This window comes from Brevibacillus centrosporus, from assembly GCF_003710815.1.
GTDB lineage: Bacteria > Bacillota > Bacilli > Brevibacillales > Brevibacillaceae > Brevibacillus > Brevibacillus centrosporus.
In genome coordinates this window covers 1-55,349 of the sequence record NZ_RHHP01000014.1, presented here as the reverse complement: position 1 = coordinate 55,349, position 55,349 = coordinate 1, and the positions used below count along the sequence as shown (strand labels likewise).

Annotated in this window: 60 protein-coding genes; 45 read left to right on the top strand and 15 right to left on the bottom strand. The window is 50.4% G+C overall.

From position 1 onward, the window contains the following. Positions 1 to 173: 173 nt before the first annotated feature. Positions 174 to 1,349, bottom strand: a complete 1,176-nt coding sequence (locus EDM55_RS13970) for a sensor histidine kinase (RefSeq protein ID WP_122960566.1) — start codon at positions 1,347 to 1,349, stop codon at positions 174 to 176. Positions 1,350 to 1,562: 213 nt separating this feature from the next. On the opposite strand from EDM55_RS13970, the gene EDM55_RS13965 reads away from it, so the two are divergent. The 9 genes from EDM55_RS13965 (at position 1,563) to ytfJ (ending at position 8,427) form a co-directional block, all read left to right on the top strand. Further along, on the top strand, positions 1,563 to 2,213 hold the full coding sequence (locus EDM55_RS13965; protein ID WP_092267512.1) for a TerC family protein: 651 nt from the start codon (positions 1,563 to 1,565) through the stop codon (positions 2,211 to 2,213). Positions 2,214 to 2,282: 69 nt separating this feature from the next. Then, on the top strand, positions 2,283 to 2,870 hold the full coding sequence (locus EDM55_RS13960) for a YkoP family protein (RefSeq protein WP_092267896.1): 588 nt from the start codon (positions 2,283 to 2,285) through the stop codon (positions 2,868 to 2,870). Continuing rightward, positions 2,870 to 3,997 (top strand): MGDG synthase family glycosyltransferase, encoded by a 1,128-nt coding sequence (locus EDM55_RS13955; protein WP_092267513.1) that lies wholly within the window; start codon positions 2,870 to 2,872, stop codon positions 3,995 to 3,997. The genes EDM55_RS13960 and EDM55_RS13955 overlap by 1 nt, the downstream gene beginning before the upstream one ends. Positions 3,998 to 4,095: 98 nt before the next feature. Beyond that, a complete protein-coding gene (locus tag EDM55_RS13950; RefSeq protein WP_007717155.1) occupies positions 4,096 to 4,299 on the top strand; it encodes an alpha/beta-type small acid-soluble spore protein in 204 nt (67 codons plus the stop codon). Between the two features lie 97 nt (positions 4,300 to 4,396). Beyond that, positions 4,397 to 5,257 (top strand): DUF421 domain-containing protein, encoded by an 861-nt coding sequence (locus tag EDM55_RS13945; protein WP_122960565.1) that lies wholly within the window; start codon positions 4,397 to 4,399, stop codon positions 5,255 to 5,257. Between the two features lie 114 nt (positions 5,258 to 5,371). Further along, positions 5,372 to 6,019: a spore cortex-lytic enzyme gene (gene sleB, locus EDM55_RS13940; RefSeq protein ID WP_092267515.1), complete on the top strand. Its 648-nt coding sequence runs from the start codon at positions 5,372 to 5,374 to the stop codon at positions 6,017 to 6,019. Between the two features lie 157 nt (positions 6,020 to 6,176). Then, positions 6,177 to 7,163: an S-layer homology domain-containing protein gene (locus EDM55_RS13935; protein ID WP_122960564.1), complete on the top strand. Its 987-nt coding sequence runs from the start codon at positions 6,177 to 6,179 to the stop codon at positions 7,161 to 7,163. A gap of 66 nt (positions 7,164 to 7,229) precedes the next feature. Continuing rightward, positions 7,230 to 7,892: a DUF2953 domain-containing protein gene (locus EDM55_RS13930; protein WP_092267897.1), complete on the top strand. Its 663-nt coding sequence runs from the start codon at positions 7,230 to 7,232 to the stop codon at positions 7,890 to 7,892. Between the two features lie 76 nt (positions 7,893 to 7,968). Then, positions 7,969 to 8,427, top strand: a complete 459-nt coding sequence (ytfJ, locus tag EDM55_RS13925) for a GerW family sporulation protein (RefSeq protein ID WP_092267517.1) — start codon at positions 7,969 to 7,971, stop codon at positions 8,425 to 8,427. Positions 8,428 to 8,479: 52 nt separating this feature from the next. Here the strand turns inward: ytfJ and EDM55_RS13920 are convergent, their stop codons facing one another. Both EDM55_RS13920 and pyc read right to left on the bottom strand, forming a co-directional pair. Further along, entirely contained in the window at positions 8,480 to 9,730 is a 1,251-nt protein-coding gene (locus tag EDM55_RS13920) for a flagellar cap protein FliD N-terminal domain-containing protein (RefSeq protein ID WP_122960563.1), read from the bottom strand. Between the two features lie 48 nt (positions 9,731 to 9,778). Beyond that, positions 9,779 to 13,225 carry a pyruvate carboxylase gene (gene pyc, locus EDM55_RS13915; protein WP_122960562.1) on the bottom strand — a complete coding sequence of 1,149 codons (3,447 nt, stop codon included), beginning with the start codon at positions 13,223 to 13,225 and terminating at the stop codon, positions 9,779 to 9,781. 151 nt (positions 13,226 to 13,376) lie between these two features. Here pyc and EDM55_RS13910 point away from each other — a divergent pair, with 151 nt between their 5' ends. From EDM55_RS13910 to tpx, 3 genes are all read left to right on the top strand, one after another. Further along, positions 13,377 to 13,808 (top strand): gamma-glutamylcyclotransferase family protein, encoded by a 432-nt coding sequence (locus EDM55_RS13910; RefSeq protein WP_092267520.1) that lies wholly within the window; start codon positions 13,377 to 13,379, stop codon positions 13,806 to 13,808. Positions 13,809 to 13,858: 50 nt separating this feature from the next. Further along, positions 13,859 to 14,392: a hypothetical protein gene (locus EDM55_RS13905; protein ID WP_092267521.1), complete on the top strand. Its 534-nt coding sequence runs from the start codon at positions 13,859 to 13,861 to the stop codon at positions 14,390 to 14,392. Between the two features lie 86 nt (positions 14,393 to 14,478). Continuing rightward, positions 14,479 to 15,000 carry a thiol peroxidase gene (gene tpx / locus EDM55_RS13900; RefSeq protein WP_092267522.1) on the top strand — a complete coding sequence of 174 codons (522 nt, stop codon included), beginning with the start codon at positions 14,479 to 14,481 and terminating at the stop codon, positions 14,998 to 15,000. Between the two features lie 369 nt (positions 15,001 to 15,369). Here the strand turns inward: tpx and EDM55_RS13895 are convergent, their stop codons facing one another. Then, entirely contained in the window at positions 15,370 to 15,720 is a 351-nt protein-coding gene (locus EDM55_RS13895; protein ID WP_122960561.1) for a winged helix-turn-helix transcriptional regulator, read from the bottom strand. Between the two features lie 138 nt (positions 15,721 to 15,858). Between EDM55_RS13895 and EDM55_RS13890 the strand changes: the two genes are divergently transcribed. The 8 genes from EDM55_RS13890 (at position 15,859) to EDM55_RS13855 (ending at position 22,304) form a co-directional block, all read left to right on the top strand. Then, entirely contained in the window at positions 15,859 to 16,590 is a 732-nt protein-coding gene (locus EDM55_RS13890; RefSeq protein WP_259676085.1) for an NAD(P)-dependent oxidoreductase, read from the top strand. 21 nt (positions 16,591 to 16,611) lie between these two features. Then, entirely contained in the window at positions 16,612 to 17,058 is a 447-nt protein-coding gene (locus EDM55_RS13885) for a DUF2269 family protein (protein WP_122960559.1), read from the top strand. Positions 17,059 to 17,308: 250 nt separating this feature from the next. Continuing rightward, complete coding sequence (locus EDM55_RS13880) at positions 17,309 to 17,953, top strand: TetR/AcrR family transcriptional regulator (RefSeq protein WP_122960558.1); 645 nt, start codon at positions 17,309 to 17,311, stop codon at positions 17,951 to 17,953. Beyond that, positions 17,950 to 18,648, top strand: a complete 699-nt coding sequence (locus EDM55_RS13875) for an MBL fold metallo-hydrolase (protein WP_122960557.1) — start codon at positions 17,950 to 17,952, stop codon at positions 18,646 to 18,648. The genes EDM55_RS13880 and EDM55_RS13875 overlap by 4 nt, the downstream gene beginning before the upstream one ends. Before the next feature lie 79 nt (positions 18,649 to 18,727). Next, positions 18,728 to 19,213, top strand: coding sequence for a hypothetical protein (locus EDM55_RS13870; protein WP_122960556.1), 486 nt, complete (start codon positions 18,728 to 18,730; stop codon positions 19,211 to 19,213). A gap of 76 nt (positions 19,214 to 19,289) precedes the next feature. Continuing rightward, positions 19,290 to 20,195, top strand: a complete 906-nt coding sequence (locus EDM55_RS13865) for an RluA family pseudouridine synthase (protein ID WP_122960555.1) — start codon at positions 19,290 to 19,292, stop codon at positions 20,193 to 20,195. Positions 20,196 to 20,496: 301 nt separating this feature from the next. Next, the gene (locus tag EDM55_RS13860) at positions 20,497 to 21,657 is read left to right on the top strand and encodes a homogentisate 1,2-dioxygenase (RefSeq protein WP_122960554.1); all 1,161 of its coding nucleotides are present in this window, start codon (positions 20,497 to 20,499) and stop codon (positions 21,655 to 21,657) included. Between the two features lie 17 nt (positions 21,658 to 21,674). Next, positions 21,675 to 22,304 carry a flavin reductase family protein gene (locus EDM55_RS13855; RefSeq protein WP_122960568.1) on the top strand — a complete coding sequence of 210 codons (630 nt, stop codon included), beginning with the start codon at positions 21,675 to 21,677 and terminating at the stop codon, positions 22,302 to 22,304. Positions 22,305 to 22,358: 54 nt separating this feature from the next. Here the strand turns inward: EDM55_RS13855 and EDM55_RS13850 are convergent, their stop codons facing one another. Then, positions 22,359 to 22,604: a hypothetical protein gene (locus EDM55_RS13850; protein ID WP_122960553.1), complete on the bottom strand. Its 246-nt coding sequence runs from the start codon at positions 22,602 to 22,604 to the stop codon at positions 22,359 to 22,361. Positions 22,605 to 22,780: 176 nt separating this feature from the next. On the opposite strand from EDM55_RS13850, the gene EDM55_RS13845 reads away from it, so the two are divergent. Beyond that, positions 22,781 to 23,131 (top strand): PspC domain-containing protein, encoded by a 351-nt coding sequence (locus tag EDM55_RS13845; protein ID WP_174769316.1) that lies wholly within the window; start codon positions 22,781 to 22,783, stop codon positions 23,129 to 23,131. A gap of 158 nt (positions 23,132 to 23,289) precedes the next feature. Next, positions 23,290 to 23,466 (top strand): PCRF domain-containing protein, encoded by a 177-nt coding sequence (locus EDM55_RS29960; RefSeq protein WP_139228068.1) that lies wholly within the window; start codon positions 23,290 to 23,292, stop codon positions 23,464 to 23,466. Positions 23,467 to 23,681: 215 nt separating this feature from the next. On the opposite strand, the gene EDM55_RS13840 is transcribed toward EDM55_RS29960, so the two are convergent. The 3 genes from EDM55_RS13840 to map form a co-directional block, all read right to left on the bottom strand. Then, positions 23,682 to 24,281: a TetR/AcrR family transcriptional regulator gene (locus EDM55_RS13840; RefSeq protein ID WP_122960552.1), complete on the bottom strand. Its 600-nt coding sequence runs from the start codon at positions 24,279 to 24,281 to the stop codon at positions 23,682 to 23,684. Between the two features lie 4 nt (positions 24,282 to 24,285). Then, positions 24,286 to 25,323, bottom strand: a complete 1,038-nt coding sequence (locus EDM55_RS13835; protein WP_122960551.1) for an LLM class flavin-dependent oxidoreductase — start codon at positions 25,321 to 25,323, stop codon at positions 24,286 to 24,288. Between the two features lie 168 nt (positions 25,324 to 25,491). Further along, positions 25,492 to 26,238, bottom strand: a complete 747-nt coding sequence (gene map / locus EDM55_RS13830) for a type I methionyl aminopeptidase (protein WP_122960550.1) — start codon at positions 26,236 to 26,238, stop codon at positions 25,492 to 25,494. Between the two features lie 130 nt (positions 26,239 to 26,368). Here map and nadE point away from each other — a divergent pair, with 130 nt between their 5' ends. Both nadE and EDM55_RS13820 read left to right on the top strand, forming a co-directional pair. Further along, the gene (nadE, locus tag EDM55_RS13825) at positions 26,369 to 27,121 is read left to right on the top strand and encodes an NAD(+) synthase (RefSeq protein WP_122960549.1); all 753 of its coding nucleotides are present in this window, start codon (positions 26,369 to 26,371) and stop codon (positions 27,119 to 27,121) included. A 94-nt stretch (positions 27,122 to 27,215) separates the two neighbouring features. After that, a complete protein-coding gene (locus EDM55_RS13820; RefSeq protein WP_092267545.1) occupies positions 27,216 to 27,437 on the top strand; it encodes a hypothetical protein in 222 nt (73 codons plus the stop codon). A gap of 82 nt (positions 27,438 to 27,519) precedes the next feature. On the opposite strand, the gene EDM55_RS13815 is transcribed toward EDM55_RS13820, so the two are convergent. After that, a complete protein-coding gene (locus EDM55_RS13815) occupies positions 27,520 to 28,005 on the bottom strand; it encodes a DUF2062 domain-containing protein (protein ID WP_092267546.1) in 486 nt (161 codons plus the stop codon). 288 nt (positions 28,006 to 28,293) lie between these two features. Between EDM55_RS13815 and EDM55_RS13810 the strand changes: the two genes are divergently transcribed. From EDM55_RS13810 to EDM55_RS13780, 7 genes are all read left to right on the top strand, one after another. Further along, positions 28,294 to 28,923 carry a DedA family protein gene (locus EDM55_RS13810; RefSeq protein WP_092267547.1) on the top strand — a complete coding sequence of 210 codons (630 nt, stop codon included), beginning with the start codon at positions 28,294 to 28,296 and terminating at the stop codon, positions 28,921 to 28,923. Next, positions 28,920 to 29,477, top strand: a complete 558-nt coding sequence (locus tag EDM55_RS13805) for a YkvA family protein (protein WP_122960548.1) — start codon at positions 28,920 to 28,922, stop codon at positions 29,475 to 29,477. The genes EDM55_RS13810 and EDM55_RS13805 overlap by 4 nt, the downstream gene beginning before the upstream one ends. 18 nt (positions 29,478 to 29,495) lie before the next feature. Next, the gene (locus EDM55_RS13800) at positions 29,496 to 30,440 is read left to right on the top strand and encodes a 3'-5' exoribonuclease YhaM family protein (protein WP_092267902.1); all 945 of its coding nucleotides are present in this window, start codon (positions 29,496 to 29,498) and stop codon (positions 30,438 to 30,440) included. 114 nt (positions 30,441 to 30,554) lie between these two features. Beyond that, the gene (locus tag EDM55_RS13795) at positions 30,555 to 32,114 is read left to right on the top strand and encodes a YcdB/YcdC domain-containing protein (protein WP_122960547.1); all 1,560 of its coding nucleotides are present in this window, start codon (positions 30,555 to 30,557) and stop codon (positions 32,112 to 32,114) included. A 180-nt stretch (positions 32,115 to 32,294) separates the two neighbouring features. Continuing rightward, complete coding sequence (locus tag EDM55_RS13790) at positions 32,295 to 33,290, top strand: hypothetical protein (protein ID WP_092267550.1); 996 nt, start codon at positions 32,295 to 32,297, stop codon at positions 33,288 to 33,290. Continuing rightward, entirely contained in the window at positions 33,287 to 33,559 is a 273-nt protein-coding gene (locus EDM55_RS13785) for a hypothetical protein (RefSeq protein ID WP_092267551.1), read from the top strand. The genes EDM55_RS13790 and EDM55_RS13785 overlap by 4 nt, the downstream gene beginning before the upstream one ends. An 81-nt stretch (positions 33,560 to 33,640) precedes the next feature. Continuing rightward, on the top strand, positions 33,641 to 35,704 hold the full coding sequence (locus EDM55_RS13780; protein WP_122960546.1) for a YecA family protein: 2,064 nt from the start codon (positions 33,641 to 33,643) through the stop codon (positions 35,702 to 35,704). A gap of 107 nt (positions 35,705 to 35,811) precedes the next feature. On the opposite strand, the gene EDM55_RS13775 is transcribed toward EDM55_RS13780, so the two are convergent. Further along, the gene (locus tag EDM55_RS13775) at positions 35,812 to 37,032 is read right to left on the bottom strand and encodes an MFS transporter (protein WP_092267553.1); all 1,221 of its coding nucleotides are present in this window, start codon (positions 37,030 to 37,032) and stop codon (positions 35,812 to 35,814) included. 272 nt (positions 37,033 to 37,304) lie between these two features. Here EDM55_RS13775 and EDM55_RS13770 point away from each other — a divergent pair, with 272 nt between their 5' ends. The 8 genes from EDM55_RS13770 (at position 37,305) to EDM55_RS13735 (ending at position 44,380) form a co-directional block, all read left to right on the top strand. Then, entirely contained in the window at positions 37,305 to 38,264 is a 960-nt protein-coding gene (locus EDM55_RS13770; protein WP_122960545.1) for a carbohydrate kinase family protein, read from the top strand. Positions 38,265 to 38,320: 56 nt separating this feature from the next. Continuing rightward, positions 38,321 to 38,458 (top strand): hypothetical protein, encoded by a 138-nt coding sequence (locus tag EDM55_RS30275; RefSeq protein WP_170184459.1) that lies wholly within the window; start codon positions 38,321 to 38,323, stop codon positions 38,456 to 38,458. A 355-nt stretch (positions 38,459 to 38,813) separates the two neighbouring features. Continuing rightward, positions 38,814 to 40,259 (top strand): LCP family protein, encoded by a 1,446-nt coding sequence (locus EDM55_RS13765; protein ID WP_092267555.1) that lies wholly within the window; start codon positions 38,814 to 38,816, stop codon positions 40,257 to 40,259. A 229-nt stretch (positions 40,260 to 40,488) separates the two neighbouring features. Further along, positions 40,489 to 40,803, top strand: a complete 315-nt coding sequence (locus tag EDM55_RS13760; protein ID WP_092267556.1) for a hypothetical protein — start codon at positions 40,489 to 40,491, stop codon at positions 40,801 to 40,803. Positions 40,804 to 40,877: 74 nt separating this feature from the next. Beyond that, positions 40,878 to 41,357 (top strand): hypothetical protein, encoded by a 480-nt coding sequence (locus EDM55_RS13755; protein ID WP_092267557.1) that lies wholly within the window; start codon positions 40,878 to 40,880, stop codon positions 41,355 to 41,357. A gap of 336 nt (positions 41,358 to 41,693) precedes the next feature. Next, a complete protein-coding gene (locus EDM55_RS13745; RefSeq protein WP_092267559.1) occupies positions 41,694 to 41,990 on the top strand; it encodes a hypothetical protein in 297 nt (98 codons plus the stop codon). An 88-nt stretch (positions 41,991 to 42,078) separates the two neighbouring features. Next, positions 42,079 to 42,927 (top strand): YtnP family quorum-quenching lactonase, encoded by an 849-nt coding sequence (locus EDM55_RS13740; protein ID WP_092267560.1) that lies wholly within the window; start codon positions 42,079 to 42,081, stop codon positions 42,925 to 42,927. A gap of 217 nt (positions 42,928 to 43,144) precedes the next feature. Next, entirely contained in the window at positions 43,145 to 44,380 is a 1,236-nt protein-coding gene (locus EDM55_RS13735; protein ID WP_092267561.1) for an MDR family MFS transporter, read from the top strand. On the opposite strand, the gene EDM55_RS13730 is transcribed toward EDM55_RS13735, so the two are convergent. Beyond that, positions 44,372 to 45,157: a GDSL-type esterase/lipase family protein gene (locus tag EDM55_RS13730; RefSeq protein ID WP_092267562.1), complete on the bottom strand. Its 786-nt coding sequence runs from the start codon at positions 45,155 to 45,157 to the stop codon at positions 44,372 to 44,374. The two genes, EDM55_RS13735 and EDM55_RS13730, sit on opposite strands and share 9 nt — an antisense overlap. A gap of 130 nt (positions 45,158 to 45,287) precedes the next feature. Between EDM55_RS13730 and EDM55_RS13725 the strand changes: the two genes are divergently transcribed. Together EDM55_RS13725 and EDM55_RS13720 are read left to right on the top strand one after the other, a co-directional pair. Next, positions 45,288 to 46,247 carry an ABC transporter ATP-binding protein gene (locus tag EDM55_RS13725; RefSeq protein WP_092267563.1) on the top strand — a complete coding sequence of 320 codons (960 nt, stop codon included), beginning with the start codon at positions 45,288 to 45,290 and terminating at the stop codon, positions 46,245 to 46,247. Then, complete coding sequence (locus EDM55_RS13720) at positions 46,225 to 47,208, top strand: ABC transporter permease (protein ID WP_170184460.1); 984 nt, start codon at positions 46,225 to 46,227, stop codon at positions 47,206 to 47,208. The genes EDM55_RS13725 and EDM55_RS13720 overlap by 23 nt, the downstream gene beginning before the upstream one ends. Positions 47,209 to 47,278: 70 nt before the next feature. Here EDM55_RS13720 and EDM55_RS13715 read toward each other — a convergent pair whose 3' ends face one another. After that, on the bottom strand, positions 47,279 to 47,854 hold the full coding sequence (locus EDM55_RS13715; RefSeq protein ID WP_092267565.1) for a CGNR zinc finger domain-containing protein: 576 nt from the start codon (positions 47,852 to 47,854) through the stop codon (positions 47,279 to 47,281). 114 nt (positions 47,855 to 47,968) lie between these two features. Here EDM55_RS13715 and EDM55_RS13710 point away from each other — a divergent pair, with 114 nt between their 5' ends. Next, on the top strand, positions 47,969 to 48,433 hold the full coding sequence (locus EDM55_RS13710; RefSeq protein WP_092267566.1) for a pyridoxamine 5'-phosphate oxidase family protein: 465 nt from the start codon (positions 47,969 to 47,971) through the stop codon (positions 48,431 to 48,433). Positions 48,434 to 48,440: 7 nt separating this feature from the next. Beyond that, entirely contained in the window at positions 48,441 to 48,875 is a 435-nt protein-coding gene (locus EDM55_RS13705; RefSeq protein WP_092267567.1) for a VOC family protein, read from the top strand. A 52-nt stretch (positions 48,876 to 48,927) separates the two neighbouring features. On the opposite strand, the gene EDM55_RS13700 is transcribed toward EDM55_RS13705, so the two are convergent. The 3 genes from EDM55_RS13700 to EDM55_RS13690 are packed head-to-tail and all read right to left on the bottom strand — an operon-like array spanning position 48,928 to position 52,580. Continuing rightward, complete coding sequence (locus EDM55_RS13700; protein WP_092267568.1) at positions 48,928 to 50,298, bottom strand: hypothetical protein; 1,371 nt, start codon at positions 50,296 to 50,298, stop codon at positions 48,928 to 48,930. Continuing rightward, positions 50,279 to 50,848, bottom strand: coding sequence for an RNA polymerase sigma factor (locus tag EDM55_RS13695; protein ID WP_055746429.1), 570 nt, complete (start codon positions 50,846 to 50,848; stop codon positions 50,279 to 50,281). The genes EDM55_RS13700 and EDM55_RS13695 overlap by 20 nt, the downstream gene beginning before the upstream one ends. 52 nt (positions 50,849 to 50,900) lie before the next feature. Then, positions 50,901 to 52,580 carry a DNA repair helicase XPB gene (locus EDM55_RS13690; RefSeq protein ID WP_170184458.1) on the bottom strand — a complete coding sequence of 560 codons (1,680 nt, stop codon included), beginning with the start codon at positions 52,578 to 52,580 and terminating at the stop codon, positions 50,901 to 50,903. Between the two features lie 149 nt (positions 52,581 to 52,729). Between EDM55_RS13690 and EDM55_RS13685 the strand changes: the two genes are divergently transcribed. Together EDM55_RS13685 and EDM55_RS13680 are read left to right on the top strand one after the other, a co-directional pair. Beyond that, a complete protein-coding gene (locus tag EDM55_RS13685) occupies positions 52,730 to 54,040 on the top strand; it encodes a hemolysin family protein (RefSeq protein WP_092267570.1) in 1,311 nt (436 codons plus the stop codon). 246 nt (positions 54,041 to 54,286) lie between these two features. Further along, positions 54,287 to 55,303: an ABC transporter substrate-binding protein gene (locus tag EDM55_RS13680; protein ID WP_092267571.1), complete on the top strand. Its 1,017-nt coding sequence runs from the start codon at positions 54,287 to 54,289 to the stop codon at positions 55,301 to 55,303. Positions 55,304 to 55,349: the final 46 nt, after the last annotated feature.

The following is a 55,349-nucleotide window of genomic DNA, read 5'->3' as shown; positions in this document are numbered from 1 at the left end:
TCTGCATCGCCGTAGACGTACATACAGCTCTGCAGATCCAGAAAAGTGTCGAAGTGTGTCTAATCATTTCAGTGGTAGAAACATATGTTTTCGTGTAGAGTAAATATAGATCGCTTACCAACACAATAGGTAACGGATCTCTTGCATCGCCTCCTGATTTCAGGGGGCTTTTTTCATGCTTGGCCATCATCGGACACAGACTGTTCGGTATGCTCGGCAGTGGTGATGGGTAAAGAGACAACAAAGCGTGTCCGTTTCTCGTTGGAATCACAGTGGATGGTTCCATTATGCTTTTCAATAATATTTTTGCATATAGAAAGACCTATGCCTGTCCCGTTTTGTTTAGTAGTAAAAAACGGTTGAAACAGGCTCTCGACGATCTCGGCTGGGATCATTTCTCCGTTATTCTCCACGCTCAAATACAGCCATCCATCCGATGACGTGGCGATGACACTAATGCACTTGTCTGGCCGATGTTGTACAGCGTCAATCGCGTTGTTTAACAGATTGACGATGACTTGCTTCAGACCTTCTTCATAACATGCAAGTGAACAGGGGTGGATTAGTTTTTCAAAGCGTATGTTTTCTCCTAGTAATCGGGGAGTGATGAGTAATTCCACTTCTTCAAAAAGATTTTCTACTTGAACGGTCTTGAAGATTTCATCCAAGATCGGTTTTTTCGAGAAACTCAAAAATCCGGTTAACTGTCGGTGCAAGTTTTCAAATTCGTGCATGACCACCTGAATGTAAGACTGCAGCTTGGCCTGCTCTTTGGTTGACTCACCGATCAGCTTTAAGAACCCTTCGATGGCACACAGCGGGTTTCGCAGTTCATGTGCCATGTTTGCTGCGATTTTCCCCAGCATCGTCAATTTATCGTTGTGCAGATAGGATATGGTTTCTTCTTTTTGAACCAGCTCTTCATTCATCATTTGCTCAAAATGGTAGACGGCCCAAAAGACACTTTCATCCATGGCTTTCCCGAGCTGTGTCTCCAAATAGAGCATATCGCTTGGAGACAGTGACCACTGGTGCAGTTCTGGCTGTAGCACACGCCAAAATACATTTCGATAGATCTGATACGTACGCAAAATGGAGGAGAAGGGGAATTCCTGCGAACGCAGCCACTCTCCCATATCCAGTGACCAAGCTTGCATATCGTGATCCACATTTTCCACCAGATAACGAGCTAAGAGAACTGTACGCTTTTCCGCAAAATCGCGGGGGATTGTTACAGGAATTTCCATACTGCGAACAATTTCTTGCATCCACACTGTGGTAATACTTGGTGCCATATCTAAAATTTTCCTAGAAACGTTGAATAAATTTAGCGTCACAGTTTCCACCATCTCTTATCCACCCCACTAAAATCGTAAGGGATAAGGGCACGGAAAGACAAGGTATAATTCTCCTAAATTCGCAATAAAATGTTTTTTTATGGAAGTTTTTATCTACAAAATCCGCTAAAAAGTTCCTTATTTCGGAAAAATCTTTAATCATGAGTCCGATTCTAGTCGCATAAAGTAGAATGGACAGACTTTGATGGACCAGGGGAGGCAGGGATGGAGGAGCATTTTTGGCTGGGACTGGTACATATTTTTATGATCGATCTCGTACTCAGCAGTGATAATGCAGTTGTGATCGGGATGGCCTGCCGAGGGCTGCCAAACAAAGATAGAAAGAAAGCCGTCCTGTATGGAACACTCGGAGCCATTCTGCTGCGCGTATTACTGACAAGCTTGACAACCTGGATGCTAGATATTCCGCTAGTCAAAGCGATTGGCGGGTTCTTGTTACTATGGATCGCATGCAAGCTGATGATAGGGGAAAGCGAAGAGCTGGCAGAGGTGTCGCGCAATCAGAACGTGGGGCAAGCCGTCCGAACCATCATTCTCGCCGATTTTGTGATGAGCCTGGATAATGTTCTGGCAGTAGGGGGGGCAGCTCACGGCGATTTGTGGCTGGTGATTCTGGGGCTCTTGATGAGCATTCCGCTGTTGATGTGGGGAAGTGCGTTTATTGCTCGATTGATGAATCGCTTTAACTGGCTGGTGATCGTCGGAGGGGGGATTCTGGCATTCACGGCAGTAGAGATGTGCCTCGAGGACCCCTATGTATGGAAATGGGTGAATCCTCTCATGCTGAACCATATGTGGCTTCCCGTCATTGTGGCACTCCTCGTGATGGTGTGGGGACGCATAAAAAGGGCGTAGCTGGTAATGAGGGGGCTGCATTCTGGGGCATACTACTTAAAAACATGTCCAGAAAGGATCCGGATGCAGATGAATTCGAGCCTCTTGATGCTCTGGGGGTTGTGGGACGATGTATATCAACGCTGTACACGGCTTCGCTACATAGAAAAAGGAGCCAATATTTTCCGCGTTGTTCTGCTTCGTTATCGAGGCGAGACATTGGTTACGACGGATCATCAGGTAATCAACCGCGGTGATTGGATCGTGAAAATCCATATCCATAACTACTACTTTGCTACTCTATGCAAAGGGGTAAAGGACGACCTGAGGCTGGCGTTGCTGCTGAGGCGTCACATCATGCTTTCTCTACCGAAATTGGCGATCTATCTGGAAAGCATGGATGAAAAGGAAAAAATCAAGGGGATCGTCGGTACTACGATGCTGCATAAAGGTGTTCAGCCCTTGGGGTTTTCCATTTCGGACGTGCCGATGAACGGGTATTTCCGCTATAAACGCTGGTATTTACGTCTGCTGCTGCGTTTCATTCATCCGGATGGCAAGAAGCGGGTGCAAAGCTGGAAGCAAGACATGCCGTTAAAACGCGTGTACATGTCGAAGGAGTCCCTGCTGGAAAGGTACGGATCGCAAAATCCCTCCCCTCTAGGAGAGTTACACTGATGGGCAAGCGATTTCTGGTAGTGACAGAAGAGTGGGCGGGAAGCGGGCACAGAATGGCAGCAGAGGCTTTGGTAGAGGAGCTATGCGCCAGTACGGGTGTAGATTCAGCAAGACTTGTAGGCGGATTAGAGACGGCCAGTCCCGCACTGAGGGAGCTGTCCCGTTTTTTTTATCTGGGGATGCTCCGCTTGGCGCCTCCGCTTTGGCAGCGCATCTATGAACGCGAGCAGCTATGGAGCACTTCTTTGCAAAAGCCGCTTGCTTGGTGGCTCTCGCGAAAATTGACCCGCGAGTTACTGAAGAAAGAGCAGCCAGATGTAGTGATCGCAACACATGCATACTGCTTGTCGGCACTGGCGAGGGCGAAGCGGGAAATGGATGCGCCTTTTCACTTGGTGAGTATTCCTACGGATTTTCATGTGAATCACTTTTGGGTACATCCGCAAATCGACACGTATGTTGTAGCGCATGAACAGCTTGGGGAAGTGCTGAAGAGGGACTTTCAGGTGCATGCCGATAAAATTCAGGTCCACGGAATCCCAGTGCGACCTGCTTTTCGTGTGGCTGGGGAAAGGGACAAGCCCACCTGGAGGGCGGCGCTGGGACTATCTCCCGAGATGTTTACCGTTCTCGTCAGCGGTGGAGAGGGAGGATACGGGGGGATAGCCGAAGTGCTGCAGGAGCTGGTACGTGTACAAGAGCCACTCCAGATTATCGTGGTGACCGGAAAAAATGCCAAGCTGAAGAGACAGCTAGATGACTGGCAGCAAAAAACGCCAGATCTCCGGCATCATCTCTTGATCAGGGGCTACGAGTCTCAAATGTGGCAATGGATCTCTGCAGCGGACGTCTATATCTCTAAGCCGGGCGGAATTACTTGTGCGGAAGCGCTGGCCTTAAAAACGCCGCTGCTTTTGTACAAGCCGCTTCCCGGTCAGGAGAGGCGAAATAGTGCCTTTCTCAGACACAATCAAGCAGCTGCAGTGGCAAATACGCCGATGGAAATCCGAGAGACCTTGAATCGGTGGAGAATTCGTCTGGAGGGGCAGAAAGAGATTGAGAAAATAGAGCAAGTGCGCAGGCCGGAAGCGGCCAGGCAAACAGCGGAATATCTGCTGGGGTTATAAGTAATAAATTGGAATTGAAAAAAATTAAGGTTGACACGAATGAACATCTGCTCCTTCACACATATTAAAGCTACTAACGACGAGGAGGTGATACACAGATGGCTAACAACAACAGATCCAGTAACAACCTGGTGGTTCCACAAGCGAACCAAGCTCTGGACCAACTGAAGTACGAAATCGCTTCCGAATTCGGAGTTCAGCTTGGACCTGACACCACATCCCGTCAAAACGGTTCAGTTGGTGGAGAGATTACTAAACGTCTTGTCTCCTTCGCTGAACAACAATTGGCTGGTCGCGGCTAATTGAATAGCTGGATGGGGAAAGGCACCTGCGGGTGTCTTTCTTTTTTAACGTACAGGAAATCTTCGTACCATGCATAACCGTTAGGAGGAAAAAAGCATGCCTGACTGGCTGAATATAGCGTTGCGATCGATTGGAGCACTCGTCTATTTGTTTCTCTTAACCAAGCTGATTGGCAAAAGGCAGATACGGCAGCTGACTTATATCGAATATATAGTCGGGATTACCATCGGGTCCATCGCTGCTTTCATGGCCACGGAAATGGATGGTCCCATTTTTCACAGTTTGATTTCACTCACGATTTTCGCGGTATTTCCGGCACTTAGCGAGTGGCTGTCGTTGAAAAGCAAATGGTATCGGGATATGATGGAAGGCAAATCAACGATTGTGATACAGGATGGCAAGATATTGGAGAACAATCTCGCCAAAGAAAAGCTTACGGCAGAAGATCTGTTAGGACAGCTGCGAGTCAAAAATGTGTTTCGGGTGGCGGATGTGGAATTTGCCTTGATGGAAACGAGCGGTGAGCTTACTGTTCAACTGAAGACAGAGCAGCTACCCGTAACCCCTAGTCAGCTAAAGCTGAATGTTGCGCCGGCAAAGCCTCCACAAACCGTTATTATGGATGGGAAAATCATGCCCATTCCTTTAGCGGCGTTAGGGAAGGACCAGATTTGGCTGGAAACACAGCTGAAGAAGCGCAACAAGACGCTGCAGGATGTCTTTTTAGGACAAGTGGACGAATCGGGGAACCTCTATCTCGATTTTGTCAGTGATGCGGGGGGAAGCAAGAAGAAGCCGCAAATTCAGGAAACCTATGAAACGCTCAAGCAATGCCTTCAAGATTTGGAGCAGCAAGCCAATGCCGAGCAAAACTCCAAGCTGCAAGCCAAATACAAGGATAATGCTGCGAAGCTGGAGGAAATCCTGAAGCAGATTCAGCCTCAATACAAGCATTGACAGCGGAGTCAATAGCCCTTCCTGCTAAAGGTAAGGTTTGTCGCATCTGGTAAAATGCTTGAATTGAACCTTCTTTCGCCAGCTTGTAGAATGTTTGCGAAGGAGGGGATGTTCATGTGGTGGATGAAAAAAAAGCTGACTACCCTGCTGCTGGCAATATTGGCCATAGCGATTTTGACGCCCAACGAAGCGTTTGCCGCAACGCAACTAAAACAAGGAAGCGTCAACGGAGACGTGTGGGATTTGCAATATCGTTTGCAGATGTTAGGCTATTACGATGAAAAACTGGATGGCGTCTATGGGTCTGACACAATCCATGCGGTGAAACAGTTTCAACGTAATTACGGGCTGCCTGCAGATGGCGTAGTAGGCAACAATACGTGGAGAACACTGAAAAGAGTCAGCGTGAACCAAAAAGAAATGCAGCTTCTGGCTCAGCTCGTATATGCAGAAGCTCGTGGAGAAACATACGAAGGACAAGTAGCAGTTGCGGCAGTAGCGATGAACCGACTTCGCGCAAGCGACTTCCCCAACACGATAAACGGGGTCATTTTCGAACCATACGCTTTTACAGCTGTAGACGATGGACAATTTTGGATGACGCCGAACAAAACGGCTTATCGTGCTGCCTGGGATGCCGTAAGAGGATGGGATCCAACAAACGGGGCTCTCTACTACTTCAATCCAGATACAGCAACGTCTGACTGGATTTGGTCACGCCCGCAGATCAAGCAAATCGGAAAGCATATTTTTGCTAGATAAATAACAGGAAAAGAGCTCTTGTAAATGACGAGACGGTCATTTGTTCAAGGGCCTTTTCTTTTTTTCAGCTAAATGGCAAGAATTGTGCGTTGCAATTGCGGGGAGATCCGCTAAAATGATATGAAAGATGTGCATATCAAAATATCGGAGGGCGATGATGAGGAAGGCATGGATCCTGGCCTCACTGGCAGCCATGATGATCATGGGGGCGCCAGCTGTAGAGGCAAAGACGAACGAAACGGAAACTTCTACTCCACCGTATGTAGACATTGCAGGTCATTGGGCAGAAAAAGATATTGAAAAACTTTACATAGCAGGAGCAGTTGGTCAGATGCAAGATTTCCGACCAGATGACCCTGTCACACTAGGCGAGCTCATCACGATGTTCGTAAAAGCAAAGGGAATTGAGCCCTTGAAATCGGCAGAATCTTCTTTCGCTGATGTTCCAGCGAACAGCTGGCTGGCACCTTATGCAAATACGGCATACCAATTGGGAATCGTTCATGGACAAAAGAAGGGCAATCAAGTCTTCCTGAATCCGAACCAGCCTGTGCAGCGAGAAGAGATGGTTTCCATCCTGGTTCGTTCTATGGGGCAAAGTGGGGCGGTAAACCAGGTGAAGTGGTCCATCACCGTACAAGCCTTGGCTACCTATCAGGACGGAAACAGTGTGCGGCAGGCGTACCAACGGCCGCTCGTCTACGCATTGGAGAACCACCTGGTAAGTCCATATGGAGACGGGACACTCAAGCCACAGACGCTGATCACGAGGGCTGAAGCAGCGACGTACGCAGCGCTGCATTTGATCACGCCAAAAGCAGCGAAGACAGCAAGTGCCAACCAATTGGCAAACGGTACGTCCTTTCGGGAACGGCTGACGGTTCAGACTACTGCCTACACATATGCAAGTGACCCAACCACGTTATCTTATCTGGAGTACCCTCTGCGCAAGGGAGTCGTAGCAGTGGATCCCAATGTCATCCCGCTTGGCACTCACCTGTACATCGAGGGCTATGGCTATGCTGTTGCCGCAGACATTGGCGGTGCCGTAAAGCAGCGACATGTAGATCTCTACTTGCCAACACTCCAGCAAGCACAAAGCTACGGAATGAAGCAGGGTGTGAACGTATACATTCTGGATTAATGACGATTGCTGGACATATTACCCACCCTTTCCACTCATACTATGGGGGAAAGGGTGGGATTTTTTGTGAGCTGGTTGATCGGTATCGTCCTTTTTCTTTTACTTATGCTCTTGATTACTCCTGTCCAAATCCACCTGTACTACGGACGCGTGGGGGAGAATGATCATATCGTTGTAGAGCTGTCTGTGTGGTATCGATTGATCCGCAGGAAATACGAGATACCCATGGTTTTTATGAAGGCAACAGAGGAAGGACCGGAAGTAGTAGCAAAAGTGGAAACGGTGCAGCATAAAACGAAGACCAAAGACAAGGTTCAGGACCTGACGCGCAAGCAGGTGAACAAATGGTATCACAACTACAGGGAAGTGCTGGAAAGAGTTCATGACATGCAGCCGCTATTCGCAAAGTTTTTAAGACGAATCCACTGCACACGCCTGGAATGGCATACGGTGATGGGGGCGGGGCAAGCATCAGAGACAGGTGCACTCACGGGTATCATCTGGGCGGTCAAAAGCATGATCGTCGGCGCTATTTCCAACGCCATTTCCTTGCGCATCATTCCCAGCTTGAGTGTGCAGCCCGTCTGGAACCAAGCGTTTATACGAACCCAATTTCAGTGCGAGCTCCACGTGATCCTGGGCCACATCTTTTTGGTTGTCTTTCGATTGTTCATCCAGCTGCGGAAGGGGCGCACGCGAAAGTGGCGGACGGCACCCTCTGAGGCGTAAAGGGCATGATGACGTACATGCTCCAAGGTTTTTAGGGCATGTTAAAGAATGCGGAAGATCGAAAGGAGGAAGGAACTTGGCAGACCACCCCATTCAAGGCTTAATGCGAACGGCGATGGAAAATATCAAGCAAATGGTCGATGTCAATACGATCATTGGGGATCCAGTGGAGACACCGGACGGCAGCGTGATTCTGCCGATCTCCAAAGTGGGGTTCGGCTTCGCAGCGGGGGGGAGTGAATTTCAGTACGATCGCGATCACCCAGGTGCAATCGGCTATCCCTTTGGCGGTGGTAGCGGGGGAGGCGTTTCCATTACGCCCGTTGCGTTTCTTGTCGTAGGGAAACAGGGAATCCGCTCCATCCCACTGGAAAATTCGACGCATCTGTACGACCGGATACTGGACTCTGTGCCGCAGTTTGTGGACAAGCTGCAATCGATGTTCAGCAAAAAGGATGATACTTCTCTTCATTCCACCACCGTGGTGGCTCGAGTAGAGGAAAGCGACCTCGAGGATCTCATGGATCGAAGCTGATAGCGAGCAAAAAAACAGGTACATCCACAGAAGTGGTGTACCTGTTTTGGTTTTAAAAGAGAAGATTGATAAACAAGCCTGTGTTCACCACATGAAGATAGCGGAAGCTGGAGGTCGAAAGCGAAGCATATGGCTGGCGGCTTGCCGCATCTTCAAAGGGACGGGAAAACGCTCCAAGGGGCTTGGTTTGCACCCGTATGGCTTCTTCCCGAAATTGCTGGGCCAAACCGCGCATGTCCTGGACAAATTGATCGTGGTACTGGGCAACCTCTTCCTGAAACACCTCTTCTCGCAGCTCCATCTGACCGTCCGACTGCAAGCGGATTCCGTAGCGGTTCAAGCTGCTGTCTGCAGCTCGAGAAATCCGCTCAAATGTCTCCAGCCTTTCATGAATCAAGGTGTTTTTCTTTTCCTGTAGGAAGGCGTGAAGCCGATTGAAGCGATCTACCAGTATGCGCGTATGCTGCAGGAGTCCCTCGTGATCAGGGACGACCGTGATCGATAATGGGCCAGCTCCTTTTTGGTGCATAGATACGCGAACCTCACCATTCCCGATCAAGATCTGGTTATTTGCGGAAGAGCGCTTCGCCCCATCCAAAAAGAATACCGCATCTCGAGCAGGGACACTCACCTGCTGAACGCCAAGTGCCCGGACGCTATTTCCTTTTTGATCCTGTATGGCAAAGGCGTTCTCTTTTCCCGTAGCTTTCCTTTCGAGAATGAGCGCTTGCTGGTCTCCCTGCGATTTGATTCGCGTGGAAAGCAAAGACCCTTGACTCCCCAATGCTTCCGCCATCCTCTGGATACTTTGACCATGCGTATCGGTCGCAGCAGAATAAAAGGTATACGAATCCTCCTGATTTTCCGTCACGACGAAAAACTGCTGTTGACCTTCTGCTACAGAGGTGGGAGAGGCCGCTTCTGCCATTTTTCCTTTGTTGGCTTGGGCATTCGCTAAGCTGGCAACATCGAGCCGATACACTCCGATCTTGGCGTGTGCCTGTGCTTGAGCAGTTGCTGTTTCAGGGTCAGAGCTGATGGCCAATCGTTTGCTGACAGCACTGCTCGGACGCTCGGGATCGAACTGGCGGGCCGCTCTATCCAAATCAGCAGAATAGCGGTACAGGCGCGAGAGAGAGTCGGAAAGTTCCGTCATCCATTGCTGTTCACGGGTGTAGAACGGCTGAAGGCTGTAGCTGATGATCGGATCGACAGGTGCCGTCAGTTTTGCTTGTACCATTTGGAAATGGTAGCGGCCAACGCGGTGGCTATACGGGATATGGCTGATCCGGTTCACTCTCATACCGGTCACCTCCTACGTTCAATGGTCTACACCCATTATAGTGGATCTTTATTCCATTTCAATCAGGAGATCGCCTGTTTCGATAGCTTCTCCCGCTTTGACGTAGACGGACTTGATTTTGCCATCTGCAGGGGCCTGAATGGTTGTCTCCATTTTCATGGCCTCGCTGACCAAAAGATGCTCGCCTTTGCGTACCTTGTCACCTTCAGCAACGAGGACTTTCAGTACTTTTCCTGGCATGGATGCACCCAGGTGAGCTGCGTTTTGAGCGTCTGCCTTGCGTCGCACCTGTTCGCTGACTACCGCAGATTGGTCACGTACGAAAATTTCGCGTGGCTGCCCATTCAGCTCGAAGTAAATGATGCGGCGGCCATCGGGATGGAGTTCGCCTACAGCAACCAGCTTGATGATGAGTGTTTTTCCGCGCTCGATCGTAATGGCTGTTTCTTCCCCTGGACGCAGCCCGTAGAAGAAGGTGGAGGTATTCAGGACGGAGAGATCGCCATATTCCTTCATCCGTTGGTCGAACTGCAGGTACACCTGCGGATACATAATGTAGGAGAGCACATCGAGCTCGTCCGGTTCGCGCCCGATCTTTTCTTCCAGCTCTGCTGCGACTTGAGTGAAATTGACAGGTGCCAGCAGTTCACCTGGACGTGCGGTGAATGCATCGCGGCCTTTCAGCACGAGCTCCTGCAGCTGTTTCGGGAAGCCTCCCGGTGGTTGACCCAGATAACCTTGGAAGAACTGAATGACGGAATCCGGGAAGTCGAGGCGCGCACCTTTTTCCCAAATGTTTTCCTCTGTCAGGTTGTTTTGTACCATAAACAAGGCGAGGTCTCCTACTACTTTGGAGGACGGCGTCACTTTGACGATATCGCCGCACATCTGATTGACCACCGCATACATATGCTTGACCTCTTCCCAACGACCTTCCAAGCCAACCGCTTTGGCCTGCTGCTCGAGGTTGGTGTACTGCCCGCCTGGCATCTCGTGAACGTATACCTCGGTGTTGCTTGCTTTCATGCCGCTTTCGAAGCCTTGGTAGTACGGGCGAACATCTTCCCAGTAGTCGGAGAGTTTGTTGAAAGCATCCAGCGAGAGCTTGCTGTCTCTCTCCGTGTGGGCGAGGCTCGCGATCAGACCGTTCAAGCTTGGCTGGGAGGTCAGACCGGACATCGAGCTGACGCATGCATCGACGATATCAACACCAGCTTCAATCGCTTTGAGCAGCATCGCGGCACCGTTTCCAGAGGTGTCATGCGTATGCAGGTGTATCGGGATATCGATCTCCTGCTTCAGGGCGTTCACCAGCTCATAGGCTGCATAAGGCTTGAGAAGTCCAGCCATGTCTTTGATCGCGAGGATGTGCGCTCCGGCCTTTTCCAGCTCTTTTGCCAGATTCACGTAGTAGGCGAGTGTATATTTGGTTTTCGCAGGATCGAGAATATCCCCTGTATAGCAGATGGAAGCTTCGGCGATTTTTCCGGTGTCGCGCACGGCTTCGATCGCCGTTTGCATACCTGGCAGCCAGTTCAGGCTGTCGAAGATACGGAAGACGTCGATGCCATTTTCAGCAGAAGCTTTTACGAACGATTGGATGACGTTGTCGGGATAGTTCGTATAGCCAACGGCATTTGCCCCGCGCAACAGCATTTGGAACAAAATATTCGGGATGCGCTGACGCAAAATCTGCAGCCGCTCCCATGGAGACTCCTGTAGGAAGCGCATGGTTGTGTCAAACGTAGCGCCACCCCACATTTCGAGGGAAAACAGGTCTGCTCCAAGCTTTCCGGTAGCTTCAGCAACGGAGGCGAGATCGTACGTACGAACGCGAGTGGCAAACAGAGATTGATGAGCGTCGCGGAATGTCGTATCCGTTACTAGTACCTGCTTCTGATCTTTGATCCAACGTACGAGTCCGTCTGCTCCTTCGCGGTCCAAGATTTGCTTGGTGCCTTCTGGATAGGGCTGGCTGTACGGTGTACGCGGGATACGCGGCGAGTCGAAGTGTGGTTTTTTCTCCGGCTTGCCGAGTCCGGGATGTCCGTTTACAATGGTGTTCCCGATGTAGGAGAGCAGCTTGGTACCACGGTCTTGACGGCCTGGGAAAACAAACAGCTCTGGTTTGGTGTCAATAAAGGAAGTGTTGTAGCTGCCGCTCAGGAAATCGGGATGAGTCACAACATTTTCCAGGAAGGGCAGGTTGGTTTTTACTCCGCGAATGCGGAACTCGCGCAAGGTCCGCAGCATTTTGCGAGCAGCCTGATCAAAGCTTGTTCCGTACGTCGAAATTTTGACGAGCAGGGAATCGTAAAAAGGTGTGATAATGGCACCAGGGTACCCGTTTCCGCCATCGAGGCGAACACCGAAGCCGCCACCGGAGCGCCAAGCCAGAAGACGACCTGCGTCAGGCAGGAAGTTGTTCTCCGCATCCTCTGTCGTCACACGACACTGGATGGCGTAGCCGTTCATGGAGATGGCATCCTGAGAGGCGATGCCGATCTCGGCGTCAGAGAGGACATGGCCCTCGGCGACACGGATCTGCGCTTGTACGATGTCGATGCCTGTAATCAGCTCTGTGATGGTATGCTCCACCTGGATGCGTGGGTTGACTTCAATAAAGTAAAAGCGTTTGTCAGGCGTGAGCAGGAACTCGACGGTACCGGCATTGGAATAGCCGGCTTTCTGCATCAAGGTCAGGGCAGCCTGGCAGATTTCTTGGCGCAATGCGTCATCCAAAGACAAGCTGGGAGCAACTTCTACGACTTTTTGATGGCGACGCTGGACAGAGCAGTCACGTTCGAAGAGGTGCACGATGTTGCCGTGGTTGTCGCCGAGAATTTGTACTTCGATATGTTTAGGCTGCTCGAGGTAGCGCTCCAGATAAACCTTTGCGTTGCCAAAAGAGGAGCGGGCTTCCGAACGAGCGCGATCCAAAGAGTCCTGGAGCTCGTCTTGGCTGCGAACGATACGCATACCGCGACCGCCACCGCCTGATACGCCTTTGATGATGATCGGGTAGCCGTATTCTTTGGCAAAGAGCAGCGCTTCCTGCAGAGATTCGATGGGCTCGGGTGTGCCAGGAATGACTGGGATATTGGCTTCAATCGCCATTTTTCGCGCTTCGACTTTGTCGCCAAACTTCTCGATCAGCTCAGGCGACGGACCAATGAAGATGATTCCTTCGTCCTTGCAGCGCTGGGCAAACTCAGCGTTTTCTGCGAGGAAGCCATAGCCTGGGTGAATGGCATCGATGTCGTTGCGCTTGGCAATTTCGATGATGCTTTCGATGTCGAGGTAGGCCTCGATGGGACCTTTACCTGCGCCTACCAGGTAGGATTCGTCCGCTTTGAAACGATGGATCGAGACGTTGTCCTGCTCCGAGTAGATCGCTACAGTACGGATCCCCAGCTCGGTCGCCGCACGGAATATGCGGATCGCGATTTCTCCGCGGTTTGCGACCAGTAATCGATTAATGTTTCTCTTTTGCATGGTCTCTCACTCCTTTTTTATCTACGCCAATCCAAAAACAACTTAAAATTGCTTGAAAAATATATATAGTTTAAATATACAAAAATCTTTGTAGAGAAGACAGCGTTATTTTCATACATGCTGTTGACCAACTAGATAGGAGCTGTGAATCATGAGCAAAACGATGCCTGTATTTGTGTACGGAACCCTGCTGGAGGGCTTTATGAACCATGCTTTATACGCAAAGCCCTACGACTGCGAGGTCCAGCCAGCGAAAATCAAAGGGGAGGTCTATCACTTGCCACAGGGCTATCCTGGCTTGCTCGCAGGAAATGACGACGTAATAGGGGAGATTCTCCTCTTTTCCCCAGAAGTCTTTGAAAAGGCAATAAGCGCTCTGGACGAGCTGGAAACTTACTTTGGCCCAGAGGATTCGCGAAATGAGTACGAGCGAATCGAGATTTCGGCGGTCCTGGTGCAAACAGGCGAAGAAGTGATCGCTTATGTATATCGCTACCTGGATGCGGAATATGTGAAGCAATGGGGAACGCGTATCCAAGATGGCGATTGGCGCCGCTACATGCTGGATGTGCTGGCTGAATAGGGGAAGGTGCTTTTGCCAAAACTGGTAGGGAAAAAGGAGGGATCCCTGCCATGGAACTGCTGAATGAGGCTCCTGCCCAAATCTGGCGCTTGTTGATTCCGGCGAGTCATTGGATGTTTCCTGACGAAGTGCCGGAAGACGAACTGATCTTTCATTACCGTGACCATATTTATTTTGTCAACAATGACGGCTCTGTTCTCTCCATGCCCAAGCCAGCCTGCTATGATTTGCTGGATTTGGGAACACTGCTGGAGTATCTGGCTACCTCGGATGAAACGATTGATTTTGATGACGAGGGACAATTCGATTATGGCTTTGTTCTGAAACAAATGGGTTACATTGTGCCAGTCAAGCAAAAAACGAAGAAGGCCAATTATCAAATCCACATTATCAACACGGCTTTACCAAAAGCGCATGCCAATCGCTATGAATTGAAGAACGTTCACTTTGGCTTCGCGCTCTACCATGCTCTGATGCGCTGCCATGAGCTGAACGCGAAAACTGATTGGGAATACGAACATGAAGTGAAGCGAATAGAAAAGGTAGAGTCGAATTCCTCTGGAAAAGTGCAGCTGAATCTGTAATTTCTACTATTGGCATAGTGAAAAAAAGTGAATGATAGGGTATGATGAGTAAGTACATATGAATGATTGGTGAGGAGGAAGAAATCATGACAACAGCTGTTGAGCGCCAAGGCGCATTCGTATTCAAAGGTGGCCCTGTAACTTTGGTGGGTCCAGAAATCAAAGTGGGCGATACTGCTCCTGATTTCACAGTAGTAGGTGGCGATCTGAACCCAGTAACTTTGGCTGATTCCAAAGGCACCGTTCGCATCATCTCCGTGATCCCTTCCATTGACACAGGTGTTTGCGATGCGCAAACTCGCCGTTTCAACGAAGAAGCAGCGAAATTGGACGGTGTAACTGTTCTGACTGTTTCCGTTGACCTGCCTTTCGCGCAAAACCGTTGGTGCGGTGCTGCTGGTATCGACAAGGTGAAAACCGTGTCTGACCACAAAGACCTGTCCTTTGGTACTGCCTATGGCGTAGCAATCAAAGAATTCCGCCTCTTGTCCCGCGCTGTTTTCGTTATCGACGCAAACGACAAAGTGGTACATGCTGAGTATGTTGCGGCTGCTGGTGAGCATCCAAACTACGAAGCTGCGATCGCTGCTGCACAAGCTGCGAAATAAATTTCATCGCACATCGATGGAATAACCAAGCCCTCTTCGTCTATCCGGCGCAGGAGGGCTTTTCATTTGGAGCAATTCAGATAAGAATTCCAGGGGAGGGTCCCGACAATAACGAGAGTACACGAGAGGCCTTTCTGATCCCCAATTAATCTAACATGCAGATTAGTGGATTATGTCTTCCTTTGCGATTGAGATTAGAGCAATTGCTACACAAGCAAGGTCTAAACGACAGTTTAATAAAACAGCGGCGAGTCTAAGACTTTATTTTCAAGTCTTAATTCGCCGCTGTTTCGTTTATTATGGTCAGTCTATAACTGGAGAGTCTTTACTTAATTTCGCACAATAACGCATCTACTTAGGATTTGCAGTTTACAGGACAGGCTGCCTTAAGCCCGGCCGTTGATGGGTTTCGCCCCACTTGCACATGATTTCCATAACGGGTACCAACGTCTTTCCATAATCACTTAACGAGTATTCCACTTTCGGGGGGACCGATGGATAAACCGTCCGTGTCACCAGTTGGTCGCTCTCCAGCTCTCGCAAATGCTGGGCTAGCATCTTCTGAGTCACCTCGGGAATCAGCTTCTCCAGCTCGCTGAACCGTTTGGTGGAGTCTAACAAAAGCCATAAGATTGTAGGCTTCCACTTCCCGCCGAGCACGTGAATTACCGTTTCAATAGGACATTTTCTCTCCAGTGCTGCCTTTGTCCCAGCTTCCATCCAATCCCTCCCTGCTCAAAGCTTACTTTCAAGTAAGTACCCTACACGAAAGTGGGTTCTTATCAAGATTTTAGGGCGGTGCTAACATGAAGTCAATCAAGCAATGAAAAATTTGGAAATCGCTAGGAAGAGGGAATAATGATGAAGATTATTGTTTTCGGAGCAACGGGAAACACGGGAAGAAAGGTACTGGAACGAGGCGTTAATAGGGGGCATGAAATGACCGCCTTCGTGCGCAATCCCGAGAAGCTTTATGAGCAGCAAGGCGTGGAGATTGCGGCGCAAGTGAAGGTGATCGCGAAGGACATCATGGATCCGGAAAGCGTCTACGAAGCGCTCTTGCAGCAAGGCGCCGCTATTATTGCTGCTGGTAACGCCGCACAGGGAGAAGAGTTTGTTCGTATCGTCGATAACATCGTCAGCCAGTGTGAAAAAAACACGATGTTTTCTGGACGGGTATGGTTAATGGGAGGAGCCGGGCTGCTCGACATTCCTTTTACCGATTTGATGGGCAATAATTTGCCCGGGTTCCCGCCCATGTACCAAACTCACAACCGGAATCTGGAACGGCTGCGTCAGACGAAGCTCGATTGGTCCGTCATGTGCCCGGGAACGATGGTCGAAACGGCCGATCTTCCGTCGTCCGTTCGTATGCATGTAAGCACAAACATTTTGCCTGTGCCTGTTCCGGAGAACATCAAGGACTACTCCGAAGCTGAAATTGCCGGCCACCTGTTCAGCCGGTTTAAGGAGCTGGATGTTGCTTACGAAGATGTAGCGAACTGTATGCTGAACCACCTTGAGCTTGGAGGGCCGTTTAAAGGCAAAAGAGTCGGCCTCGCTTACCAAAGCGAGCTGCCTGTAAGCTGAGCGCGGAAGGAGACTGCCTATATGTTCGGAATGCTGCTCGTTTTGCATATACTCTCGGCGATTGCTTTCATGGGATCCGCATTCCTCATCCCTATCATTCGTAGGTCAGCCCAAACAGCCAGCCAGCTTCGCTTTGTCTTCGATATCACGGCCAAGCTTTCCTGGCTGCCTAAAATAGGCGGAGCTGCTCTGATCGCGACTGGGATAGGGCTCATGATCTTAACCGGCATGGGACTGTCCCAAATGTGGTTGACTGTGTCCATTCTGTTGTCGCTGCTCCTGGTGGTCGCGATTGGCGGATTCATCGAGCCTCGTTTGCAAAAAGTCACGAAGCTCGTGGCGGCAAGCAGTGGGGATGAGATACCTGCCGAGTTTTCTCGAGCGATGAAAAAGATCGCGCCACTAGAGCTGGCGGTGCAACTGCTGATGATTGCAGTTATCGTGCTGATGGTCATCAAGCCGTTTTAGTCTCCACCACCATACGCTACGACCGAATCTTCGGGATAGGGAGCGAAATAAAAACCTTTATTATCCAGTTTAGATCCATGGATTGCTCAAAAGACCGGGACTCCTTGTAGAATAAGGGGGTCTCGGTCTAATACTTTATTTTCTGAGAATAGTATTGACGTTTTTGTAACCATTGGTTATATTATAACCAATGGTTAGTAACCGATGGTTATAATGTGGAGTAACAACTCGACAAGGAGTGTCTCAAGATATGGGTAGCCGACAGGAAATGCGTTCAGAGGAAACCAAAAACGCCATTTTGAAAGCAGCAGGTGAGCTGTTTTCTCAAAAGGGATTTGAGGCGGTATCGATCCGGGAAATTGCCAAAGCGGCAGGCTGCTCGCACACAACACTGTACATTTACTTCGCCGATAAGAAAGCGCTGCTTCACCAGCTCTCCATCGGACCTTTGCAGGCTTTACAGGAGCAGATGGAAGCGGCATTGTCCGATTCATCCCTTAGTCCTGAAGGGCGGCTAAAAAAAGTCAGTTTGCAGTTTATTACGTTTTGCTTGCTTCACCGGACGATGCATACCTTGTTCTTCATGGTAAAGGCATCCCGCGTTGATGTTGCGGCAGAGCCGACGGAGGAGCTGCAGATACAGCGGACGCGACTGTTTGAAGTCCTGAGAAGGGCACTTATCGCGTGTTTGCCTGAGCATGATCAGCAGGATGAAAATCTCGCGTTTGCTCGTATTTATACCTATACCCTGCAAGGGATTATCGGGACGTATACACACTCTGAGGAAACGGTTGAGCAGCTGCTGGAACGTTTGACGCCGACGTTTGAGCTGTCTTTAGAGGTATTGCTGGAAGGCTGTAAACAAGTATTACGCAGAGGAGAGGGTAGAGGATGAAAGTCGAACAAATCTCGCGTCACATTTATAGCCTGCATACGTGGATGGTTATTCCCTTGCGTGTTTGGGTGGTAGTGGAGGAGGATGGTGTGACACTGATTGATGCTGGAATACCTTTTATGGCAAAAGGTATCCTATCTTTTATCGATCGATTGCATGCAGGGCCGCTCAAGCGCATTCTCCTGACGCACGGGCACTCCGATCACGTAGGGGCAGTCAAACGGATAAGGGAAAACACCCAAGTTCCCGTGTATGCGCATTCCATCGAAATACCGTATCTGGAGGGCGAGCTGGCGTACCCTCGCCGAAAGAGACCAGAAGTCACCGTGACGCCAGGAGTCGTGCAGCCACTTGCTGTAGATGAATGCGGAGAGCTTGAAGTTGTCGCCGGCCTGAACCCCTATCTCACTCCAGGACACTCGCCAGGGCATGTGATTTATTATCACGAGGAAGATCAAGTGGTGCTGGCAGGCGATTTGTTTACTTCAAAGGCTGGGAAGCTTCACAGACCGATGCCAATGTTTACGGCAGATATGGCACAAGCCTTGAAAAGCAGTGTCATCCTGCGAGAGCTGCAGCCCGTGCATTTGGAGGTATGTCACGGCAAGCCTGTCAAAAGGCCAGCAGAGCATCTGGATGAATATTTGCAGGCGACTGCTCAGGCGCATTCCCTGCCAGGCAGTGTATGGCAATAGAAAATCTTTTTGCGGAAGATCTGACGAGCCGGGTGAAACGTCCCGGCTTTTTTTGCGTCCTTTTAAGTGAGGTGATTGCATGAAGATGGATGGAAAGATCATTCGTTATTGCCTAGCTGCGACCTTATTGCTGACAGGTTGTCAATTTTGGCAGACCAATCAGTCAGCCCCCAAGCAACTGCCACAGCCCCCTGCCCCCTCGATTACGTGGATGGGGAAAACGGCTGTCACTGTTCCCACTTCCTCTTGCTGGCATTATGAAAGTCAAGGAGTTTGCAAGGACACAGCCGCCCCTCCCGAAATCATCGGAGAAATGAAGCCACGACCGCTCTCTGTCAAACCGGGAGCCACCCTCACTGTCACATTTCCTCAAGCTCCTCTCGAAGAAACACTGCGGGTCACCCAATGGATCGGAACAGAACAGATCGAGCAGCCGCTGGAGAACGGGAACGAGTGGAAAGCTCCTGAAGTGCCAGGCTGGTACATGTTTGATGTTCGAGGAGAATGGGATCAAGGCGATGCTGGACATGCCTTCGTAATTGAAGTGCGCAGCCAGCAGCTTTGACGAGCGCGCTCCTCAGCGGACGATGCCCTCCTTTTTTGGTATACTGTCAAAAGGGAACACCTAAAGGAGAGACAACATGCAAGAAGAATTACTACGATTTATCGCGGACCAAGAGGATGCTGGTCGCACCGTACGGGACGTTTTGCAAAAGCGTTACGGGGTATCCCGCCGCCTGCTGATTCGGGCCAAGTTCAAAGGGCTGATCACACGTAATGGACAGCTGGTTTTCGTCAATGAAAAGCTGCAGGCAGGTGACGAGATCGCGGTGATGGTCACCGAGGATGCAGAAGAAACCGTGCCTCCTGAAGATATGCCGCTTTCGATTCGGTATGAAGATGAGGATTTGATGATCATCGCTAAGCCAGCAGGTCTGGTGGTGCATCCTACAGGAAACCATGCGAGCGGCACATTGGCTAACGGAGTCATGGCCTACTGGCAAAAGCGGGGAGAGTATCGGCGGTTTCGTGCCGTCAACCGTTTGGATAAAGATACATCAGGCCTTTTGATCGTCGCAAAAAATCAGTGGGCGCATGAGCAGTTCAGCCGACTGCAGCAAGAGCGTTCGCTGCACCGCATCTATCAGGCGATCGCGGAAGGGGTAGTTGAGGCCGATTCCGGGACGATCGATGCGCCGATTGGGCTTGCAGAGGATTCCTTCATCACGAGGCAGGTTCGTGCTGACGGACAAACCGCAATCACCCACTATCGCGTGCTTGCGCGAGGACAGGGGATGAGCCATCTGGAGTTGAAGCTCGATACGGGGCGAACGCACCAGATCCGGGTGCATATGAGCAGTCTCGGGCATCCTTTGGCAGGAGACGACCTGTACGGAGGGAGCCGAGAGCAGATTGGCAGACAAGCTTTGCATGCCTGTCAGCTGTCCTTTGTTCATCCGCGCAGCGGTGTCCAGATGGTGTGGACGGAGCCGTTGCCGCAAGACATGAGCGAGCTGGCTGGAAAGCTGTTCGGAAAACAAGCGTGAAGGGAATGCACATCGGCATTTTCCTCTAGAAAAGTGTAAGCGGTTTCGATATGATAAAAGCAAATGATTGATTTCCAAACAGTGGAAACAATCGGACGACAGCTGGCTGTCTGTGGGGATTTGTCCAAAAGACGTTTTCTCTTTAGCAGATAGAGCCCAGCTTGCGCCTGATGCATGTTTCGGAACGTTTGACAGCGGGGAGCCCCCACATTTGTCATGCAACCGAATCGGCTTGGGGGTAAGCTGGGCTTTTTCCTGTTTTCCGATGGTTCCACTTGAGCCTACGAAGGGGGAAATGAAGATGGCCTTTTATCATTGCATGGGGGAAGTGCCGAAAAAAAGGCATACGACGTATTACAAGCCAAACGGCGAGCTATATCGTGAGCAGGTCATGGGAACGAAAGGATTTTCCGGTATACAATCGATCCTGTATCATCACAACCCTCCTACCCAGGTACGTTCCACCAGCAAATTTGCGGATTGGAAGCCCGAATTCGTTCCACAGCATGAACTCAAGCATCAGCACTTCAAAACATTTGATTTGCGTCCAGGAGGAGATCCGATCACAGGCCGCTGCTATTTGCTGGGAAATAACGATGTGCTCATGGGGGTATGTGTGCCGACTGAGCCGATGAATTACTTTTATCGCAATGCAGACGGTGATGAGGTTCTTTTTGTTCACGAGGGCGAAGGAGAACTGCAGACGATTTTTGGCACACTGCCTTATTGGCCCGGAGATTATCTGGTAATCCCCATTGGCACCACATACCGCCTTGTTCCATCGGCGCCGAGCCGTTTTTTGGTCATCGAGTCACAAAATGAAATCGTCCCGCCGAAGCGCTACCGCAATGAGCACGGGCAGCTGCTGGAGCACTCCCCCTATTGCGAGCGGGACATTCGTGTGCCGGAGAGGTTAGAGACGCATGTCGAGAGCGGCGAATTTGAAGTGCGCGTCAAAAAGCAATCGGCTGTATACAGCTACTTTTTTGATTTCCATCCCTTTGACGTCGTAGGCTGGGATGGGTTTTTGTATCCGTATGCGCTCAGCATTCACGATTTTGAACCGATCACCGGGCGCATTCATCAGCCGCCGCCTGTGCATCAGACGTTTGCCGGGCAAAATTTCGTGATTTGTTCATTTGTGCCACGCCTCTACGACTATCATCCCCAGTCGATCCCTGCGCCGTATTTCCACAGCAACGTAGAAAGCGACGAGGTGCTATACTACGTAAAAGGGAACTTTATGAGCAGAAAGGGTGTTTTCGAAGGCTCGATTACGCTTCATCCGATGGGGATTCCGCATGGCCCCCATCCAGGCAAGATCGAAGGAAGCATCGGCAAAAAGGAAACGACGGAGCTGGCCGTCATGCTCGATACCTTCCATCCACTGCAGGTGACGCGCCAGGCATTGTCCGTAGAGGATGGGGGGTATATGGCGAGCTGGCTCCCACCAAAAGAGTGAGAAAGCGAGGCTACGGAATGGAATTATCGATGGCGGAACTTGCGAGGCAAGCAAAATACAAGCTGCTGACAGGCTGCGTAATCCCAAGGCCGATTGCTTGGTTGACCTCCATGGACAGAGCCGGTCTAGTGAACGCAGCGCCTTTCAGCTACTTTAATGTAGCGAGTGTCGAACCGATGATGCTATCCGTTGCCGTCATGCGCAAGCCGGACGGAATGCGCAAAGACACCGCACGAAACATTGCGGAGGGCGGCGAGTTTGTTGTGAATATGGTGGATGTGCACAATGTAGATGTCATGAACCAAACATCTGCGGAGTATCCGCCAGAAGAAAGTGAGGCAGCAGCACTAGGTCTTGAACTGCTGCCTTCTGCTTCTGTGAGGGTACCGCGTCTAGGTGCATCCCGCATTCATTTTGAGTGCAAGCTGAATCAAATCGTGGAGCTGGGAAGTCCTACGGTATCGGATCTCATTATTGGAGAGGTCCTGCATGTGCAGGTAGACGACGAGCTGTACCACAACGGTCGGATTGATGCCAGAGCGTTTGCACCTGTGAGCAGGCTGGCAGGGCAAGGCTACGCGACATTGGGTGAAGTGTTTGAGCGTCCACGGCCCATCTACGAAAAGAAAGGGAATGCAATCAAATAGGAAGAGCAAAGACCGCCCTCCAAGTCAGAGCGGTCTTTTGCTTGGAGCGCTCGGTTATTTCGGAACGAGACCCGGATATTGGGAAACCGCATCCGGCCTGATCCAGCGGTCGTATTCACCGGAAGTGCTGGCATTTACGGGAGGGCCGTAAGGTGTGACGTTTGGCTCTAGGCCAAAGGGATGCACGACGCTTTGCTGGTAGTAAAAATGTCGATCGCTCTGTATGAAGCTGCGTTCTTCGGCAGTGTTCCCAGCGCACCCGGCCAGTAATAAGAAAGCTGCGAGCCAGATAAATGGCATGACTGATCACCTCTTCTTGTAGCGTAAACGGGATACGCCCATTTCATGCAGAACACAGCTGATCTCCGTCCCGGGTCGGAGGACAAATCCCTCTATGGGCCATTTTGCGATAGTTGGCCGTGGGGTATCCTGTAGATACAAAGCAAAGCGGAAGCTGGCAGAGAGGAAGGATTAAGATGATGGAAAGACGTTTATATCGTTCGCAGCAAGACAAACGACTGTTTGGGGTTTGTGGGGGGATTGCCCATTTTCTGCGAATGGATTCGACGCTCGTGCGGGTGGGGGTCGTCATTTTAACCGTTTGCACGGGGATCCCGATCCTGATCTATTTGCTTTTGGCAATGATTATGCCGAAAGAGCCTAGATGGTCTTACGTGGGGGATGGGTTTGACGGATTTGAACGCCCCTATCCGAGCCAATCGCGAATGAACGATCTGGATTCGGAAATCGATCGCTTGGAGAAGCGTGCGCTTGTGCACGAGGTCCATAGACTTCGCACTGAATTGGGGAAATACAAAAGCGTCTAAAAGGACAAAGAGACTTCTGCGCGCAAGTGGAGGTCTCTTTTGCTTCTTGCCGGGGATGTCGTGAAAAAAAGGCCCGTCTACTGCTTTTTGACATGGAAACATATGGGATCGGCCGCATAACATGTAAGGTGGATAATGTACATAGGGAGGGAAAAGCAGTGTATCTCGGCGTATTTGACTTGAACCAGCGTTTGGAGCAAACGAGGAAAGTCCTGAGGGAAAAGCAGCACTTGAAAAAGCTGATCGAAGAAGACATTCAGGAATTGGAAAAAGACATTCAAGACCTGGAAGCAATGACAGGCGATAAGAAGCTCGCAACAAGTGTACAAGGGTAAAACCATGAGGATGGGTGGAAACAAATAGAAAGTGGCTGCTGCATGGGAATGCGGCAAGCCACTTTTTTAACGTATAGAAATTTATAAGCGTTTACGATTATGAATTCCGGAGCGCATGGCGAAGTGCCGCAGCGTCCGCTTCAGGCATTACTTCGGTAAAACTTTCCGCTAAAACGCGGTCGCTCCTCCTTGAACAGGCCACGATAGAGGATTTCTTATCGGATTGCGATGGATGTATCAATCAGCTTCTCCACAATGGCGGGGAGCATCTGGATGGCGCCACTATCGGTTCCATATGTTTGACTCTCGGCATAGGTCCCTTCCATCAAAAGGCGAAGGGTATAGGCAAGCTCAGACGGATGAGCAGCACCCAGCGCTTCCGCCATTTCCAGAAGCGCATCGTGAATCCTCCTCTGGTGTGTGGTGACAAGCTCCCGAACAGGATGCGCAGTATCAGGAAATTCAACGGCAACATTGAGAAAGCAGCAGCCTCGATAATCGGTGCAGGAGGCTTTGGCGGCCAGGTCGCGAAAAAACTGAATCAACTGCTCCCGGGGCTGGTCAGGATGCTTGGACAAGCTGAGGTTCCACTCTGTCCAAAAAGCCTCCTGCTTGCGGCTGATGTAAGCTAAGATCAGGTCGGTCTTGGAGGAAAACTGACGATACACACTCATCTTGTTAATCCCAGCCCGCTCGACCACGGCGTCCACACTGACTGCGTGTATGCCTTCCTGATCAAACAGCTCCTCGGCAGCGTTCAGGATGATTTCCTGCGCCTGCTCCCGCGGGATTCGCGTTCGTTTCCCAGTGGTCATGATGCTAGGACTTCCAGATATCGGCCACGATTTCATAGGAGCGCAGGCGGTCTGCATGATCAAACATGGACGTCGTGATCATCAGCTCGTCAGCTTGTGTAGCGTTCAAGAGGGACTGCAGCTCCTCTTTGACTTTGTCCGGGCTGCCGATGATGGAGGAACGAAGCTGGGACTGAACGGACAGCTTTTCAAACTCCGTCCACAGGTCATCCATGCTATCCACTGGAGGCTGAATGGGCTTGAGATCGCCACGGATAATATTCAGGAACGCCTGGAAATGAGTGGTAGCGAGTCGCTCCGCTGTTTCATCTGTGTCGGCAGCCATGACGTTGACCCCGACCATCGCATACGGCTCCTGAAGTACCTCAGACGGACGGAAGCTGTGACGATAGGTTTGCAGTGCAGGCAGGGTGTAGTTGGGTGAAAAATGTCCGGCAAAAGCGAACGGCAATCCGAGCAGACCGGCAAGACGGGCGCTGAAATCGCTGGAGCCGAGCAGCCAGATCGGGATGCTCAGCCCCTCGCCTGGAACGGCGCGTACACCTGCAGGGGTATGGCCGAGGCTAGGATTGAAATATGCGCGCAGCTCTTGCAGAAGTTCAGGAAAGTCCTCGCCATTTCGCAAGTCGCGTCGCAAAGCACGCGCTGTGCGCTGGTCCGCTCCCGGTGCTCTTCCCAGTCCGAGATCAATGCGCCCAGGATATAGGGATTCTAAAGTGCCGAACTGTTCGGCGATGGCCAGAGGTGCGTGATTCGGGAGCATGATCCCGCCAGAACCTACGCGCAGTGTCGTAGTACCTCCCGCGATATGACCAATCAAAACAGACGTGGCGGAGCTGGCTACGCTCGGCATGGAATGATGCTCGGCCAGCCAAAAGCGATGGTATCCCCATTTCTCCACATGCTGAGCCAGATCTAGACTTTTTTTGTACGACTCGGTAGCGTTGCTGCCCTCTACGATTGGAGACAAATCCAAAACCGACAGGGGTATATTGCGAAGCTGCTTGGATGAAGCATGGCTGTCATTAGCAGATGAAGACATGTATGAAAAACCTCCTTTGAAGGTTTGTTACTAGTTAGTAACAAATGTACTTGCATCATACGAACCTGCCAGTCAACTGTCAAGTTTCCGATGTTCGATTCAGCACATCGGAGAACCACAGGCAAAAGAAAAAAGCCCTGTAATGGGCTTTTTTCTGTAGTCATGACCTTATTGTTTAGTCAAAATGACAGGTCCATCCGCTGTAATGGCGATGGTGTGCTCATATTGCGCAGAGAGCTGTCCGTCCTGTGTGCGAGCTGTCCAGCCATCTGCATCGATCTTGGCGTGATACGTACCGATATTGAGCATAGGCTCGATGGTGATGACCATGCCTTCCTTCAGGCGTTGTCCGCGTCCTGGAGGTCCGAAATGCGGCACGTACGGCTCCTCATGCATATCTTTACCAATACCATGTCCGGTAAAGTCACGCACGACGGAGTAGCCGTTTGCTTGGGCAAAAGTCTGGATCGCGTGGGAAATGTCCCCGATCCGATTGCCGACCACTGCTTGCTCTATCCCTAAGTACAGCGACTTTTCCGTTACTTCCAGCAGCTTTTTCGCTTCTGGTGAAACGGTACCGACTTCATACGACCATGCAGAATCAGCCAGCCAGCCGTCTTTGCGGACAACCATGTCGATTGTCACGATGTCTCCGTTTTGAAGGGGGTCCTTTTTAGGGAAACCGTGGCAGATCACGTCGTTGACTGAGCCACAGGTCGCATACGGATAACCGGAATACCCTTTTTGCTCAGGAGTAGCTCCGTTTTTGGCCAAGAACTCTTCTACAAATTGATCAATGTCCCAGGTAGAAACGCCAGGACGAATCATCTTCGCAATTTCCCGATGGCAAGCGGCCAATATTTTCCCTGCGGCGCGCATCAGTTCAATTTCTTCTGGTGTCTTGAGGATAATCATCGACTCTCTCCTTGTCCCCGCTTTTGATACTACTGCGTACATATATAGTGTAGACCCATTTGAGGCTAATTGCCACCGTGAAAACTGCGTGGTAGGATGAGGAAGAACTAATCACCGGGGGGTAGGTAGCATGGACAAGTTTCAGGAACATCTGGCGAACTACCAGATACATGTAAAAGAAGACGCGGAAAAGCGCGTACAATTCATTCGTGAACAGATTGATGGGCCGGGTCTGGGTGGCGCAGTCGTAGGAATTTCCGGCGGGATTGACAGTGCCGTGACAGCTGCGCTCTGCGTACAAGCATTGGGCAAGGAGCGGGTAATCGGGGTATGGCTGCCAGCTTACTCCCAGGATGTCCATGCGGAAGATGCGCAGCGCCTGGCAGATGCGATCGGTCTAAACCTGGTGACCGTAGATGTCGGAGCGGCATTTGATGCGATCGTTCCTTCGATCGAAGGCGTGCTACCACTGGATGCAAAGACAAAAGGAAATACGAAGGCACGTCTTCGCATGACGGTTCTTTACGCGATTGCGAACCAAAAAGGGTACCTCGTTGTCGATACCTGCAACCGCAGCGAAGTTTACGTAGGCTATATGACCAAAGGCGGAGATGGACTGGCGGATATTAATCCGGTTGCCAGCCTGACGAAGCATGAGGTTCGGATCCTGGCAGCAGAGCTGGGTGTACCTACATCGATCATTACGAAAGCTCCGTCCGCTGACTTGTGGGAAGGTCAAACAGACGAACAGGAAATGGGCTTTACCTATGAAGACTTGGACCGTTTGCTCATTACTGGCGAGACAAGACCGGAAGCAAAAGAGCGCATCGAGTACCTCCATCGCATTTCCGAGCACAAGCGCAACTTGATGCCGGAAATTTAATGGATGGCAGTCTGAGCCAACAGTTGATTCTTGGGCAAATTTGTACGATAATAGAGGTTATGCATAGATCTTTTTCGAGAAAGAGGTGGAACAGATGTCGACGACAGAATTGATGCTGAGAACAAGTCTGGAAGGACGAGTGAAGCGTACGTTGCAAACGTACTTCCGTCGCCCCAACTTCGTGTTGATCAGTGAAAGCCTGGGTGCGAACGGCCTGTCCCCAGAGCAAGTGGAACTAACGCTGGAGCTCTTGAAGCAAGATATGACCGTTGCCGAAATCATGGAGCAACTGCGGGATAAAGGCTACTTTGCATAAGCGTGTAAACAAAATAAAAAGGCCGGTCTGATCTACTCAGAACCGGTCTTTTTTTATGCAAGTGCGTTGCGTGCGGCATCTCTTACGAGGTACTGCGAGAGACGGAGCGACGCATTTTTTTGCGGCGATATAACTGAAGGGCAGCGTAAACGAGAAAATAGCTGGCGATTGCTACAACAAAGCCCATCACGGCGCTCCCTGTAAAATAGGCGAGGCCTTTTTCCTTCATCCAGAGCAGCCATTTTTCCCATGGAGGCATCGCACCGTGAGCGAAATGCTCATTCATAGGCTTGCCGACGATCGCGTACCCAAGATTGTAATTGAGTACCATAAAAACTGGGAGGACTAACTTGCCGATAACAAACGCAATCAATCCAGCTGGCAAACTGGCGCGAAAAATTTTAATCAGTGGAAACAGAAGTAAAAACGCCAAACCAAAAGTTGGCAAGGTAATGAATTCGACGAAAATACCTACGGAAAAACCGCGGGCGACAAATGAAGGAGCACCCTTCATACGAATCAGCTTGTAGTACTCAAACTTTAGTTTGCGGTAGATTTTTTTCCACATCCGGCCTGTCCCTCGTTTATCCCGTTTCTCTTTCTCTACGCTTTATTATACCGAATCGACATTTGGAAAGCCACGGCGCCTGTCTATAGATTCGCCATTTTTCTACAAAAAGTTTATTTTTACTCAACAAGAAGGTGAGCCCCAATTTTGACGGCTTGTTTTAATTTAGTGATCTAGGTAACCGTACAACGCCAGAGGAATAAAGTCAACCGGGCTGATTTGAGAACGCAGCTATCTTTTGGCATAATGGAGAATAGGGCGGACAAGCCAGAAAAGTGGTGAGGCAAAATGGAAGAAATGATGTCGTCTTTTGGCGGATATATTACGCAATACGGTTACGGAGCTTTGTTTGGTCTATTTTTTCTGGGGATTCTGGGAATGCCGCTGCCAGAAGAAACGCTGCTCGTTTTTTCCGGTTTTCTCGTCTCTACGGGTAAATTAGATTATTGGCCTACCTTTCTCGTGTGCTTTCTCGGCTCCGTGACGGCAATGACGGCTGCTTACTGGATTGGCCGTACTCTTGGATACACCTTTATTGAACGCTATGGAAAGCGATTTGGCTTGGGGTACACTGTCTACAAGAGGACAGAGGATTGGTTCAATCGCGTTGGAAAATGGGCGCTGCCTGTCGGATACTTCATTCCGGGAGTCAGACAGTTTACAGCGTATTTTGCAGGCATCACCCGATTGCCGTTTCCCACCTTCATGCTTTACACGTATCTGGGAGGCCTCTTTTGGAGTCTTCTGTTTGTCACGTTAGGCTGGCAGCTCGGGGAGCGCTGGGATGAAATGTTTGACCTGATTTCCCGCAACCTCGCTATCGTATGCTTGGGGCTATTGGCGATCGTCGCGATTTGGTCCTATGTACGCCATCGAGTCAGCGTGGCAAGAAAACCAAAACGGGAGGAATCACAATGAATGAAGAAGACCGCAAAGAAGACCGCAAAGAAGATCACAAAGTAGAAGAAGACACAACAGCAAACTTGCCTGCCGTGCGACAGACACAAGAGCTGATTCCGGTCGTGCTGCCGGAAAAGCATCAACGTTTTTACGATAAACTGCGGGAAAAGATAGAAGGCTTCATCAAAGATAAAGGCGTCAATGAAACGGTTGCCAGCTATATTCTGCTAGCTCCTGACCTGTTCGTGCTGCTGGCAAGACTGATGCTCGACAAGCGAGTGAGCGTCCAATCCAAAGCGATCGCGGGTGTTGCTGTCGCTTACTTTATTACTCCTATCGATTTTATCCCGGAAGTGTTGGTTGGAGGCTTCGGGCTACTCGATGATGTGATTCTGGCTGTTTACGCCTTGCGGAAAATTCTCGTGGATGTCGATGAAGTCGTCGTCCGGGAGCATTGGAACGGCCAAGAGGATGTGCTTAGCGTGATCACGAAGGTGGTCAAGTCAGCAGATGATTTGGTCGGCAAAAAGATCGTGAAAAAGCTGGAAGAGACCTTGTTCCGAAAAAAATAGGCTGGGATGGGAGAAAAGATGAAATATTTGGCGGAGTATCTGGAAGGAGAGCGGGTAGTGGGATTTTGCCTGGTCAAATCGAAAGAAGCGGGTGTAGCCAGCAACCAGAGTGAATATCTCAATCTGGAGCTGGGTGACCGTTCCGGCACGATTATGGCCAAGCTGTGGGATGTCAGCCCGGAGATCAAGGAAGCGATTGCGGTCAAAGGGATCGTCAAGATTGACGCCACTGTGCAAAGCTACCGGGGAAAGAAGCAGTTGGTTATTCAGCGGATTCGGCCTGCATCTACATCGGACGAAGTCGAGATGGAGTCCTTGATCCCGATTTCGCCCGTCCCTGTCGATGAGCTGTGGGAAAAGCTGCTAAAGACAGTGGATGGCCTGCAAAGCAAGATACTGCAAGCGATTATTCGCGAGGCTCTGGCTGACGAAGAGATTCACGGCCGTCTGCGTCAATTCCCAGCAGGCGTCCGGATGCATCATAACTACTACCACGGCTTGCTCGAGCATATTGTTTCCCTGCTGACGGCAGCGGAGAGACTGTTGCCGCTCTATCCTCAGGTGGATCGGGATGTGCTGTATGCGACCTGCATCATGCATGATATCGGCAAATTGTACGAGCTGTCTGATCCGATTGCCCCCGACTATACAACACCCGGGCAGTTGATTGGGCACTTGGTCATGGGGGTAGAGATCGTGAGCGGGATATGCCGCAAGCTCGATATTCCACTGGGGGACGCGGAGGTACTGCACTTGAAGCATTGCATCCTCAGCCACCATGGCGAAGTGGAAAACGGCTGGGGCAGTGCGGTTTCCGGCAAGACGCCAACCGCTGTACTGTTCCACTATCTCGACCAGATTGACAGCAAAATGAATGCCTTGGGGCAAACCTTGGCGGATGCCGGTGAAGAAGAGTGGGCCTATGCCGGAGTGCTCAGAAGAAAAGTGTGGCGCGGTTACTAAAGATGTCATTTCGTCGTCTGTAAAGCATTCAGGCGACTATTTTTTTGTTCCGAAAGAAACGTTTTTCCTTTTGTTACCGTCTTTAGTAGGAGCTACTGTAAAGAGGAGGAATCGATGTTGAGAAAGTGGAACAAAGCAGCATTTTTGTTGGTAGCGGCCAGCTTGTTGGCTTCACCGGCGACATGGATCGAGCCATCTATTGCCCATGCGAGCATCAATAAGAGTGAGGTAGAAATCATTCCGCTGCCAGCCGATCTCGTGCAGGTACTCAAACATCTGAAGGAGGACTTTGTCCCGGCGCTGGGAAATCTCCATACGGACGCGTTTACGAAGGAAGGCTCAGAATACCGAGTGAAGCTGTCGGATAAGAAGAGCAAGATCACTTCTGGCGTATCCCTTGACCTTACGGTGGATGAAAACGGAAATATCTTAGCCCTTGAGCTGAAAGACCCAGATCGCGATAAGACGAAACATTTCGATAAAAAGGCTGTTTATCAAAAAGCGGTCAGCTTTATCCGGGAGCAGGTTGGGGTGGACATCGCGGTCTCTACTGCAGGATATCTAGCGACACAAAGGGGGACAGCAACGGATCAGCTCCTGGTCGTTCCCTTTTACCAGACACAAAATGAAGTGCCATTGAGCAAGAAGATGGGCGAAGTGATGCTCGACGCGAATGGTCAAGTCGTTATGTTCAATCAAAAGAAACAGAAGCTTCCTGCAGGTACAGAAGCAGCCGACCCGAAAAAAGCAGTGGCAGCTGATCAGGCGATGAAGGAGTGGGAGGAAGCTCTCACCATGGAGCTCGTCTACGATCAGGAAATTGGCAAGCTTGTGTACGTACCAGAAAATGAGCCGAAGATCGATAGTCTGACAGGCAGAATAGCTCCGGACTTGTACGTCGAAGTAAAAGAAGAGCGGAAGATCAAGGGAGCTGCAACGAAGGACGTATGGAAAGATCAAAAAAGTATGGAAAAAATGCTCGGTGAGGACCTTCATCTGACGCTCAACCGTTTGAGATACGACTTCGTAAATGAAAACGACAAGAAAGCCGACGTCTCTATTCACGAATGGAAAGCTGTCGCAAATGAGAGTGTGAAGATCACTCTGGATCGAAAAACAAGGACACCACTCAGAATCGAAGTAGAGGGTCAAGCCGAAAAAGAACTCGAAACCCCTTTGACAGCAGAAGAAGGCAAAAGAGCCGCACAGCAATTTGTAGAGAGGTATTTGCACGCCAAAGAACAAGCATTTGTACTGAAGACGACAAGTCTGGCTAAGCAATTGCCTGCGTGGGTCGATCAGGAGCAAGGAAGACTGCATCCAAAGTACCGCTACGATTTCTATCCCGAGGTGAACGGCATACCCGTAAAATCTGCTGCCTACACCATTGAGGTGGATGCCAAAAAGGGAAAAGTGGTCTTTGCACAAGTGAACGATGCAGTGGCGCTGCCGCCGAGTCAGGTAAGCAAGCAAGGACTGATTGGCGAGCAGAGTGCGAAAGAAGCCTTTCTGAAGCAAGTCAAGCTGCGCTCGTCTTACTGGTACGCAAAAGCAGCCAATCAGACAGCTGAGCTTCAGCAGCTCGTCTATGAGGCGACGGAAGACAGCCTTTCTCATGCGGTTGATGCACACAACGGCGGTCTTGTAGACAGCTGGCTTGCGTGGGAAGAATAGAAGGAAGACGTCTGGCCTGGCCGATGGCTGCGCCAGGCTTTTCTGCGTAGGAAAAAGCTATTAATTATCGGAATAGAGAAACACTTTGAATGAGGTAGGATTTTTTATTCTTTTTGTAGAATACCTCTTTGATTCCCATTTGATTGGCAAACAATGCCGGTCACGAGAAGGAGAAAGTTCATGAAACGGCCAACCTATACCCTACCAAGTATTGTAAAAAAGGTATTCCGGTCCGGTGAGCGCTCCCTCCCCCGAACAGAAGTCTGCTCCCGGATGGAAGGAAACGAGCTGAATGCTTTTTTAAACCTAGACAGTGCAGCGCTGCTTGATAAGGTGCTGGAGCAGGAGCAGTCACCCGTACGGGTTGGGAGCTCAGAAGCGATTGTGGAATTGACCTACCAACCTCACCAGCTGTACGATCTGGCGTACCGTTTTTTGCGTGATACCCTCACGCCTAAGAAAATGGATCAGATTGTGGCGGAGCTTCGTCGTCAAACCCAATTTGGCTGGAATCAGATTCAACGGCTATTGCAGCTGGAGAAGGATCCTCGCTTTGTGCAGTACCAAGGCGACCCTCGCTGGTTTCTGGCAGAGTGGACACTGAGCAACGATCAAGTATTCGCTTTTTGCCGTGACAACGGTATCACGCAGGTGACCACTCGCTCCCTCGTTCATTTTCTCGAACAGGAAGTGGGAATTGCGGCAGAGGCAGCCTTCTTGCCGGTACTGGATGATCGCTTCCGGATCGACGGAGAGAGGCTGTACATCATTGTTCGCAGTGAAGAGCCATATGAAGATGAGTCGGCGGTCATGGAAATTGCTGTTACCGCCGCTTCCGAAACGATAGCGAAGGCCGAGGAAGAAGCAAAAGAAGACTTGACCGAATCGGGACAAACCGTGCAGCTTTTGGAAGAACATCACGAAACAACGAACCCTAAGGAGGAAAAGACAATGACTACCATTACTGAACAAAACGTATTGAAAGAGGTTCAAGAACTGATGCAGAAGGCGATTATCCTTTTGGAATCCCGTCAGCAAGAAATGGCACAGGAAGTTGTCGATCATTTTCAACAAAGCAATATGCAAGCTATAGAAGTGCTGATGAAAGAGAAACATAAACATGAGCAGATCGTACTCGGCATCGAGCAGGTGCTGGCTACAAGTGAACAACAATGAGTAAGCTTGAGGCTACAATCCGGTTGGAGCAGAGGTTTGCCTTGCTACGCGAAGTCATCGCGAGTTATCGGATTCGGCTTCAAGAAATGGAGCAGGAAGTGGTGCAGCTTTTTTCCACCAATCAGCTCTCTGCTATTTCTGCATGCATGGGCGAGAAGCAGCGCATCGTCAGGCTGATGAACCGTCTGGAGCAGTTTATCCACCAGTGGGAAAACAACGGCGATGTGGGTATCGTTCATGAAACTAAACGAGAACCCTTGAACACATGAAGAATAATGCGGTAAAATAGGGGGATTGTGCAGGATTCCCCGCGCATGCCGCGTGGGATGGAAAGGAGATCCAAACCCTCTATGTCTGTTGGAAGAAATGAATTGTGCCCCTGCGGGAGCGGGAAAAAATACAAAAAATGCTGTGGCGTGGTCACTCCAATTACGGAGTTGCGCAGTCGTCATGAGCAAAAGCTGCAGAAGGAATACGCTGGCTGGGTAGAACGTCTGAACCACTTTGTGGGGGGCAACGTGACCAGCGATGCGATCCAGGAAGCCCGCAGCCGCTTTGCTGAAGAGATTGGCTTAACGGAAGAGAGCGTTATGCGTCCGGAATGGGCGGCGCACTTCTTCAACTGGTATGTGCTGGATGTTAGAAATGCAGGCAGCACGCTGCTGGAGAATTACGTGAAGCAGCATGGCCGCCGCATGGAGCCAGATCTACGCCGTGCATTTGCCAGACTTCATTTGAATGTATATGAAGTCGTGGAAGTAGATCGGGACGTGATGACGGTACAACAGCCAGTCAGCCACGAAACCCACTACCTGCTGCGTTCCAACAATTTGCATGTGGAAGTAGGTCAAATGATCGTCGGCCGACTGTTGAATCTGGGACTGCGCGATATGCTGTTCTCAGGCAGTATTATCCTGCAGCCGCATGTAAAACAATCGCTGCTCGAGTGGCTAAAAGAGCATCCTGAAGTTGAGGATGCAGCCAATGATACGGGCAAGCGCGTGTATACGACGGATTTGTACCGTTTCATCGTGTCGTTCGGGGATGATGAGACGGGCGAAGTGAAACAGGCAGATGCTCTGTTGAGACGCAGCTACGCATTGCCAAATCGTGATCAATTGATCAAGGAAATGGAAGCGACACGCTCTTTTGAGCTGAAGCGTCGAGATGCCGCTGGAGAAATCTGGGTATATGCGACGCGCAAGGAAGAACATCTCTTCCCAGCGCTGAAAGGGGCTTTGCTCGAGCTGTATGAAGTACAGGCTGAGCTGATAATTTCAGATGGCAAAATCATGCTGGAAGGCTTTGCACCTCAGCTGGATGAAGTGGCAGATCTCTTGCAGATGCATCCGATGCAAAACGAAGAAGAGATTCAAGTTCTCTCTTCGACTGGCTCCAAGCTTTCCAAAGGTACGCTGTTCATCACCAGTCAGCCTACTTTGCCGCCAAAAGTCCTTCAATGGGCTGTGCAAACCTATTTCGCAGAAAAATGGCTGGTTACACCGCACGAAGCCTTGGATGAGCTCGCACCAATCCTGGTTGCGGCATCGGATAATGCTGAGCTGAATGGCAAGCTGCAAAGCCTGATGGAGCAGATGGAACAAGACAACAAGCTTGGGCAAGGTCTGGCGCGATTCATTCGCATGGACATGCTCCGCCCAAGACTGACTTTGAAAAACGAGACGCTGCACGTAAACAACTTGCTGCGCCGACCTTTGATCGAAGGCTTGCCGGATAGCGTCTATACCGTGCATCCCGATCGATTGGCTGACATCAGCCGCTTTGTCCATGAAATGACCGAGGGCAAATCGGAAGCGACGGTGAAAAAGTACGACGAGGTCATGAACAACTTCCGTTCCTTCGTTCGTGGTGCTTTTGGACCGAGCTTCACTTGGAAACAGCTGCGCAAGGAAGAACTTGCCTACTTCTTGGTGCACGATATCTACGCACGTACAGATGCCACCACGAAGACGCTGGCAACCAACCTGCTGTCTGTTCTCACCTCGTTCTTCAAGTGGCTGGACAAGCAAGGAGTAGCCAACGTACACGCTACCATGCAGCCTTTGCTGGCAGAGCTGAAGGAAACACTGCCTGAGGCGTATCGCCTGCGCGGTGTACTGGAGAAGGAAGCGAATCAAAATCTGCTTGGCCAAGCAAGCCTCTCAGATCTGACAGAGGAAACGTTCCTGCTACTGGAGAAGAACAAGGACGTCTGGACGGCGAAGCGCGCTAATGGAGAACAAATTACGCTGTCTTTGGCAGCGGATGCCACAGACGTATTGGCTTCGGATTGGCTGATCGCTGGACTCTTCGGTCTGACCGAGGACGGCAGCTGGAAGGTATTCGGCACACCTGAGCTGTATCCGCCAGTTGTTGCCCTGCTGTTAGGTGCTCCGACTAGCGTATTGGTATAAGGAATAAGAAAGGGTGTCGACTGTAGAGCAAGCTGCAGAAGACACCCATTTTTGTTAAAAGAAAGGGCAATCCCTCGCATCGGGATTGCCCTTTTTCAGATGTGGACTTAGCTGCGAGCCCAGTCACGTACCGTTTGATCCTTCGGTAGAAAGAATCCAAGGACCCCGATCAGTGGCAACAGGGAGCAAAGGGTAATGACAAAGGTCAGATCGAACGTGTCAGCAAGAGAACCGAACACGAGACTGCCTGCGCCGCCCATACCAAATGCCAAGCCAGTGATGAGGCCAGATACGGTTCCGATCCGTCCAGGGAGCAGCTCCTGTGCATACACGACCGTAACCGAGAAGCTGGAGAGCATGATCAAGCCGCTGAGGAACAGAACGGGATAGACCCAAATGCCAGAGACGTAAGGCGTCAGGATCGTCAAGGGAACGGCACCAAGCGTAGAGATAATCAGCAGGTTGCGCTTTCCGAAACGGTCGGAGAGAGGACCTCCCAAAAAGGTTCCGATTGCGCCAGCCATCAAAAAGCCAAAGACGACGATCTGCGCGTGAGAGTATTCGACCCCTTTGACATACATCAAATAAAACTGGTAGAAGCTTTGAAAGCCTGCGTTCATCCAGGACCGGACGCTGACGATCAAGACCAAGAGACCCAGGGCGATGAAACGCTGCTTGCGATGGCTGTAAGCGGCGACAGCAGTTGCTGCTTTTTTCAAGCGCTGTTGACCGCGATACCATAGGGCGACGTACAGCAGGACACCACTGGCGAGAATAGCTGGCCACAGGAACCATTGCGCTCCAGCTTGACCTAGGTTTGCGAAAATCAGGATCGTCATCAGGGGAGCCAAGGCCTGCCCCGCATTTCCACCTACCTGAAAGATCGATTGCCCCAGCCCTCTGCGAACACCAGAAGCCTGGTGGGCAAAGCGGGATGCTTCCGGATGGAAAACGGCAGAGCCGATCCCTACGCAAGCGACAGCCATGAGGACCAGGTAGTAATTGCCGGCGAAAGCGAGAGCGAGCATACCGAGTCCGGATACAAGCAAGGCGAGCGGAGGCAGAAATGGGCGAGATTTTCGATCAGATAAATAGCCGACAACCGGTTGAAGGATAGAGGAGGTAAGGTTCATTACCAAAAGAATTAGGCCGACTTGCGTAAAGCTTAAAGCGAGGTTTTTTTCCAGGATGGGCAGCAGTGCTGGAATAACGGATTGCAGGCTATCATTCAACAAGTGAACGATGCTGATTGCAAAAAGCATCCGGTACACTGTAGGAGCTGCCTGCCCAGTCGGTGATGCATGAATGGGTGTGGATGTGGCGCTCATATGGTTCATCTCCAATATTTTTTCTGCGAAAAACGTTTCAAAGCGTTTTTCTTCTCTATCGTACGGCTGTTTCCTAGTTAACAATTTTCACTTTAGCACGGAACTCCCCAATCGTCACCCCTGTAATACTGGCATATGGAGGATGGTCATAACGGTCGAAAAAACACGGAACTTTCCGAACTGGTAGGTAAATGAACATCTCTTGTCGAAAAAGAGGTAAGGATGAAAATAGATGAATCAACCGTGTGCAATCGGCTGGGAGGGGTGCTTGTATGCTGGAGGGGATGAAAGATTACTGGCTATGTGTAGGTGGCGCCAATGTAGATATGCAGGGAGTCACTTCGGTCAGATTGCTACCCGGAACGAGTAATCCAGGAGTCGTCCATCAAACGGCAGGTGGAGTCGCTCGAAACGTGGCGGAAAGTTTGGGCTGGCTGGGCGAAGAAGTGCATTTGTACGCCTTGGTAGGGGAAGACTCCGATGGCGAATGGCTGCGGAAAATTACAGCAGACAGCGGTGTTGCGACGCATGGCATGTTTCGAGTGCCAGGTAGATCGACAGGGCGCTATTTAGCGATTTGTGATCTGGATGGAGAATTGTACACGGCTGTCGCGGATATGGCTATCAATGATGCGTGGAGCGAGGTAATGATCCAAAGCGGCCTTCTGAGCTTGCAGCAGGCGGCGGGTATGTTCATGGACGCCAACCTTCCATTGCCTGTGATGGAAGCCTTTCTAACAGAAGCCAACCGACTCGAAAAGAAAGTGATCGTGGACCTGGTTTCTGTGAAGAAGGCGGAAAAATGGAAGGGGCTGCTTGCGGGTATATACACCATCGTGGGCAGTATCGATGAAATGGAGACGCTATGTGGTCAAATCCTGCACTCCTATCAGGATGTGGAGAAGTGTGCGAAGACTCTGGTAGATGAAGGGGTCTCCCAGGTCATGATCATGTGTGGGGAAGCAGGTCTTTATTTGTGCAATCAAACGGAATCCTTCTGGCTATCGCCACCAGACGCCCCGATCCGCGCGTCTGCGGGAGATGCGTTTGCAGCAGGAGTCATCTACGCGCAAAACAAAACCCAGCGTCTCGCTGAGCAGGGAGCATTCGGCATGGCCATGGCAGAGCTAAGTATGGAGAGAAAAGGAAACATCGATTTGAATGAGCTGTCTAGGCGTGCAGAGTTCCTTGTCACAAAACCAAATCCTTGGATCAATGGAAACCTCGAATGAGATGACGGATCTTGAGCAAACTACCGGGTAGCTTCACAACAAGGAGGAGTGTACCCGTGGAAAAGAAATCGAATGATGTCAATGGGAAACAGGAAAGTCATGTACGTCAGGGAGGAGACTCTCATCGCTCGACAAACAAGCGCTCAAAAGGACCTGTGCAAGGCTTCAGCCAAGCCCCACGCGGTTTACAATAGGTAAAACAACGGGAAAATCAAGAAACCTCCATCGACAAAAAGATGGGGGTTTTTCACGTGCAGGGAACATTTTTCTACAAATGCAGACAATGGTATGTTACAATATCGGAATCAGATGATTGCCATCTGAAGAAAAAATTAGTGCATCCTGTCTGTTGGCACTGTTCACAATCGTGCCTCTCTTTTCCTTTTTTGAAAAAGGCTATCTATAGGAGGAGCGACCGCGACATTCGCGGGAATGTTACGAAAGCGATGCCCTGCATAAGCTTTGTTATTCGCTCCTGAATGTATAGGTGGACATGCTTATGCATTCTATACGATCAAAAAGCGTGCGCGAACAAGGAGACTGATACATATGCCTGAAAAGGTAACAAGACAACGCGCCTCCGCTCCCCGAAAGAAGCAACCGGGACGCAGTCGCAAACTTCGCAGATTAGTTGTGCTTTGTAGCTTTATCGCATTGCTCTTGGTTGGCGGGGCAGCCGGTGCGATTTATTGGAAAATTAATGACACTCTGGATACAGTGACGCAGCCAAAGGATAATTTCACTTCAAACGTATCGCAAAATATCGATCCTGAGTATCACAATGACAAGCCTATGTCCTTCATCATTCTCGGTTCGGACAGCCGTCCGGAGACAGGCTCGATGAACACGGACGTGATGATTGTGGCAGTAGCCAATCCATCTACCAAAAAAGTGACGATGGTTTCCATTCCTCGGGATACACGGGTCAAGATCCCAGGCTACCGCGACTACCACAAAATCAATTCTGTATACGCAAACGGGGAAGCTGAGCGTCGCCAGGCAGAGCGCAACAATCAGACGCCAACTGAAGACGGCATTTCGCTTACCAAGAAGACGATGAATGAAATTTTGGGGATTCCCATTGAGCATTACGTTGCCATTGATTTTGATGGCTTCAAGGCAGTGATTGATGAACTCGGCGGAGTAGAAGTGAATGTAGATCGCAAGCTGGTTTATGACGATCCGACAGACGACACGCACATTAATCTGAATGAGGGCCTGCAAACCTTAAATGGCGAACAAGCTCTGGGGTACGTGCGCCACCGCCATGACAACCGGGGAACCAAGTATTACTCCAGCGATTTTGACCGCAATCGCCGTCAACAAGAAGTGATCAAGGCTGTCGTGGATAAAGCGGCTTCTCTGGAAGGTTTGACAAAAATCTTCAACATCATGGATGTAGGTGCGAAGAACATACATACGGATCTTTCCAAAGATCAAATCAAAGGCTTGGCTTTTGACTTCAAAGGCTTCAGTGCTTCCATGGTCAATGCCTTGGACAACGGAGCTTATTGGCAAGGCGGGTACACCTTCCTGGAGAAAGACAAACTGGAAGTCATTCGTGAGTCCCTGCAGTCAGAGATGGGGATATCGGGCAACGTGGTTGCTCAGTTGAACAATTCACCTGTGCTTGGGTCGAATGAATCAGCAGTGGCAGCTTCTAGCAGCAACACCAAGCCAGTGAAGAAGAAAACGACACAATCTGCGGCTTCCTCTGCGCCAAAAGAAAAACCTCCTGTCGAAGAGGTCAAAGAGGAACCGGATACGCCGGAAGCGCCAGCCGATGTGGTAGCAGAAGGCGAAGCGACTCCTCCGCCGGATGTGGTAAGCCCGGAACAACAACAGGGGCAAACGACGCAAACGCCTCCGACACAAAATGGAACGGTTACGACAACACCTGAGGCGGGAACAGCACCTCCGCCGGATATCGTCCCTCCTTCGACACAGGATGCCAGCTCTACTCCAGGTTCGACGAGTCCCAAAAGCAACTCCTAGTGATAAAATTTGGCAGCACCAATGATACAGACACCCGCTCGCAGGCCATGAGCGGGTGTTTTTGTATATAATTTTTTGATACATGCCTGGAGAGTACATTTTCGAATAACTTTTTTAATAAAATATTCAAAGGAAAGGTTTAGAAAACACCAAATACATGGTACAATAATAATATGCTGATAAGACAGATTAATCAGATAATTATTGCATTTTGACTGGAGGGATTTGGATGACGATTTTCTTGGTGAATCTGTTTCTGGTGATTGCTTTTGTGTACCTGATCAGCCGCCAACAAAATGAAGAATTAGTGTATGATGAAGATTTTTTCCTCCAGAACCCCTCAGCCTTGGAAGAATATCAGCAGATGCCGATTGATTTCCAACATGCCTTTTTCCGCAAGCATAAGGAGTGGATCAAGGAAAAATATATGCGCGGAGAAAGTTACATTTTAGGGTACTGCCCAAACAAAGAAGTTCGACGGGCGTGGCTATCTGAATTTATGAACCAAAAAAATATGAACAACTCACCGACCCCTTCCTCGTGAAGGGGTTTTTCGTTTGCAATTTGCTCATGGTATACTGCTGAAAGAGCAGTGATGGTTGGAGAGGAGCAAATGACGTGCTGCAATTCCTGGTAGAACAATTAAATGAGCATCTGGCTACGCACGGTACGATTGTCGATGTCCTTCTGCGATCGGACCAATCGTTAATGGAGGAGCAAGAAATAAGGGAAGTCATACTGACTTTTGCAGAAGAGGAGCAGTCAGAGGAGCAATCTGGCAAGCCATTGGCCACGATTCATCTCTTTGAGCTGGAGGAAGCGGAAAGCTGTGAAGTGGAGGTAGAGGTGGAATTTACGGGAGAGAGGACCGCTGAGGGAACCTGCGTGATGTGGGAGCAAGCGAGAGCCCTCATCCCGAAAATCTCGCTCACGGAAAAGAAGCGCTATCTGGAGCCAGGGCAATCTGTACAGACAGCTTACATCCTCGATTATCACTTTATCCTGGACAGTCCAAAAACAGAAGAAGAAGCAAGTCAATTTGCCCGAGTCCTAAAGCAATTTTCCAGTGATCTCGGAAAGCTGGTACGATTGAGCTGATTGGAGTAGAGAGGAGGACGCAGGATCGAACAAAGCGGTTTTCCTCTCCCCACCAAGTTCATACAAAACGGGGCAGGATTTTTGGAGGGCGAAGGAGAATCTACAGAGGACATGGATATGAATGAATATTCACTCTGTAATAGGCAGGAGGCGGAAGCTCCCATTCTGAATTTTGCTCAGAAGAGATTTTATATTCCGAAAATAAATAGCTTGGTGTATCATAAAGAGAGATGTCACCTTATAAGAACTTTTGTCGAAAGACTTTTCATCGTATTTGAATTCTTGCAATATAATAACATACTGTTCAAATTCATTTGATTGGGGGCACTCGCCTTGATGAATCATAATGGCATACTGTTGGGGAAGCGTCACTTTTTATACTCACTTGCACCGTTGATAGAGGTGGAGGGATGGACGTTTACCGTTGCCCCGGGTTTTAAAGTGATCGCGGGTGGAAGTGCTAACCCGCTGCAAACATTGATAAGTGTATATAGGGAGAACGAAAAAGTCGCACAACTCGTTCTCCATCATAGACGCTCTGATTCCGATGTGACAGTGCAAGCGGTCTCGAGTGAGATCATGTTGGAAATCGCACCGGCGACCCGAATCGTAAGTGTTGCAGAAAAGCAGTGAAGCACTCGTGGCGGAGTGCTTTTTTTGTCCTTTTATTCACGATCCCGCAAGCTGGACGTAGACAGTGAGAGCAAAAGGAGGAAAGGGTATGAAGTTGAATGAATGGAAGCTGGGCGCTTTCGAGCTGACCTGGTTAAAGGGTGGACTTACGCAATTGGATGGTGGGGCCATGTTCGGGGTTGTTCCGAAACCGTTGTGGAGCAAAAGATACCCGGTCAATGAGCTCAATCAGATTCCGCTGCGTGCGGACCCAATTCTGCTTTCAGCACATGGAAAGCATATACTCATCGAAGCCGGGATGGGGAATGGTCGTTTGACGGACAAGCAGAAGAGAAACTACGGGTTGGTGGAGGAGTCCCAGATCCTAGAGTCCCTTGCTGCAAAAGGTCTGACTCCTGCGGATATCGAGATCATCATCATGACACATATGCACTACGATCACTGTAACGGACTGGTGTCCCTGCAGGATGGTCAGCTTGTTTCGACGTTTCCCAACGCAGTGATTTACGTTCAAGAGCTGGAATGGGCGGAAATGAGAGAGCCAAACATCCGCTCGCGCAATACATATTGGGAAGACAATTGGCGTCCGATCGAGCAGCAGGTGAAGACGTACCAGGACGTGCTGGAGCTGCTGCCAGGCATATCTCTTCATCATACGGGTGGTCACAGCCAGGGCCATGCCATTGTGAGGCTGGAGAGCGAAGGGAAGCTGGCTTTGCATCTCGCAGATATCATGCCTTCTCACGCACACAACAATCCCCTGTGGGTCATGGCGTATGACGACTACCCGATGAATTCCATTTTCGCCAAAGAAAAATGGATCAAGGAAGGGATTGCGCAAGGTGCCTGGTTTACGTTTTACCATGATGCGATCTACCGTGTTGTAAAATGGAATGAGAGTGGAGAAATCATCGATCACGTTGGTGTAGAGCAATAAGGAGGTGCCGGGGACGCTCATTGCAGAGCTTGCCTCGGTTTTTTCTTTTCCCAAACAACGGTATCGGAAATCGTTGAAAGGTAATAGAAATTTTTCATAATCCAAAAATTTTGAATGCTCATTGACGAACACGTGCTTCCTCTCTACAATGAGTACATTGTGAAGCGTCTGTTCTGGCAGACGATGCGAACAGAACAGTTGCCGAGGAGAGAGAAGCATGGGTAGAGTGTCATCATTGTTAAAGGAGTTTCATCCGATTGTATGGTCACTAGTGGTCGGAACGGTATTCGTTCGGGCGGCTAGCTCCATGAGTATGCCTTTCTTGTTTTTGTACCTGTCCAACAATACAGATATGGATCTGGCGACGATTGGTTTGACGATTGGAGCAGGGCCACTCGCCGGGACGCTGGGTGGGTTTATTGCAGGCACATTATCCGATCGGATCGGGCGCAGGCGAGTCATGCTGGGGGCGCTGTACGTCTGGACGCTCGTCTTTGTAGGATTCGCCATTAGTAAAAATCCGATGGTCCTGCTTGTGCTCAACATGGCAGGTGGACTCTGTCGATCGTTCTACGAGCCGGTTTCGCAAGCGTTGATGGCAGACGTAACAGCTCCGGAGAAACGGTTTCGGGTGTTCAGCCTGCGTTATACGGCGATCAATGTGGGCGTTGCTGTTGGGCCGATTGCAGGCGCCGTACTTGCGAAGACCTCCGTTGCACTGCCTTTCATGGTTACGGCTATCATTTACTTGATCTATGTGATCAGCTTGCAGGGATTGCTGAACAAGTTTGGCATCAAGAAGATTGAAGGGCAAAAGAAAGAGGCTGTCACGTTTAGGCGTGCGTTCAGCGTAGTCGTTCAAGACAAGGCATTTCGCTTTTACATGATTGCCGGAATGCTGGGAGCTATCGGTTACTCACAGATGTCTTCGACGCTGGCGAAATTTGCCGAGATGACGGTGGCAAACGGTACCGAGCTGTTCGCGGTACTCATGAGTATCAACGCCATTGTCGTCGTAATCATGCAGCTGCCGCTGACGAGCTGGGCAGAAAAAAAGACGCCCCTCACGGCGATTTTCGTGGGGAACGTCATGTATGCCATCGGGGATATCGGCTATGCCTTTGCCAATTCGTGGCTGATTTTTATCATCGCCATGGTCTTCTTCACCTTTGGAGAAATTCTCACCTTTACCTCAGGAGATGTGCTCATTGACCGAATGGCGCCAGAAGGCATGCGAGGGAGCTACTATGGGGCAAAAAGCTTCAGCAACGTGGGCCAATTCATCGGTCCATGGCTGGGCGGCATCTTGCTCGCATCCTACGGTGGGACGACATTGTTCCTCGTCGTTGCCGCGTTCTCGATGATCAGCAACGCCTTCCAATGGGCTGGGCAGCGAGCCTATCTCGTGAGCAAAGGGCACTCGATCAACTACGCACGTACGGAATCACTCTAAAGCTTGAATGACCCGTTCTGCAATGCGCTGGTAGCCTGCGGTATTCGGGTGGAAATGGTCCGTGTACAGATACGATTGTTCCTTGTTCACAAACAAATCATAGGTGGGGACAACGATGACGTGCGGGTACTTGGACGCGATTTCGGAAGCGGTATAGTTCCAATCCAGTACCGGCTGAATCGTGTCGACAGAAGCTTCGGTGTCCCCAAACGGGTTGTACAAGGTGGTGTAGACGATCGTCGCCTGCTTGTTTACAGCGCGAATTTGTCGGATAATCTCTTCGTAATTGGCTGTCAGCTCTTTTGTAGCTGCGGCCAATTTTTCTTTGTCGATAGTATAGAGGCCACCCGTCTGGCGAAACATGTCATTGCCACCGATGGTAAACAAGACGAGATCCGCTTCGGACAGCAAGGTCTTTACTTGAGATTGGGACATTTGCTTGACCAAGTCCGTGGATTCCTGACCGTTAATTGCCAGGTTGGAAAATGTAATCGGCTTGCCCAGTTTTTTTTCCAATGCCTGACGAACGAGACCCGCGTAGCCTTGGCCATTCGCGTCCCCTGCTCCGCGCGTGAGTGAGTCACCTAATGCGACTACCTTTTGGACTCCTTGCGCAGGGAGAGGAGCTGTTTGCTCAGCAGGTGAGGGTGTTGAAGTTTTTGCCGGAGCGATCTGCTGCGGGTTCATGGCGAGCACAAAGCCGGTTGCAAACAGTAAGAAGGATAGAAAAGACAAGAGTCCAGTTGTACGCCAGAGCAGTTGTCCAGATGTACGCATCGGATACCCCTCCTATTCGATGTTGGGTGGAAGAACGTGGTATAATGTGGATGGACATCTCTTGACAGTGTACCATAAACAGATCGCTTCCAACAGGCGATGGGGCGGCAACAGAACAGGAGGGCGCACATTGACCGAAACGGTACTTTCTGTAAAAGGATTGCATAAAAAGATCGGGGGCAAACCGATCATTCACAATATTACTTTCGATGTCTTCGCTGGAGAAGTGTTTGGGTTTCTCGGGCCAAACGGTGCAGGGAAAACGACGACCATCCGCATGCTTGTAGGGCTGGCTGCCGCTGATGGTGGGGAGATCCACATCGGAGGCATTTCCCTACAGGACCAGTTCCCGCAAGCGATCTCCCAGGTAGGCTGCATTGTGGAGAACCCGGAGCTGTACAAGTTCATGACAGGCAGAGAAAATCTGGAGCAGTTTGCCCGGATGAGCGGAGGCATAACGCTTGAGCGGATCGACGAGATTGTCCGCTTTGTTGATCTCGAGAGGGCGATTGACGATAAAGTAAAGACCTATTCTCTCGGCATGCGGCAGCGGTTAGGAATCGCCCAAGCGATGCTGCACCGCCCCAAAATACTGATCCTGGATGAGCCGACAAACGGGCTGGATCCGGCAGGGATTCGAGAGATGCGTCAATTCATTCGGAAGCTGGCGGAAGAGGAAGGTCTGGCCGTGTTCATATCCAGCCATCTGCTGAGCGAGATCGAAATGATGTGCGACCGTGTCGCGATTATCAGCAAGGGGAAGGTCATCTCCGTCGGGTTGGTGAAAGAGCTGATGGAGCAGTTCGCAGACCAGGTGGATTGGACTGTGCAGGAAGCGTCAGTGCCAAAAGCAAGGGAAGTGCTGAAGGGTCATCCCGCTGTAACCGAAGTGTGGGAAGTGGGAGATGGACGCCTGAAGTGCCGAATGGATGTGGAGCGCGTCAGTGACGTCAATCAGACGCTGGTGCGGGAGGGGATTCCTGTACTCGGAATCGCGACGAAAACGGTGACGCTGGAAGATCTGTTCCTGACCTTGACGCAGGGAGGTGGCAATCGTGGGACAGAGCATGCTGGGATTGGTTCAAAATGAAACGGTAAAATTGCTGCGCAGGCGCCGCTTTCTCGTCGTCGTCCTGATTCTGGCGATTCTCATTCCGATTTTTACATACGCGCAGTATCGTTCCGTCGTGACCGCCCAGGAGCGGATGGGAACATCAGATTGGCGGCCACTCTTGACTCAGCAGATCGTTGACATGCAAAACAGGCTGGCATCTAGCCGATTGCCTGATGAGTGGAGAGATTTTATCAAGGTCAGGATTCAGCAGCAGCAGTACTATCTGGATCACGACATCAACCCCATGGCACCGGGAGGACCTACCTTTGCCCGCGGCTTTATGGATCAGGCGGTCTCGATGTTTTTGCCGATGATCATCGTCGTCCTGGCGGTGGATTTGGTATCCGCAGAGTTTAGCGAAGGGACGATCAAGCTGCTGCTGACACGACCGGTCCGAAGGTGGAAGGTGCTGACGAGCAAGTATCTTACTCTCTTGCTGTTTACGTCACTTACGGTGCTGATGACGTTAATTCTGGCGTACCTGATGTCCGGAGTCGTCTTTGGGTACTCGGGTTGGACGCTTCCTATCCTAACCGGGTTTGAGGTGACGGGGGGCGAGCTGGAAACAGCAGGTGCATTTATGATTCCGCAGTGGCAATTTTTGCTCCTGCAGTATGGACTAGGCTGGTTTGTCTGCGTGGTCGTCGGTACGGTGACATTTATGGTCTCCGTGTTGGTGCGAAGTGCAGCAGCCGGTATGGGGATCATGATGGCGGCCTTGATCAGCGGGACGATTTTGACGCAGATGGCCTCGTCCTGGGAGTCCTCCAAGTACCTGTTTGTCGTGAATCTGCAGCTAACCGATTATTTGAATGGCACTCTGCCGCCGATCAAAGGGATGACCCTGCCGTTTTCGCTTACAGTGCTAACGGTTTGGGCGATCGCAGCTTTGATCGTGGCCTATACGGTGTTTATTAGAAGAGATGTCACCTCATAGCGACAGGGAAACAAAGGAACCCCGTTCTTGCTTACTCATCAGGCAAGAACGGGGTTTTTGTCTATGCTCTTTACTCCTTCTGCTTTTTCCTCGCATAAAACTCAGCTGCCTTGTGCCGGTTCCCACACGTTTCCATGCTGCACCAGCGCCGTTTTCCTGATTTGGAGGTATCGATAAAGTGCAAAATGCAGTCCTCATGCTCGCAGGCGCGTATGCGATCTCTAGATACAGTCTGCAGCGAGTGAATGATAGAGGCGAGGACTTGGTAGGTAATGTGATCATCCGTATGCAGGCCCTCGTTGACTAGCTCTAGACGACCCTCGGATGTGTGCAAAGTAAGCTTTACCTTTAGTGGATCAGTCAAGCTTCTCAGCTGCTGTACGCTCGATTGGGAAAGTCCCGCCTGCTGGAAATCCTCAAGAACAGCGAAGCAAATATTGCGTAAAGAATGAAGGACGTCCGTAATCTGACGTAAGGTTTCTTTGTTTTCGAGTTCTTTTTGGTCACTCTCCCGAAGCAGCTCATTTGCCATAAGCCATGCCATAAGCCGTTCTGGGTCATCCAAGACATCGATCTGTCGCTTGTTGATCGTGTTGACGAGATTGATCCAGACAGCTCCGCCTAACGTAAAGCGTGTCGTTTCCATAGGGGCTCACCTCTCTATTATTATAACCGTTAAAAATACATTTACAAGGTTTGGTAGATCGTGTATTCTGTAACCATTAAAACTAAATATTAAAGGTTATAAGAGGTGAGTGAGATGGGGACAGCTGGTGAACAAATGCTGCGGGACAAATTTCAAACAAATGGCATACGTGTGGGACAAAAATTGACACCTTTGCTGAGTAGCTACGTGGAAGCGATGGAGTTCTTTTTCATTGCCACAGCAGATCGCGATGGAAACTGCGATTGCAGCTTCCGGGGAGGCTCTCCTTCTGTAAAAGTGCTGGATGACGAGACGCTTATCTTCCCGGATTACCCAGGCAATGGGGCTTTTCAAAGCTTGGGCAACATCGTGGAAAACCCGAATATCGGCATGTTGTTTATTGATTTTTCCCATCAGCAGCGTCTGCGGATCAACGGAAAAGCGGAGGTGCTCGATAATGAAGAGCTGCGGCGCTGGTTTGTGGGCAGCATTCAGGTGGTGAAAGTAACTGTCGAGCAAGTGTATCGAAACTGCTCAGCACGCATTCCGAAATTAGTCAGTCTATCAAAAGGAGAGTGAAGGGACAATGGCTTTGACAAAAGGGGTCAACCATGTAGGATTGAGTGTTACGGATTTGGAGGCTAGCAAGGCATTCTTCACAGATATACTGGAATTTGAAACAGTGGAATATGCAGAAGGACATCACGCCTATGTGACAGATCAAGGAACGATGATTACGCTCTGGCAGACAGCTGAACAAGAAGCATCGGTGAATGTAGCAGGACTCCATCATCTCGCCCTATCCGTTGAATCCGTTGCCGTGTTGCGACAGCTCGAGGAACGGATGAAAGAGAGGGGGATTCGCCTTCAGTTTGGAGGGATTGGGGTAAAGGGGCAGGAGGGAGGAACGATTGCGTTGTTCTGCTATGACCCCAGTGGGATCCGCATTGAGCTGACGACACCCCAGCGAGACATGAAAAAGGAAATCCCCATCATCGGCGGCTGCGGCGCAATAGAGTAATGGGGAAAGAAAAAAGGACACGCGAGCTGCAAAAGCTCACGCGTCCTTTCTGCTATTCCCAGGTCAATTCTTTCGTGGTTTCGATCAGCTCATTCAGGCTCACGCCATTGGCAGAAATCACGACGTACAAGGATTGATTGTCTGCTTGTGCATTAAAGTGAACGGCATGCTGTACAGCTGCAGCCTTCGTGCCCTGCTGATCAAACGAGACGCCGATCGCCTGCTCGCCACCTACCGTAAACAACTGCGTAGCGGAAAAGGTTCCAGGGATGGAGAGACTGCGTTTTCCGTGTGTATTCCGGACGACATCGATTTTGATCCAGCTGTTGTTGCGCTTGTAATCGGCCGTAAGCCGCGTTACTTTTTGGCTGGTCTCCGATTCGTATTGGACCGACACGTCGTTGACCGCAAAGCCGCTCGCCGATGCAAGGACAGGTACAGGCAAATCAGATGCTTGTACAGCCGTCTCTAGGTCTGAAAAGGTAGAGAGTGTAATAGCGGCTTTTTGCACAGCGGGTGCGGGCGGCCCGACTAGCGCTTTGGCAGACTCCGCTTGATCTGCTTCCGTGTTATCCAAAGCAGTGATGGTACTAAACGTTTGATTTGAATCCGCTAGTGCAGCTGCCTCCTGTTTTGCGACTGGGGCGTTGTTCTCCTTGGCTGCATTGTCAGCTAATGCGACTGTTTCATTATTGGCAGGTGCTTTCGCAGCTGTTTTTCCCACTGCAGCGTTACGGGCTAGAGGCTGCGAATCCGGGGTTTTGGATCTGGACTCGGGTGCTGCCGTCTTCGCCTGCGGAGCCACCATCGCGACGGATTGTTTTCCAGCTGCTAGAGGCGCATCTGCCGCCTTTGGCTGTACAACGTCTGAAGCTGGGGTAGCGGCAGCAGGAGGCTGTTCTTTCGCAACTTCCGAGTTCACTGCCATCTTTGCCGTAGCGGGCTGTTGTGCATCCGCTGCGGCTGGAGCTAGATTTGTCTGACTGTTGATGGCAATCTCTGTGTTGGCTGTTCCAGCGGCACTACTCTGCGGCATGGAAGCTGCCATTTCCTGATTACTGGATTGGAGCTGTTGGTAGCCTGCTATACCAACGATCAGCAAGACAGCTGCGGCACTGACCCAGGCGAGTGAAGGGAAGCCTTTGGTCCGACGCTTGCTTGTGATCGGAATGGGTGCTTGTAGCGATTCAGTTGCGGCATGAGGGGGCGTACCTTGACCGGCGTCCTGGTAGATGGCCTGCATAATTCTCTCTTCCAGGTTCACCGATGGTAAAGGAACCTCCTTCAAGAACTGCACCTCCTCGTCTGTATCCAATAGTTTTTCGATCCACGCCATGCAATCATCACAGGTTTCAATATGTGAGATCACATCGCTGTCCGTGTCTTCTTCCAACCATGCTTTTCTAAATGCCTGGCAGTTCATGTACGAGCCCCCCTTCCTTGCGGGTTAACAATTTTGCGAGTTCCTGGCGAGCGCGCAGGTATCGGACTCGGGCGGTCGACTCGGCAATGCCGAGGAGCGAAGCGATTTTTTCGAAAGGATATTCATGCGTGCAACGAAGCACGATTACTTCTCGATAGGTGTCCGATAGCAAAGCGAATGCTTCTTCGATTTCGCGACGCTGCTCCTTATTCATAAGCGATTCCTGAGGAGACTCATCTCGCGTGTTGGCTGGTACATAGGCCAGCTGCTCATCTGAGTCATGGAACTTCCGACGGCGCAGGAAGTCGATGCTCTTGTTGCGGGCCAGTGTGTGCAGCCAGGAAGAAAATTGACTGTCTCCCCGGAAGGTAGACAGCTTTTCATACGCTTTGACAAAAACTTCCTGTGTGAGATCCTCCGCATCGGAGCGATTGTTTACCATCTTGTAAATAAAAACGTAGATCATATGCTGGTATCGTTGGATGAGGTCGCGATACCCTTCGATGTCGCCCTGAAGAATCCGCTGAATGATTTCGGCGTCGGATTGCATTGAATCTCCGGCCTCCCTTCCCTCTATGAGACGCTGGTATTTTTAAAACGTTTCAGACCAGCGTTTCCATTTCTATAATATCGTACGGATAGCCTTGTTCCACGAGAAAAAGCTGACGATGGAGTGAAAATTCCTGCTCCCGCGTGTCTCGTGTCACGAGTGTATAAAAATGCGCCTTGTTATCATCTGGTTTGGGACGTAGGATACGCCCGAGCCGCTGTGCTTCTTCCTGCCTGGATCCGAAAGTTCCGGAGATCTGGATCGCGACGTTCGCGTCCGGCAGATCCACGGCGAAGTTTGCGACCTTGGAAACGATGAGGCGCTTGATTTCCCCTTTTTTGAATTGCTGGTACAAAAGCTCACGTTCACTTTCAGGCACTTTTCCGGTAATGAGGGGCAGCCCCAAAGCAGCCGCCATTTGGTCAAGCTGATCGACGTATTGCCCGATGATCAGCACCTGATCGTGGGAATGCTGGTCCAGCAAGTAGCGAACGACCTCCAGCTTCCTTGGATTCTCTGCAGCGATGCGAAACTTTTGCCGAGTGGAGGCACGCGCGTAAGCTTCTCGCCATTTTGGCTCAAACGGTAGACGAATTTCCCGGCAGAGAGCTTCGGCAATCCATCCTTGTTCCTCCATGATTTTCCAAGGCACCTCGTATTTTTTGGGGCCGATCAAGGTAAAAACGTCTTCCTCCCGTCCATCCTCCCGAACGAGAGTCGCCGTCAAACCCAGTCTGCGCGTGGCCTGGATACCGGATGTTACCCGAAAAACAGGCGCTGGCAGCAAATGAACCTCATCGTAAATAATAAGCCCCCAATCGCGCTCTGAAAAGAGTTTCATGTGAGGAAATTCATCTTCAGCACTGGGGCGAAAGGTCAATATTTGGTAAGTGGCCACGGTAATGGGCTTCACTTCCTTGCGATCTCCTGTATATTCACCGACGAGCGAGGGATCCAATCCCGTTTTGTCGAGGAGCTCAGAGATCCATTGGCGTACGGAGGTCGTATTGGTTGTTACGATCAGCGTGGCCGTCTGCAGCTGGCAAATGGCTCCAAGTCCAATCACGGTTTTCCCTGCCCCACAGGGGAGGACCAAGACTCCACTGCCACCGGTAGCAGCACCTCCGGAGTGAAAGGCGCGAACAGCCTCCTCCTGATAAGGCCGCAGAGCAAATGGCCTTCCTGCAGCAGTGATTTCTCGCCAGCTAACAGGACAGCTCTCCCCCGCAGTATAGCCCGCAATATCCTGGACGGGATAGCCCAGATGGATCAGCTCCTGTTTGATCAGTCCCCGGGCATATGGCTTGATAATAAATCCTTCGTCAGCTCGGGATTCGTCCAATAGCTGGGCTACCGATTTATAGCTGGTAAGCTCTGTTAGAATGAGAGAATCGTCACTTATTAAAAGAATGTCGTCCCCAGACTTTTCCAGACGGATGCGACCGTAACGGCTCATGGTTTCTTCCAGCTCTCGGACGATGGTGGGAGGAACCCCGTATTTACTATACGTGGTCAGAGCCTCTGATACCTGCTCAGGCGTCATTCCGCCAGCTGCAGCATTCCACAGCGACAGGGGAGTAATGCGGTACGTATGCATGTATTCAGGGCTTTTGATCAGCTCGGCAAATCCAGATATGGCTTGTCTCGCTTCCGTAAATAGCGGATGCTGGGTTTCCAGCAGGATCGTTCGGTCACTTTGCACGATCATGGGCAAATCTGGACGGTAAGACAAGTGACTCACCTCATTTACAAGCTACATATATTCATACAGAACCATGGTATCACAATCGGGAAAAGAAAGAAAAACAGACAGGTAACATTTATCCGGCGGTGGGAAACAATATCCCAAAGCACGTACGGAAGGGAAGGAGGGTCGGACGGATGGTCGGGGCCTGGTTCAATTTGGTCATGGTTGTGCTCCTCGTGTTCCTCAACGGATTCTTTGTGGCGACGGAGTTTGCTGTCGTCAAGGTGAGGGAATCCCGTATAGCTCAATTAGTGGCAGAAGGTAACAGCAAAGCCGCAGATGTAGAGAAGCTCCTGCACAATCTCGATGCCTACCTCTCTGCGTGCCAGCTTGGAATCACGCTCGCCTCACTCGGCCTCGGGTGGCTGGGCGAGCCGGCTGTAGCTCACTTGCTGTACCCGGTCTTTCGCTATTTTGGTTTAAATGAGACGCTGATCAGCAGCATTTCAATCATCATCGCTTTCTCCGTGATTACCTTTCTGCATATCGTTCTGGGGGAGCTGGCACCGAAGACGATGGCGATCCAGAAGACGGAAATGATCGTGCTTGCGGTAGCGAAGCCCATCATGTGGTTTCACAAAATCATGTATCCCTTCATTCATCTGCTCAACTGGTCGGCATCGCGCTTTCTCGCCTTATTTCATATTTCAATGGAGCCGCATCAGGAGGCGCATACAGAAGAAGAGATCCGGATTCTCGTTAACGAAAGTCATAAGAGTGGTCTGATCGATAACACGGAAATGATGCTGGTGGACAACATTTTTGATTTCTCCGAGACGATGGCACGAGAAATCATGGTTCCCCGGACGGACATGGTTGTATTGAACATCCGTGATCCCTTCGAGGAGAACGTCAGGCTCGTACAAAATGGAAGATATACACGCTATCCGGTCGTAGATGGGGACAAGGATCACGTCGTTGGCAGTCTCCACATCAAGGACATGCTGACGGGCCTTCTGGAAGGCGAGCAGCGGGATCTGGAGTCGCTGATGCGCTCTGTTCTGACGGTTCCCGAGACGATCTCTATCAGCAGGCTGTTGACGATGCTGCAGAAGCAGCGCGGTCAGATGGCGATTATCATCGACGAGTATGGGGGAACGGCCGGACTGGTCACGCTGGAAGATATTATGGAAGAAATCGTCGGCGACATCCAGGATGAATTCGATGATGAGCGTCCAGAGGTAGAGCGCCGGGACAATATTCTCTCGCTCGACGGCAGGATGCTGCTCGAGGAAGTCAGCGATTATTTGGATATCGATCTGGAGTCAAGTGAAGTGGATACGCTCGCAGGCTGGATATACATGCAGTTCGATCATTCGCCGCGAGTCGGTGACATGGTGAGACAAGGCAACTACCAGTTCATCGTCGGGGAAGTGGATCATTACCGGATTACGCGCGTGATTGTGAAAAAGCTGCCTGTTGAGGAAGCAGTGGTGGAGACCTGACAAGGGGCATCACTGCTTTTCTTTGTTTGTAAATATAGTTAGCGAACATATGCCGAGTGTTATAAATCGAAAATCAACTAAGAACATCAGGAAAATCGGCATTCATTTCAAAGAAAAGGAATCGAAAATGTTGATGAAAAAATCTTTGAAACCTTGTATGATATGGTATAATGATTCAGAGTTCGCTCGATGGCTAGTAGTATAGTCATGAGCAGAAAGTAGCAGAGCCTAGAGGAGGAAGTAGAGATGAGACGAGCAGTCAGTATGGGACTGACCGCGTTGCTGGCGTTTTCTTTGGCAGCATGCGGCAATCAAACAGGTGGACAAACGGAGACAGGCGCAAATGCAGCAAAACCAAGTGAGCAAGCACAAACTGTGAAATTGGGATTGACGCAATTTGTGGAGCATCCAGCTTTGGATGCCATTCACCAAGGGATTTTGGATGGTTTGAAAGCTTCTGGATATGAAGAAGGCAAGAACCTGGAAGTAGACTACCAAAACGCTCACGGTGATATGAACAACACCGTTTCCATCGCACAAAAATATGCGGGTGACCAGAAGGATCTGGTGGTAGCCATCGCTACTCCGTCCGCACAAGCAGCAGCAAAAGCCATCACTGACAAGCCTGTCGTATTCAGTGCCGTGACAGATCCGCTGTCCGCACAATTGGTCAGCAGTCTGGAAAAACCAGACGCTAATGTGACCGGTACCTCAGATAAAGTATCCATGGAACAACAATTGCAGCTGATCAAAAAATTCCTGCCAAACTTGAAAAAGCTTGGTGTGATCTACACGACTTCGGAGGTAAACTCCGAGGTACAAGTGAAGGATCTGGAAGCAGCAGCTAGCAAAGAAGGCGTAGAAATCGTCAAAGCTGGTATTTCACAGCTGTCGGAAGTGCAATTGGCTGCAAATGGATTGACAGCAAAATCGGACGCTTTGTTTATTCCGATTGATAACACGGTCGTATCCTCTTTTGAAGCCGTTCTGGGTGCAGCAGAGCAAAGCAAGATTCCTGTATTTGCCTCTGACACAGACACGGTAAAGCGCGGTGCAGTTGCCACTTACGGAATCGATTACTACGGCATGGGGAAACAAACGGGGGAAATGGCTGCGAAAGTTCTGAAAGGGCAAGCAGTCGCAGACACGCCAGTAGAAATTTCCAAACAAGCCGAACTGTACATCAATGAAACAGCAGCCCAGAAGTTTGGCCTCACAGTTTCTGAAGAGCTCAAACAACAGGCGAAAGAAATCATCAAGTGATTAAAAAGAGAGCTTCATGCTCTCTTCAGGCTGTCGATAAAGTCGG

Coding starts and splice junctions, on each gene's coding strand:
- EDM55_RS13970 (WP_122960566.1), bottom strand. CDS start 1,349: ATGGTGGAAACTGTGACGCTAAATTTATTCAACGTTTCTAGGAAAATT.
- EDM55_RS13965 (WP_092267512.1), top strand. CDS start 1,563: ATGGAGGAGCATTTTTGGCTGGGACTGGTACATATTTTTATGATCGAT.
- EDM55_RS13960 (WP_092267896.1), top strand. CDS start 2,283: ATGAATTCGAGCCTCTTGATGCTCTGGGGGTTGTGGGACGATGTATAT.
- EDM55_RS13955 (WP_092267513.1), top strand. CDS start 2,870: ATGGGCAAGCGATTTCTGGTAGTGACAGAAGAGTGGGCGGGAAGCGGG.
- EDM55_RS13950 (WP_007717155.1), top strand. CDS start 4,096: ATGGCTAACAACAACAGATCCAGTAACAACCTGGTGGTTCCACAAGCG.
- EDM55_RS13945 (WP_122960565.1), top strand. CDS start 4,397: ATGCCTGACTGGCTGAATATAGCGTTGCGATCGATTGGAGCACTCGTC.
- sleB (WP_092267515.1), top strand. CDS start 5,372: ATGTGGTGGATGAAAAAAAAGCTGACTACCCTGCTGCTGGCAATATTG.
- EDM55_RS13935 (WP_122960564.1), top strand. CDS start 6,177: ATGAGGAAGGCATGGATCCTGGCCTCACTGGCAGCCATGATGATCATG.
- EDM55_RS13920 (WP_122960563.1), bottom strand. CDS start 9,730: ATGAGAGTGAACCGGATCAGCCATATCCCGTATAGCCACCGCGTTGGC.
- pyc (WP_122960562.1), bottom strand. CDS start 13,225: ATGCAAAAGAGAAACATTAATCGATTACTGGTCGCAAACCGCGGAGAA.
- EDM55_RS13910 (WP_092267520.1), top strand. CDS start 13,377: ATGAGCAAAACGATGCCTGTATTTGTGTACGGAACCCTGCTGGAGGGC.
- EDM55_RS13905 (WP_092267521.1), top strand. CDS start 13,859: ATGGAACTGCTGAATGAGGCTCCTGCCCAAATCTGGCGCTTGTTGATT.
- tpx (WP_092267522.1), top strand. CDS start 14,479: ATGACAACAGCTGTTGAGCGCCAAGGCGCATTCGTATTCAAAGGTGGC.
- EDM55_RS13895 (WP_122960561.1), bottom strand. CDS start 15,720: ATGGAAGCTGGGACAAAGGCAGCACTGGAGAGAAAATGTCCTATTGAA.
- EDM55_RS13890 (WP_259676085.1), top strand. CDS start 15,859: ATGATGAAGATTATTGTTTTCGGAGCAACGGGAAACACGGGAAGAAAG.
- EDM55_RS13885 (WP_122960559.1), top strand. CDS start 16,612: ATGTTCGGAATGCTGCTCGTTTTGCATATACTCTCGGCGATTGCTTTC.
- EDM55_RS13880 (WP_122960558.1), top strand. CDS start 17,309: ATGGGTAGCCGACAGGAAATGCGTTCAGAGGAAACCAAAAACGCCATT.
- EDM55_RS13875 (WP_122960557.1), top strand. CDS start 17,950: ATGAAAGTCGAACAAATCTCGCGTCACATTTATAGCCTGCATACGTGG.
- EDM55_RS13870 (WP_122960556.1), top strand. CDS start 18,728: ATGAAGATGGATGGAAAGATCATTCGTTATTGCCTAGCTGCGACCTTA.
- EDM55_RS13865 (WP_122960555.1), top strand. CDS start 19,290: ATGCAAGAAGAATTACTACGATTTATCGCGGACCAAGAGGATGCTGGT.
- EDM55_RS13860 (WP_122960554.1), top strand. CDS start 20,497: ATGGCCTTTTATCATTGCATGGGGGAAGTGCCGAAAAAAAGGCATACG.
- EDM55_RS13855 (WP_122960568.1), top strand. CDS start 21,675: ATGGAATTATCGATGGCGGAACTTGCGAGGCAAGCAAAATACAAGCTG.
- EDM55_RS13850 (WP_122960553.1), bottom strand. CDS start 22,604: ATGCCATTTATCTGGCTCGCAGCTTTCTTATTACTGGCCGGGTGCGCT.
- EDM55_RS13845 (WP_174769316.1), top strand. CDS start 22,781: ATGATGGAAAGACGTTTATATCGTTCGCAGCAAGACAAACGACTGTTT.
- EDM55_RS13840 (WP_122960552.1), bottom strand. CDS start 24,281: ATGACCACTGGGAAACGAACGCGAATCCCGCGGGAGCAGGCGCAGGAA.
- EDM55_RS13835 (WP_122960551.1), bottom strand. CDS start 25,323: ATGTCTTCATCTGCTAATGACAGCCATGCTTCATCCAAGCAGCTTCGC.
- map (WP_122960550.1), bottom strand. CDS start 26,238: ATGATTATCCTCAAGACACCAGAAGAAATTGAACTGATGCGCGCCGCA.
- nadE (WP_122960549.1), top strand. CDS start 26,369: ATGGACAAGTTTCAGGAACATCTGGCGAACTACCAGATACATGTAAAA.
- EDM55_RS13820 (WP_092267545.1), top strand. CDS start 27,216: ATGTCGACGACAGAATTGATGCTGAGAACAAGTCTGGAAGGACGAGTG.
- EDM55_RS13815 (WP_092267546.1), bottom strand. CDS start 28,005: ATGTGGAAAAAAATCTACCGCAAACTAAAGTTTGAGTACTACAAGCTG.
- EDM55_RS13810 (WP_092267547.1), top strand. CDS start 28,294: ATGGAAGAAATGATGTCGTCTTTTGGCGGATATATTACGCAATACGGT.
- EDM55_RS13805 (WP_122960548.1), top strand. CDS start 28,920: ATGAATGAAGAAGACCGCAAAGAAGACCGCAAAGAAGATCACAAAGTA.
- EDM55_RS13800 (WP_092267902.1), top strand. CDS start 29,496: ATGAAATATTTGGCGGAGTATCTGGAAGGAGAGCGGGTAGTGGGATTT.
- EDM55_RS13795 (WP_122960547.1), top strand. CDS start 30,555: ATGTTGAGAAAGTGGAACAAAGCAGCATTTTTGTTGGTAGCGGCCAGC.
- EDM55_RS13790 (WP_092267550.1), top strand. CDS start 32,295: ATGAAACGGCCAACCTATACCCTACCAAGTATTGTAAAAAAGGTATTC.
- EDM55_RS13785 (WP_092267551.1), top strand. CDS start 33,287: ATGAGTAAGCTTGAGGCTACAATCCGGTTGGAGCAGAGGTTTGCCTTG.
- EDM55_RS13780 (WP_122960546.1), top strand. CDS start 33,641: ATGTCTGTTGGAAGAAATGAATTGTGCCCCTGCGGGAGCGGGAAAAAA.
- EDM55_RS13775 (WP_092267553.1), bottom strand. CDS start 37,032: ATGAGCGCCACATCCACACCCATTCATGCATCACCGACTGGGCAGGCA.
- EDM55_RS13770 (WP_122960545.1), top strand. CDS start 37,305: ATGCTGGAGGGGATGAAAGATTACTGGCTATGTGTAGGTGGCGCCAAT.
- EDM55_RS13765 (WP_092267555.1), top strand. CDS start 38,814: ATGCCTGAAAAGGTAACAAGACAACGCGCCTCCGCTCCCCGAAAGAAG.
- EDM55_RS13760 (WP_092267556.1), top strand. CDS start 40,489: ATGACGATTTTCTTGGTGAATCTGTTTCTGGTGATTGCTTTTGTGTAC.
- EDM55_RS13745 (WP_092267559.1), top strand. CDS start 41,694: ATGAATCATAATGGCATACTGTTGGGGAAGCGTCACTTTTTATACTCA.
- EDM55_RS13740 (WP_092267560.1), top strand. CDS start 42,079: ATGAAGTTGAATGAATGGAAGCTGGGCGCTTTCGAGCTGACCTGGTTA.
- EDM55_RS13735 (WP_092267561.1), top strand. CDS start 43,145: ATGGGTAGAGTGTCATCATTGTTAAAGGAGTTTCATCCGATTGTATGG.
- EDM55_RS13730 (WP_092267562.1), bottom strand. CDS start 45,157: ATGCGTACATCTGGACAACTGCTCTGGCGTACAACTGGACTCTTGTCT.
- EDM55_RS13720 (WP_170184460.1), top strand. CDS start 46,225: ATGCTGGGATTGGTTCAAAATGAAACGGTAAAATTGCTGCGCAGGCGC.
- EDM55_RS13715 (WP_092267565.1), bottom strand. CDS start 47,854: ATGGAAACGACACGCTTTACGTTAGGCGGAGCTGTCTGGATCAATCTC.
- EDM55_RS13710 (WP_092267566.1), top strand. CDS start 47,969: ATGGGGACAGCTGGTGAACAAATGCTGCGGGACAAATTTCAAACAAAT.
- EDM55_RS13705 (WP_092267567.1), top strand. CDS start 48,441: ATGGCTTTGACAAAAGGGGTCAACCATGTAGGATTGAGTGTTACGGAT.
- EDM55_RS13700 (WP_092267568.1), bottom strand. CDS start 50,298: ATGAACTGCCAGGCATTTAGAAAAGCATGGTTGGAAGAAGACACGGAC.
- EDM55_RS13695 (WP_055746429.1), bottom strand. CDS start 50,848: ATGCAATCCGACGCCGAAATCATTCAGCGGATTCTTCAGGGCGACATC.
- EDM55_RS13685 (WP_092267570.1), top strand. CDS start 52,730: ATGGTCGGGGCCTGGTTCAATTTGGTCATGGTTGTGCTCCTCGTGTTC.
- EDM55_RS13680 (WP_092267571.1), top strand. CDS start 54,287: ATGAGACGAGCAGTCAGTATGGGACTGACCGCGTTGCTGGCGTTTTCT.